The sequence below is a fragment of the bacterium genome, from assembly GCA_028820935.1.
Classification (GTDB): domain Bacteria; phylum Actinomycetota; class Acidimicrobiia; order Spongiisociales; family Spongiisociaceae; genus Spongiisocius.
Map to the genome: position 1 here is coordinate 56908 of JAPPHZ010000038.1, position 56823 is coordinate 113730.

Sequence of the window (56823 nt, forward strand, 5' to 3'; positions counted from 1 at the left end):
TGCATGGGCGCCGTGAACAGGCGGTCGGTGCTGGTCTGCTCCACGATCTTGCCCAGGTACATGACCGCGGTGTCGTCGCAGATGTGACGAACCACCGCCAGGTCGTGGGCGATGAAGAGGTAGGTCAACCCCAGCCGGTCCTGCAGTTCCTCGAGGAGGTTGAGGACCTGAGCCTGGATGGAGACGTCCAGGGCCGAGACCGGCTCGTCCAGGATCAGGAAGCCCGGATTGAGCGCCAGGGCCCGGGCCACGCCGATCCGCTGCCGCTGCCCGCCCGAGAACTCGTGGGGGTAGCGGTCGGCGACGTTGGGGTTCATCCCCACCAGCGAGAGCAGCTCGCCCACCCGGTCGCCCCGCTCCTTCCTGGTGAGAGAGGTGTGGACATGGAGCAACTCACCGATCGCTGTCCCCACCGACATGCGGGGATTGAGCGACGCGAATGGGTCCTGGAAGACGATCTGCATGTGGCGGCGCAGTTCCCGCAACTGCCTGCGGTCCGCCGCGATGACGTCTATCCGCTCGCTGCCTCCCCCGTCGAGCGGACGGGTGAGAACCACCTCACCCGACGTGGGCTCGATGAGGCGCAGGATGCTACGGGCGGTTGTCGACTTGCCGCATCCCGACTCGCCGACCAGACCGAGGGTCCGCCCGGCGCCGATCTCGAAGGAGACGCCGGCCACCGCCGACACTTCTCCCTTCTCGCCACCGAAGACGCCGCCTCCCACTAGGAATGTCTTGACCAGATCCCGGACCGCAAGAGCTACCTCGTGGCTGCCGTTGGCGGCGGCGGGCGGGGAGACGGAAGGCATTGGCGGCCAGTTTACATTGTCGCCACCTGAGCGCCCGAGGAGCGGCGCTCTCTATGCCGGTCAGCCCACGCGGATAGTATGGAGGCTCATGGTCGATGGGAGCGATGCCACCGACTGCCGGCGAACAGAAAGGCGACACGGAATGGCCGAGGATTTTCGGGGGAAACTGGGGGGACTGGAAGGCGAGGAGTTCGATGCCTTTCTGGAGGGTAGCTACCTGGCCCGGGTGGCCTGCCTGACGCCCGATGGCGCCCCGTACGTCATTCCCCTCTGGTACCAGTGGGACGGCGAGGCGATGTGGTTCGTGGGTCGCCAGCGGGCGGTGTGGTGCGAGTACATGAAGGCCGACCCGCGGGTCTCCGTAGTGGTGGATGCCCCCCACAGCGAGCCGGACGAGATGGGCCGGAGCGTCGAGATTCCCAAGGTGATCATGCAGGGCATGGCCGAGATCGTCGAGGAACCCAATGTCGGTGGCCACTGGGTGGAGGTCGCCAAGGAGATGTCCTACCGGTACCTTGGCCCCAACGGTCCGGAATACCTGACCGGCACCATCAACCAGCCCCGCTGGCTGATCAAGGTGGTGCCCAGCGAGGTCACGAGCTGGCAGGGAGTGGGCTGGGCCCGCCGCTACTGGGTCGAGGGCACGGGCGGCGCCAGCTACGACGAGGCCCACGGCAGGTAACTCCTCCCGGCCTCATGGCCCGGGTGGCATTACCGCGGCGCGCCGCACGGGCTGAAGGTTGCGGGCAGGGCCGTCAGCCGAGGCGCTTCAACCAACCGAGAGTGAATTCGTTCCACTCGTCGGCCATCTCGTAGAAGGCGATATGGCTCGACGCGGGGCCGGTGAACACATGCATGGTCGAGCCTGGGATCCGCCTCTGGACCTCTAGCCCGTAGCGGGTGGGTACCTGCCAGTCCACCTCGCCCGAGGTGATCAGGGTGGGTACCCGGATCAGGTGCAGCCGGTCGAGCGTGTCGTGGGTCTTGTCGGCGTGGAAGTGCCCCAGCATCCCGTCGCGGCTGGGCGGATGGGGGTTCTCGAAGATGAACCCCCGCTCGAAGGCGGCCACGTCGTCGGGGCGCTCGTTGATGAAGTGAGGGCTGGCCACCCACAGCAGCGCCGTACGGATGTACATGGCGTAGTCCTCGTGGAGCACGGGGAGTTCGTTGGTGTCGATCATCCTGATGAACCACTCGTCCGAATAGCCCCACGTGCAATGGAGCTGCACCGAAGCCACCTTGGACGGATGGTTGATGGTCAGTTCCTGGGCGGTGGCGCTCCCCAGCGAGAGCCCCGATACGTGGGCCCGCTCGATACCGAGGTGGTCCAGCAGGGCGGCCGCGTCATCGCCCAGTACCCGCATCGAGTAGGTGGTGGGATCCGCGGGCCGGGTGGTCTGGCCGGTGCCTCTGGCGTCATAGGTGATCACCGTGTAGTCGTCGCGGTATGCCGCCACCTGCCCCGCCCAGGTTGAGTGGTCGGCGGCGGTGCCCATGATGAGCAGCAACGGGTCGCCGGTTCCCTCCACCTCGTAGTACATGTCGATTCCGGTCGGTAACGATGCGAACGGCACGGGTTCGCCCTCCTTCTATACGTCGGTGGGTGGGCCGAGGCCTGTGGACATCATGATCTTGGCATCGGTACGAGCTCCCGTGGCCAGGTCCTCGAAGGCGCGGGCGGTGTCCTCGAAGCTCTCCTCGCTCCCGATCAGCCGGTCGAGATCCAAGCGCCCGGCGGCGAGGTGGCCGGCGGCCTCCTCGAACACGGCGTCCGGATAGCAGAAGCTGCCCACGACCATCCGCTCGCTGACCACCACGTCGAAGAGCGGGATGCTCACCTCGGGAAGCCCCAGCCCCACGAAGCAGGCCACTGCCGCCTTTGGGATGTTCTGGATGGCGGCGTAGGCGGTGGCGGTGATCCCCACCGCGTCGAAGGAGACATCGAACGGGCCGGCCTCGTCGACCTGGCCGGGTTCGAGATCCCTGAAGCCTCCGGCCCGGGCCAGCGTCCGCCGGGAGGGCATGGGATCCGACACGCTCACCGAGGCGGCTCCTTCCAGGCGGCAGGTCTGGGCGATGGACTGGCCGATCATCCCTCCTCCGACCACGAGAACGTCCTGGCCGGGCCGGACACCCGCCCGGCGGGTGGCCTGGAGGGCCACCGCCATGGGCTCCACGCCCGCGCCCCACAGCATGCTCAGCTCGCCCAGCGGCACCACCCGGGCGGCGGGGACCACGATCGCATCGGCGAAGGCGCCCTGGATGTCGGGCGTCACGCCGATCACCCTCAGGGCCGCGCAGTGGTTCTCGAGCACGTGTCCGCAGGCCCCGTCGCATGGCAGGCTGGGGTTGAACGTGACCGGCGTGCCGACCTCCGGACCGTCGACCCCCGGGCCCCGAGCCTCGACCCAACCGCTCGCCTCGTGACCCATGATCATGCCGGGAAGCCGCCGTCCCGATTCGCCGGTGTAGCCGTGCAGGTCGGATCCGCAGATACCCACGTGGGCCATCCGGAGCCGGACCTCGCCTGGTCCGGGAACCGGGCGAGGCCGGGTCTCGATGTGGAACCGATGGGGTCCGTCGAACACCAGGACCCGCATGTCGCTTGGCACTAGCCGTCTACCCGGACCGGCGGCCGGTGGTCCGACCAGGTCGTGGTCGCCTCGTAGGCGGCGCCGATCCGAAGGACCATGACCTCATCGAAAGGACGCCCGGCGATCTGGAGGCCGATCGGTAGGCCGTCCCGATCGAACCCGCACGGGACGGTGAGCGCAGGCTGGCCGCTCAGGTTGAAGGGGGCGGTCGTACGCACGTAAGAAGTGATCACGCCCTCCTCCATCTCCCCGTAGTCGATCATCTCCTGGTCGGCAAGGGCGGCCGTAGCGGGCAGGGTGGGGGTTATCGCTGCGTCCAGCCGGTCCCGGGCGAACGCCCGCCGCAGGGCTTCACGGATGACCCGGCGGGCGCCGAGGCCCCTGAGGTAGTGGGTCGACGGCAGGATCGTGCCGATGGTGAACAGCTCGCGGATGTCCGGAGAGATCAGTTCCGGCGACTCCCGGAGCAGCCGACGGTGGTAGGCGGCGGCCTCGGGTCCGACGATGGAGAACTCGGTGTCAAGGGTGAAGACCAGTTCCGGGACGTCGACGGGAACCACGTCGGCCCCGAGCCCTTCCAGGTGCTCGACCGCATCGCGGAACGCCCGCTCCACGTCTTCCTGCATCGGGGTGAAGGGCGGCGTCGCCATGATGCCGAGCCGCAGCCCGTCCACCCCACGGCCCAGCTCCGCGGAGTAGTCGGGTGGGGGAGTGGGCTCGGTCGGAGGATCGGCCGGATCGTGGCCCGCCAGGATCTGGAGCGTGGTGGCGCAGTCCTCCACGGTGGCGGCCAGCGGTCCGATGTGGTCCAGGGACCAGGCCAGGGTCTCGACTCCGGCGCGGGACACCCTCCCGAAGGTCGGCTTCAGGCCGGCGATCCCGCAGACCGACGCGGGAATCCTGATCGATCCGCCCGTGTCGCTTCCGAGCGCCATCGGCACTACTCCGGCGGCCACGGCCGCGCCGGATCCACCGCTGGACCCGCCCGGCAGGCGGGCGGTGTCCCAGGGATTGGTGGCCGGAGGGCTGGAGACGCCGCAGGCCAACTCATGGGTGGTCGTCTTGCCGACCATCACCGCGCCCGCCTCGCGCAGCCTGCCGACGACGGCCGCGTCGTGGTCGCGGGGCGTGTCGGGATAGGCAGGCGATCCGCATCGGGTGGGAAGGCCCCTCATGTGGATGATGTCCTTGATGGCGACCGGGACTCCGGTCAGCGGCCCGGCCCCCTTTCCCGAATTCAGGACCCGGTCGGCCTGCTCGGCGGCCCGCATCGCTCCCTCCCGGTCCACGAGCACGAACGCGTTGAGCCGGTCGTTGATCTGATCGATGGCATCGAGCGTGCGCCCGGTGATCTCCACGGAGGTGGTGGCGCCCTCCCGGAGTTGCCGTGCGATCCGTGCTATGGCGCGGGGTCTCACGGGTCCGGTCACCACTTCGGGGAGAAGGAGGTCGGATTTGCGGCCGGAGCATCCACCTCGTGCTTTGACAGCAACCGGCCCAGGGCCCGCGCCGCCTCGTCCCAGCCGGCGAACGTCTCGGCGACCGCCACCGGGTCGAACGCCGGTCCGGTCAGTCCCTGCCGGGCAAGGGCTTCGGCAACGGCCTCGGGAGTCGGGTCAGTCATCGGACACCACCGCGATCACGTCCACCTCCATCTTGAGGCCGGGCAGTCCTAGCGCCGCGGCCTGCATGGCGGTCACCGCCGGGAAGGGCCTCCCTGCGAACACTTCCTCGCGGACGGGAAACTCTTCGGCGATCTCGCGGATGTCCTGCATGATGTAGGTGACCTTGACCACGTCGGCGACCGAACTACCCGCCGCCTCGAGCACGTCCGCGATGTTGCGCCACACCTGCCGGGCCTGCTGTTCCACGGTGTCGCCCACGATCTCCCCGTCCCGGTCGAACGCCACCTGACCGGCCAGGTAGATGGTGTCACCGGCCCGGATGGCGTGGGAATAGGGCTCCGGAGGATCGCTTAGCGCCGCTACGTCGACCGCTTCGATCCCCAATGGCCACCTCCCTGACGCCTCTTCGGATGATATACAATGCCGCCCGACGCTACCGGGAAGGGAGTGAATGCGGATAGCTCGATTCAACGCCGGAGGTTCGGAAGGTTGGGGGTTCGTCTGCGGCGAGCAGGTCTGTCCGGTGACGGACGGAACCGACCTGATGGACGTGCTCGGTGACCGGGAGGCACTGGCCGGCCTATGCGATGCGGCCACTCCCGAGCATTCCCTCTCGGACGTGCGGCTGCTGGCGCCTATTGCCAATCCTCCCCAGTTCCTGGGCATCGGCCTCAACTACCGGCTCCATGCCGCGGAGACGGGCGCTGCCATCCCCGAGTCTCCGATCTCCTTCCCCTTCTTCAACTCCTCGATCATCAACCCGGGCGACGCCATCCGGCTGCCTCCCTTCACCGATCAGGTGGACTGGGAGGTGGAATTGGCAGTGGTGATCGGCAAGGCAGCATGCTGCGTATCCGAGGAGGATGCCGTCGACTACATAGCCGGCTACACCATCGTCAACGACGTATCGGCCCGCGATACGCAGATCAAGGACGGACAGTGGAGCCGGGCCAAGTCGTTCGACACCTTCAAGCCGATGGGACCCTGGATCGTCACGGCCGACGAGTTGGGCGCCGCCGACGACCTCGACGTGAAGCTGTGGGTGAACGGTGAGATCAAGCAGGACGGCGAGACGTCCGACCTGATATTCAACGTGCCCCGGCTGGTTTCCCACATGTCCCAGCACCTCACCCTCGGGGTGGGGGCTGTCATCTCGACCGGAACGCCCAGCGGGGTGGGCATGGCTCGCAAGCCTCCCGAGTACCTGCGGCCCGGTGATGAGGTCACCCTGGAAATCGAGGGCATCGGTCGCCTCACCAACCCGGTGGAGGCGGCCTGCTGCTAGACGCCGCAGGCCCGGTCTCGCCGACGTAGAGTTAGCCGGGCACGGCGCGCGAGGGAGGTGGTCGGATGGCGACGGTAAGGGTCAACGGAGTCGATCTCTGGTACAAGTTCTCGGGCACGGGCGAGACCGTGGTCCAGATCGGCGGGGCGGTGAGCGGCCACGAGGGGTATGCAACCATCACCCCCGGCGTCTCCGAGCACTACCGGGTGCTCGACTACGACCATCGTGGCTACGGCCTCAGCAGCCGCCCCAAGCAGCGCTACACGCTCGAAACCTGGAGCGCCGACCTGGCCGCCCTCATGGACGCCCTGGAGATCGAGAGAGCCCACATCCACGGCGGATCGATGGGGAGCTTCATCGCCCTGGACTTCGCGGCCCGGTATCCGGAGAAGACCGACAAGCTGCTGATGGGGGCGGGTGCGGTTGCCAAGTGCGACGCCATGGGCATCCACATGTTCCGCGTCTGGCAGGACATCGCCTCCGCCTACGGCGCCGTGTCCGAGCAACTGGCCAGAGAGTTGCTCACCAAGGCCTTCGGGAGAGGGCTCCTGGACGAGATGGGCGACGACATCCTCCGGGAGACCCTGGCGGTGCTGGAGCGCAACACGGATACGGACGTGTTCATCGACGCATGCCAGGCGATGATCGACACCGACGTCCGGGACGTGGTTCCCAACGTGACCGCGCCCGCCCTGGTGATGTGCGGTCGCCATGACATCCTGACGCCCCTGGACGCCGGGCCGGGAGGCGCCGGGGCCCGGTGGGTGGCGGAGAACCTCCCGAACGGCCGCTTGGAGATATTCGAGCACAGCGGCCATGGCCACTACGTCGAGGAGATCGAACGATCGGTCGAAGTCATCCTGGACTTCCTGGCCTCCTGATCCGCATGCGAGTTGAATGCTGGATCCACGAGGAGGCAATCAATCATGCCAGGTCACTACGTATTCCGGTGCTACGGGCATGAGGCTTGAGGGCAAAGCGGCGGTCGTCACCGGCGCAGGCCAGGGGATCGGGGCGGCCATCGCCCGTCTCTTCGCGGCCGAGGGGGCCAGGCTGGTGCTGGCGGACCTGAGAAGCGGCCCTGCCACAGGCATGGTGGAGGAGATCACGTCCGGCGGCGGCGAGGCTGTGTTCGTGCAGGCCGACGTCACCTCCGACGCCGACTGCAAGCGCATGATCGACACGGCGATCGAACGCTTCGGCTGCCTGGACATCCTGGTCAACAACGCCGGCATCGCTGGCAAGGGAACGGTGACGGAGGCGACCGAGGAGCTCTGGGACCGGGTGATGGCCGTGAACCTCAAGTCGATCTTCCTCGCCTCCCGCCACGCCGTTCCCCACATGGAGCGAGCCGGGGGAGGCTCAATAGTCTGCATCGCCTCGGTGGCCGGCATGACGGGGGAGAAGGGCCAGGTGGCCTACAACACCTCGAAGCACGGCGTGATCGGCCTGGTGCGGTGCATGGCCTATGACCACGCCGCGGCGGGCATCCGGGTCAACGCCGTCTGCCCGGGCGCCATCGATACGCCCCTGCTGAGCCCGCTCACCGAAGAGCGCCTGACCAGGCTGGAGGGCCTGCACATGATGCGGAGGCTCGGCCGGCCCGAGGAAATAGCCCAGGCCGTGCTGTACCTGGCCGCGGACGAGTCCTCGTTCACGACCGGCGCCGCAATGGTGGCGGACGGCGGCTACACGGCTTTCTGAGGCCTGCGAAGAGCGGTCCGGACGGAAGGGTTGAACTTGTCACACCCCCACCATATGTTGAATATCGCCAAGCACCCATGCCGGCCGCAGCTTCGACCGATCGGTTCGGCCGGGCCTGAGGGAACAAATACATGCTCAATGGAGCGAGAGCCGTCTCGTCCGGCCGCCGGGCGAGCATGGCCTGCCACGCTCCGAGCCAGGAGAGGTGGTGGCGGGGGAGGGCCCGGCGGGCGGGACCCGCTTTCCGCGTTTTTCGCGTTCTTTCGCCTGGACAGGCCACCGGTAATCGTCATGCCGCCGTCGCTCCGGGACCCGCGGGAGGTCACATCATGAAGGTTGGTTTCATCGGACTGGGCAACGTGGGCTCCAAGCTGTCGAAGAGCCTGTTGCGAAACGGATTCGAGATGGTGGTCCGGGACCTGGACCGAGTGGCTGCCCAGCCCCTGCTAGACGGCGGGGCCGGGTGGGCGGATACGAACCGGGAACTCGCCGAAGCCTGCGATCTCGTCATCACCTGCCTGCCCTCTCCCGCCGCGGTGCGGTCGGTGATGGAAGGCCCGGACGGGGTGTTGGAGGGTCTGGGCGACGGCAAGATCTGGCTCGAGATGAGCACCACCGACGAGGCGGAGGTGCGGCGTCTCGGCGCACTGGTCGTGGGCAGGGGCGCTCGCCCCATGGACGGGCCGGTGTCGGGCGGATGCCACCGGGCGGCGACCGGCAACATCTCCATCTTCGTGGGCGCCGAGCGGGAGGATTTCGAGCGGGCGCTGCCGGTGCTCACCACCATGGGCCGCCGGATCCTCCACGTGGGGGGACTCGGATCGGCCTCGATCCTCAAGGTGGTGACCAACTACCTGGCATCGGTGCATCTGGTGGCCCTGGGCGAGGCGCTGATGGTGGCCCATCGGTCCGGTACGGACCTGAACACCACCTACGAGGCGATCCGCATCAGTTCCGGCAACTCGTTCGTCCACGAGACGGAATCCCAGGTGATCCTGAACGGCAGCTACAACATCAACTTCACGATGGACCTGGTGGTCAAGGACATGTCGCTGTTCCAGCAGCTGGCCGACCACCAGGGCACGCCCCTCGAGCTGTCCCCAATGGTGCTGGACATCTTCCGCCGGGGCGAGCAGGTCTACGGGTCCAGAGCCTGGTCATCAGGAATAGTCCGGTTCCTGGAGGACGCCTGCGGTGTCGACCTGAGAGCCCCGGGCTTCCCCGAGGAAATAGTCGATACCGAGCCCGAGCAGCCCGGCTACGAAGTCGTTCCCTCCGTTATCTGACGACCCCTGTCCGGCGTTCGGTCACCGCAGGCCGCGAGTTCGCGAGATCGACATTCGCCGGGAATGAGGTGGTTGTGCTTCGTTAGATCTGGCTGGGATCGGCCTCGCTCTGCGCTTCGGCCAGGAGGCGCCGGCCCGTTCGATCCAGCACCGCTCCAACCACTCCGGCGATTGCGATGCCGCCGCCCACGAAGTGCATGGCGGTAACGGGCTCGGATAGGAGCCAGTAGGCCTGGGCGCCGGACAGAACCGGTTTGGCACTCTGCATGAGGGGTGGGATGTTGGCGGGCAGCCAGCGGTAGGCCCAGGTCATCAGCGCCAGACCGACCCCGCCGGGTATCACCGCTACGTAGGTGATCAGCAGCCAGTCACGGGCGGTCACCGAGCCCGGATCCCAGCCGGTGGGCGCCATGAACACGGTCAGGCCGATCGCTGCGATCACCAAGATGGCCCAGAGCAGCACGATGGCGTCCAGGTGGACCCTGGAGATCTTCAGGATGACCATGTAGAACGCCCAGCACACCACTCCGGCACATGCCAGGGCCATCCCGAGCAGGTCGCCTTCAAGGCCGGTGGATCCTCCGTAGGCCACCAAGCCGGCGCCGCTGATCGCCACCACCACCCACAGCCGGAAGCGGGCGCCCGGGCGCTCGCCCAGGATCGGAACGGCGATCACGCTTACGATCAGGGGCATCAGAGAGGTCAGTAGCGCTACATCCGTGACCGAGGTGAGCTTGGCTGCGACTACCAAGGCCGGCTGGAAGAACGCGACCAGGAGACCCGGCAGGATCACCCGGCGCAGCGAGGAGAGCGACGGGCGCGTCTCGGGCTTGACGGCGAGCCTCCAGATGACCACGGGGCCCAGCGCCGCCACGCCGATCCATAGACGCCAGAAGGAGAACTCGAGCCCACCGAGGCTGGTTGCCTTGATTGCTACCAGGCCGGTGCTCATGAGGCAGATGGCGGTGGCCATGGCCAGGAGCGGGATGCCGAGGCCCTCTCCGGTGAGCACTGTGGTCGGGTAACGGCGGGCCAAGCGGGGTCTTCTCCATGGTGAACCGGGCCTGGAACGCTCCTGTCCAGGGCGAGGAGAGAATACCCACCTGCTCCTGATCTTCCGATGGCGGGAGGCGGTCAGGCTACGGTTACCCTGCTTCGGCCGAGCAATCTCCGAGCAGCGAACCTGGAGACCATCCCGTTGAGCCCGACCCCCGCCATCCTCCACGCTTCCTACGCCCTCGCCCACGCTCCCGATCTGGTCAGGTACGGGTCGAAGCCGGTGCGCGAGATCGCCAGGGATCCGTCCCTCCTGCCCCGGATTGCCGGATCCCTCCGTCCGTGGGACGAAGTCGTCGCGTACCCGCCGAACCAGGTGTTCATCGGCAATCTCGCGCCGGAGGACCTGGCGTCCATCCCCCGTCCCTGGTACGAGAACACGGTCGACTCGGCAAGTCCTGCCGGGACCTTCGGGCGTATGGTCACCCAGCCTGCCCTGTACGGGCTTATGAAGCTATGTGACGACTTCGATCTGTTGGCCATCGATGAGGAGCTGGCCGAGCAGGCCGACGCTGATCTGGTCGAGTTCGATCATCGGAGGGGGCGTATCACGGGCGTCGATCCGGCCGGGTTACGGACCATCGCGGAGGAGAGTGGCGGCCTCGGTCTCCACCACGACGGGCGCCGGGCCGGGTTCATCCGCACCGCTCACGATCACGACGAGGCGCTGGCAGCCTCGGTGCTGCTGGAGAACCTGGCCGGCAAGGCGACCGCAGTCCTGGCAGTCTCCGATCTCCTAGGGAGAAGCCGCGTCGGGGCAGGTGAGATCGACTACCTGCTCAACTGTGGCGAGGAAGCGGTGGGCGACCGGTACCAGCGGGGCGGGGGCAGCCTTTCGAAGGCGGTCGGCGAGGTGGTCGGTTGCGTGAACGCCACCGGATCGGACATCAAGGCGTTCTGCTCGGCGCCGGTGCACGCGCTGATCGCGGCCGGGGCGATGGTGGCGGCGGGTGTTCACAGGTACGTGGTGGTGCTGGGCGGTGGATCGCAGGCCAAGCTCGGCATGAAGTTCGGCGCCCACCTGCGCAACGGGGTGCCGGTGATGGAGGATTGCCTGGCTTCCATGGCATTCCTGGTCGGTCCCGCCGGCGCCGGTGGCGACGGGATGGAGTTGCGGCTCGACCTCGCCGGTAAGCATCCGATAGGAGCCGGTTCCTCCCCGAAGGCGGTGTACGAGGCTCTGGTGGTGGAGCCGCTCGAGAAGGCCTGTCTCCGCATGACGGACATCGACAAGTATGCGGTGGAGATGCACAATCCGGAGATAACCGAGCCCGGCGGGAGCGGCGATGTGCCGAGGATGAACTACCGAACCCTGGCGGCGATGGCGGTGCTGCGGCGCGAGATCGGGAGGGGAGACATGGACCGCTTCGTGGCCGAGCGGGGCATGCCCGGGTTCGCCCCGACGCAGGGACACATCCCGGCCGGGGTTCCCTACCTCGGACACGCCCTGGAAGCCATGCGCCGCGGCAGCCTCGACCGGGCCATGATCGTCGCCAAGGGGAGCCTGTTCCTCGGGAGGATGACGCAGCTGGTCGACGGGGTCTCCTTCATCGTCGAGCGGCGGCGGTAGGAGTCGGAGGCCAATGATGGGCGAGATCGTGGTCGACATCGAGCTGGCGAACACGCTTGATGTCGAACTTGTCCGGCAGGGATCACTACAGGAGGCCGATGTCCGCCGGGCGACGGTCGGCGCGGTCGTGGATACGGGAGCGCTCATGCTGGCGCTGCCCGAGGATGTCGTGGAGCGGTTGGGCGTGGAGATCGTGGACAGCGGAACCGTCTCCTATGCGGACGGCCGGCGGGGCGAGTTGCCGATCGCCGGTCCCCTGACCGTGCACATCGGAGATCGTTGGACCTTCGCCCGGTGCGTGGTGGTGCCGCGGGACGCCGGCGCGTTGGTCGGTCAACTCGTGATCAACGGACTCGATCTGGTGGCCGACTGCCGGAACCAGACGCTGGGCCCCCGGCCAGAGGCGCCGGACTTCCCCGTCTTCAGGATGTAGCTGCGGCCGATCCGGCTACGACTTGCGCTGCCTGTGCCGGATGGGTGGGGAAGATAGACTCTCGAAGGCCCGCCGTGCTCACGACGTCACCGGATGCGTGACCCCCGGCGGCAAGGCCCCACGTGTCAAATTAGGAGAGGAGCGCGCATGGATCTGAACGGCAGGAGGGTGGTGGCCATAGGTGAGCGGGACGGCGTCACCGGGCCCAGCCTCAAGCTCCTGGCCGAGTCGGCAGGCGCCGACGTCGTGTTCAGCGTCACCCAGTGCTTCGTCTGAACGGCTGGGGGCGCGATGGACCTGGAGGACCAGGCGAACGTAAATCGCCTGGCCGAGACCTCCGGCACCGACGGAATGGTCGTGCTGCTGGGGCAGCCGGACGCCAACAGTGCCGGTCTCTTCGCGGAGACGGTGACCAGAGGCGATCCGACCTGGGCGGGTCCGTTGGCCGGAGTCCCGTTGGGACTCCCCGTATATCACGTATTGGAGCCGGAGATAAAGGAGCAGATGGACGGCGATCTCTACGATGAGCACGTAGGCCTGATGGAGCTATCCGCCGACGTGGACGAGATCATCAAGTGGGTCGCTGTCTACAGGGATTGATTCCGTGGCGTCGTGGAGCCACCGGCACCGATGAACAGGAGACGCTGACCTCCCTTACCCCGTGACCCGCGCAGCAGCTCCCTCAGGTCGCCCCGGCTGCTATCGCCTCCACGGTGTGAGCAGACCATGGAGCCCTGCCCGGTCGATCAGGTCCTCGGCGCGCGCCTGCGCCTCCTGCATGACCTCGTCCTCGTCGACCATCGTGCAACGCCCGTTCTCCATAGCCACCTGGCCGTCGATTATGGAGTGGACCACGTCCGATCCCCGCGCGCAGTAGGTGAGCGCCGAAACTGTCCGGTGCCAAGGCGTCAGGTGGGGGCTCTTCATGTTCACGACGATGATGTCGGCCAGCTTCCCGGGGGCAAGCACGCCTGCCTCGATGTTGGCGTAGCGGGCGCCCTCCCTCGTGGCCATCTCCAGGGCCTCCTCGCCGTTGCTGATGGTCGGCTCCAGGGTGTGGACGCGCTGGAGGAGGATGGCCTGCTTCATGACCTCGAACATGTCCTGGCGGTGGTTGCAGCACGGACCGTCGGTGCCGAGACCGATCGGGGCGCCTGAGGCGCGCAGGTCCCGGAGCCGCATCACGCCCAGCGCGATGTACTGGTGCGAGATGGGGCAGTAGGCGATGCCCGTGTCCGTCTCTCCCACGTGGTCTATCTCGGCGTCGTCGAGGTAGATCCCGTGGGCGATGGTCGCCTCCGGCCCGAGCAGCCCCTCCTGGTAGAGCCACTCGACCGGGCGGATGCCGTACTCCTCCAGGTAGGTGGGTGGGTCCTCCAGACGCTCCGAGCAGTGCGTGTGCCAGCCGACACCGGCCTCCCGAGCCAGAGCCACGCTCCTCCGCACCAGGTCCTGGTCGTTGTAGATGATGTTGAGGGGCGCCGGCCAGACCTCCACCCGGCTACCGGCCGGATACTCCTCCATCGCGGCGGTCGTGATTTCGATCTCCTCGTCGTTGGAGTAGGAGAACAGCTCGCCGGCCAGGTTGAATCGGCGGGCTATGTCGGTCGCCTCGCCGACGATGCCCCGGGCCACCGCCCCGCGCAGGCCGACCTCGTGGATGGCGCCGGCGACAGCCAGGGTGGTGTCGAGATCGGACGGCGCGTAGTGGTTGTCGACCACCGTGGTGGTGCCGGCCTTGAGGGCTTCGACCGCTCCCAGCTTGGCTCCGATCCGGCCCTCCTCCAGGTTGATGGAGATCGAGAACGGCCACATGAAGTCGGTCAGCCAGGTCCACAGCGGCATCCCCTCACCCAGCCCGCGAGCCAAGCCCTGGAAGAGGTGGTTGTGGGTGTCGATCAACCCCGGCAGCACGGCCTTCCCGGAGCAGTCGATGGTACGCCCGGCCCGGTAGCCGGCCAGGTCCTCGTCCGGGCCCACCGCCACGATCCGGTTGCCCGACACCGCCACCGACCCGGGCTCGATCACCCGGCGCTCGTCGTCGACGGTCACCACCGACCCTCCGGTCAGGAGGAGGTCGCAGTCTCGGCTTGTCTCGTTCATCTGGCGAACCTCCTTTACGCAGCGGTTTCTACCGCCCGGTCCGGGATCTTCAGGAGTCGGGATGCGGTGCGGCCCATGATGGCTTCCATCTCCTCCTCCGTCACCTCGGGACCGCCGACCTCGGCGGCCACCCGGTTGACAGCCCGGAAGATGCCGGATGCCACCCCGCCGGGTCCGGACTTCTGCTTATCGTTGTTGTCGGACCCGTAGACCGCCCGGTCCAGCGCGCCGAGGCTCCTGAGCTTGTTCAGCACCCGGTACAGATCGCGGGGATCGCCCCCCGCGTAGTAGGACAGGTCGGCGTAGAAGTTCGGGTGCCGGGCCACCACGGCGATGCCCTCGTCCACATAGGGAAAGGCCAGGTAGACGACCACCTTGAGTTCCCGGTAGCGGATCCCGAGCTCGTCGAGGAGGACCGGACGGGCGTGGGGCATCGGAGCGTTGATGATCGGGGTGAAGCCGGTGTGGGTGTGGATCGGAAGGTCGAACTCGAGGCACTTCTCGTAGACGGGTGCCAGCCTGGGGTCGGCGGGGTCGTGGTGGTGGTACGTGGGCAGCAGCTTCATCATGCGGAACCCGAACTCGGTGACGCACCGTTCGATCTCCTCGGTGGCCGCCCGCACGTCGCGGAGCGCGTCCACGCACGCCACGCCGTACAGGCGTCCCGGATGGGCGGCGCACTGGGCCGCGGTGTAGTCGTTGGGCACGTGGACCTCGTGACGGTCCGGGTGGTCCGGATGGAACGTGGTGCGGCGCAGGTCCGATCCGTGCGCCAGGCCAACATCGATACCGGCCCGGTCCAGGAGGTCCACCAAGGCCGCCCCGTCGGTCCAGACGTACTCCCCGCCGTAGGGACGGTACAGCTCCTCCATCCACCAGACGGGAGCGTGGCGGGCCGTCTCGGTGAGGTAGAGCAGCACGTCGACGGTAGGCATCGGATCAGTCCAGCTTGTACAGGCGCTGGGCGTTCCCGCTCACGATGCCGTCGATGTCCGCGGTGGTGAACGGCTCCCGGCCGGTGCGATCGGCCACCTCGTTCAGCTCGCCCAGGAGCTGGGTCCCGATCTGCTGACCTCCGCCGGTCCGGTCCTTGTCGTTGTTGTCCGAGCCGTACAGAACCCGGCCCAGGGCGCCCAGACCCCGGAGTTTGTCGAGAGCGTCGAATAGTGGCCCCGGCCCAGCCCCCATGAAGTAGGCGATGTCGGCGTGGAAGTTGGGGTGGCGGGCCACCACCGCGATGCCCTCGTCCACGTAGGGGAAGTTGATGTAGACCAGCACGCGGAGGTCGCGGTAGCGGATACCGACCCGGTCGAGCCGTTCGGGGTGGCCGTACCGGAGCGCGGCGGTGATAGTCGGCGAGTAACCGGTGTTCACGTGGGCGACGATGTCGAGTTCCAGGCAGCTCTCCAGCATGGGCGCCACGGCGGGATCGTCGATGTAGTAGTTCTGGTAGGTGGGCAGGAACTTCGAGGACCTGAAACCGTAATCCTCCACGCAGCGGCGCTGCTCGATGACCCCGGCCCGCACGTCCCGCAGCGGATCGATGTTGGCCACGCCGATCAGCCGGTCGGGGAAGAGGGCCACCTGTTCCGCCGTGTAGTCGTTGGGCACGAACACGTGGCGCTGGTCGGGGAAGTCGGGGTGGTAGGTGGTGCGGCGGATATCGGAGCCCTGCACCATCCCCATGTCCACCCCGGCCCGGTCGAGGATGCCGACGATCGCCTCCCCGTCCGTCCAGATGTACCCGCCGCCGTAGGGGCGGTAGAGCTCCTCCATCCACCAGATCGGCGCCTGCTCCGCGGAGTCGGTCAGATGGAGGTGGCAGTCGACCGTCACCATTGAACGTACCTCCCCGGTCCGAGACTCGCAGTGACTTGGGCGCTTCGTAGCGTATCAAGCAGTCATGCAGGTGCGACAATTGCCGACGGCGATCGGGACCGATGTCGATGACGTACGTGAGTAGCAGAGCCCGGACCTCCGGTACCACGGTGAGGGCTGCGGTATGGGATAGTCCTCGGTCATCGCTGAGCGTCGAAGATGTGTTGCTGGCCGATCCGGCGTCCGGCGAGGTGGGCGTTCGGGTCGTGGCAACAGCAATCTGCGGAAGCGACCTCGCCTACGTCGACGGCCACTGGGCGTCGGCTAGTCCTGCGGTGTTCGGCCATGAGGCGGCCGGTGTAGTCGACCGGCTCGGCCCGGGTGTGACGGATCTGGCAGTGGGCGACCGGGTGGTCGTGACGCTGATCAGGAGTTGCGGATCGTGCCGCCGTTGCTTGGCGGGGGCGCCGGTGGGCTGCTCGGGCCGGTTCGCGCTGGACGAGTGCGGTCCGCTGCGCGGCGCCTGCGGGTCGGAGATCTGGCAGGGCCTGGCGGTGGCGGCGTTCGCCGAAGCGGTGACCGTCCACCGATCCCAGGTGGTCTGGGTGGGTCCGGAGATCGCCCTGGACGTGGCGGCGCTGCTGTCCTGCGGCGTCCTGGCGGGCGTGGGGGCCGTCCGCAACACCGCTCGGGTCGAACCAGGATCGTCCGTGGTGGTGCTCGGCGCGGGCGGGGTCGGCCTCAACGTGGTGCAGGGTGCCCGTCTGGCCGGTGCGGCGAAGGTGATCGCAGTCGATCCGGATCAGTGCCGGCTGGCCGCGGCCCTGCGGCTGGGCGCGAGCGCCGCGGTCGCGGTCGGTGGCGATGTGCAGGATGAGGTCCGGGCGGCGACAGACGGCGAGATGGCCGACTACGTGTTCGTGGCCACGGCGGCCGTATCGGCAATCGAAACGGGACTCGACCTGCTGGCGAGGATGGGGACGCTGGTGCTGGTGGGTATGCCGCCGAGCGGGGCGAGGGTTAGCCTGGACCCGGTTACGGTGGCGAGTAGGGGCCAGCGGATACTCGGCTCGAAGATGGGCTCTGCCCGGCCGGACCGGGACATTCCTGCCCTGGCCGCCCTCTACAGGGAGGGTCGCCTGGAGCTGGACGGCCTCATCACCGGCCGTTACGCGCTCGATGAGATCGAGGAGGCCCTCGGGTCGTCTCGCAGCGGTGACACCCTGCGCAACGTGATCATCACCGACGAGAGCCTGATCGCATGAGGATCGCAGACATCGAGACCTTCGTGGTGACCAACCCGAGACCGGATCTCGGCGGGCCCTACTTTGTTTTCGTGAAGCTCACCACCGATGACGGGATTGTCGGCTACGGCGAGCACTACGGGGCCACCTTCCGCCCTGCCGTGGTGGAGTCCATGCTGGAGGACCTGGCCGGGGCGTTGCTGATCGGTCGGGACCCGTTCCTGATCGAGCGCTTCTGCCGGAGCGCCTACGGGCGGGGGTTCACGGCTCGACCCGACGTCACCCTGGGCGGCGCAATCAGCGCGCTGGAGATGGCCTGCTGGGACATCATCGGCAAGGCCGTGGACAAGCCCGTCCACGCGTTGCTCGGCGGCCAGGTGAGGGATGCGGTGCGTTCCTACACGTACATATACGACGAACCCGGCATCGAGGGTGATGCCGTATACCGGGATCCCGAGCTGGCGGCCCGCCGGGCGGCCGCATACGTGGCGGAGGGTTTCACCGCTCTCAAGTTCGATCCGGCCGGTCCCTACTCCTCCATGGGCGGGTACCAGCCGCTCCTGGAGCGGATCGAGCTCTCGGCCCGGTTCTGTTCGGCCATCCGCGAGGCGGTCGGGACGGACGCCGACATCCTGTTCGGCACCCACGGGCAGTTCACGCCCGCCGGCGCGATCCGGCTGGCGGCGAGGCTGGAGCCCTACGATCCGCTGTGGTTCGAGGAGCCGGTCCCGCCGGACGATGTCGAGGGGATGGCCCGGGTCCGCCGGCACACCTCCATACCCATAGCCGCCGGAGAGCGCCTCACCGGCAAGATGGAGTTCGCCCGCCTCCTGGCGGCTTCGGCGGTCGACATCGTCCAGCCCGATCTGGGGCGGTGTGGCGGGCTACTCGAAGGCAAGAAGATCGCCACCATTGCGGAGGTCCACGGTGCCCAGATCGCGCCCCACTGCTACTGCGGGCCGATCGTGGGTGCCGCCAACCTGCAGCTGGCCGCCTGCTCTCCCAACTTCCTGATCCTGGAGGCGATCGAGGACTGGGGAGGGTTCCACGCTGAGCTCCTCAAGACCCCGTTTAGGTTCGAGAACGGATGCACTGTCGTCCCGACGGCCCCGGGCCTGGGTGTGGAACTCGACGAAGAGGTCCTGGCCGCCAACCGTTACGAGGGCGACCGTCTCCACATCGAGATGGTCGACGACCCGGTGGACCACAACGACCCCCGCTGGACAGGCCGCGGGTGACCCCGTCTCACGGCCAACGGGAGATCGACCTCTGATCCAGGCCGGGTTGTCATCACCGAAGGACCGGGGCGTGGGTCCGGACCTTCAGGACGGAACCTGATGTCTAGCCTCGTGAGATCACCATGGTGCTGGTCACAACAGGATGGCACGGTGCCTGTAACGTATGCGAGTATCGATGCTTACCAAGCTGACGATCCGCAATTTCAAGGGCCTGGCAACGGCGGAGATCGAACTGGGAAATCCGGTCGTCTTCGTCGGACCGAACGACTCCGGAAAAACCTCGGCTCTCCAAGCCCTCACTCTGTGGGATCTCGGGTTGCGTCGCTGGGCCGAGAAGCGTGGGAGCCAAGCACCGCCGGAGAGGCCGGGGGTGGCTGTTAACCGCCGGGATCTAGTGGGTGTGCCCGTTCCGTCGGCCCGCCAGCTCTGGCGAGCGCTAAGGGTCCGCGAGACGTATCGCGACGAGAGTGGGCAGCGTACTCGCAACATACGGATTGACGTGATCGTCGAGGGAGTGACACGTGGTGAGTCCTGGTCGTGCGGGCTGGAGTTCGACTACACCAACGAGGAAGGCTTCTACTGCCGTCCCATCCGTACCGACCCTGATGGAGCGGAACGCATGCCCGTCATCCCCGAGGGCCTCAGGCCGCGAGTCGTGATGCTTGGTCCGATGTCTGGTCTCATCTCCAACGAGACCCGGCTGGAGCCGGGGGCGATCAACGTGAGGTTAGGAGAGGGCCGAACCGCCGAGGTGCTGCGCAACATTTGCCTCCAAGTGCTCGAGTCGCCGGGAGGTGAGGAGCGGTGGGAGGGGATATCGCAGCGCCTGGAGAGGATGTTCGGCGCAATACTCGACCGACCCCGGCTGGTTCCTGAGCGGGGTGAAGTCGAACTCACTTACCGGAATCAGGGCGGTTACCGGCTGGATCTCACCACCGCGGGACGCGGCATGCAACAGACCCTCTTGCTGCTGTCCTTTATCAGCCTACATTCCGACAGTGTGGTGCTCCTAGACGAACCGGATGCTCATATGGAACTACTAAGGCAACGCGAAATCTACGGTTTGCTCAGCGAGGCTGCCGCCGGTAACGGCACCCAGGTCATATGCGCGTCGCATTCGGAGGTTGTTCTCAACGAGGCATTGACTTCCCCTGATCCTGACGCGGTGGTGGCTTTTGTTGGTGCCCCGCATCGGGTCGATCACAAGTCACAAGTGATCAAGGCCCTCCGTGATATCCGATTCGAGGACTACTACCAGGCCGAGATAACGGGGTTCGTTCTGTATTTGGAAGGCTCTACCGATCTGAGCATGCTCCGAGCCTTCGCCGAGGTACTGGGCCACCCGGCGGCTCCCGTACTGGAGCGACCGTTCGTCCATTATGTAGAGGACAAGCCCAATAAAGCACGCAGCCACTTTTTCGGCCTCAGGGAGGCCAAACCCGACCTGGTCGGATTCGCGCTCTTCGACCGGATTGACACCCGGCTGGATCCTTCAGGACCACTCGTGGAATACAAGTGGTCGCACCGTGAGTTCGAGAATTATCTGCTCCCATGGAAAACGCTCAGAGAGTACGCACGATCAGAGGGGCTGAAGGCCGCGGCCGGTCCACTGTTCGAGCAGATCGAAACGCGTCGGTGGGTCGATGCGATGGAACATGCCATCACCGAGCATGTGCCACGGGTCGCTCGCCGCAACACCCATGATCCTTTCTGGATCGATACCAAGATCAGCGACGACCTGTTCCCGCGGCTATTCGACACCTTCTTCGGCGAGATGGATTTGCCCAACCGGATGCGTAAGGCCAACTACCACCGGCTTATCCGCGGCCTGGAAGCCTCGGACGTCCATAACGAGGTCCTGTCGGTGCTCGACACCATCCTCGCCCAGGCCCGGGGGGCTTGTCCGCTACCCAAGGCTGATTGCCAGGCCCCCAGGACCATTGGACACTGGGATTGAAACCAATGCCGGAAGACGACATCAGAAGACGATCAGCCCGCGGGCCTGTTCACCGGCTGCGAGGGCGCGGAAGGCTTCGTTGGCCTGGTCGAGGTCGTATCGCCGGGTGATCAGATCTCCGATCCTCAGCCTGCCTGCGATGGCCAGTTCGACCATCCTCAGGAACTCCACAGCGGGATTGCTGCTGCCGTAGTTGGAGCCCAGGATCCGGCGCTCTCCCTGGATTAGCTGCATGGGGTTCACGGAGAAAGTCTCGTCAACGCCGGTCAGGCCGATCACCACCTCGACTCCCTGCGGGGCCAGAATACGGAGGCCCTGTTCCATGGCCTCGGTGCTGCCGACTGCGACGATGCACGCGTCCACTCCGTGACCGGTCAGCCCCATGACCCTGTCGACCAGGTCCTCCTTGGTGGAGTTGACGGTGTGGGTGGCGCCGAACTCCCGAGCGAAGTCCAGCTTGGAGTCGATGACGTCGACACCGATGATCGGGTCGGCGCCGGCGAGGGCGGCAGCCTGGACAGCGTTGAGGCCGATGCCCCCGCATCCCAGGACCGCCACGCCCTGGCCCTCCTTGACGCGGGCCGTATTGACCACCGCCCCGAAGCCGGTGGTGACCGAGCATCCGATCAGCGCCGCCAGGTCGAGCGGGAAGTCTTTCCGGATCCTCACGGCACCTTCCTCGGGAACCACGATGTAGGAGCCGTAGGTGGCTGGACCGTAGTGGTAGACGTCCGCGCCCCGGTAATGGAAGCGGGTTGTCCCGTCTGCCATCCGGCCGAATGGAGCCTCGTTGAGGCAGAGCGCGGGATAGCCCAGTTGACAGGGTCGGCAGGTCAGGCAGTTGGGCGCCCAGGAGATGATCACGTGGTCGCCCGGCGATAGCGTGCGACATCCCGGGCCCACCGCGTCGACGATGCCGGAGCCCTCGTCACCGAGCACGATCGGGGTCGGTGCGCCGGAATGGGTGCCGTCGGCGGTGAGCAGGCAGCTGTGGCACACCCCGCTGGCGGTCATCTTGACCCGTACCTCACCATCTCGGGGATCGTCGAGGTCCAGCTCGAGCATCTTCATGGGCTGGCGCGCCTTCACGAGAACAGGTGCGGTAATACGCATGTCTTGCTTCCTTGTGGGGCGTCGCGAGTGGCGCCCGGCTCCGGTGGTGGGGACCGCAGTCGGGAGCTGCGGATTCTCAGGGCAGGATCATATGCGGCCGGCCGTACCCTGGCGCCAACCCGGCTCCGGGCATAGCGTAAGGCGATGGATAGAGTGGTTGCCATGGCCGTTGGTTGGGATCGTCTCCGTAGGAGACGCTCCACTAGCTCCGGGGCGCGGTCCCAGTTCATCTACTGCCTGATCGCCCTCGTCCTGTTCCTGGCGGCTGCGTGCGGCGGAGACGATTCCGAAGCAGAATCCGAGATGACCATGGCGGCTGCCACCGTGGCCGCCGCCGGCATGTCGGACGAGGCCATGGTGACCACCACCTTGGCAATGTCGTTCTCCGAAGCGGCCGCCGCCGAGACCGAAGAGGCAGCCGCAGATGGGTCCGACTTCGCGTCATCGGCGGCTGCCGGTTTACCCGCAACGACTCCGGCCGACCTCGGGCGTGACATCATCTATCGGGGAACCATCTCGGTGCGAGCGTCAGATGTCGAGGCGGCCGCTCGTGAAGCTGTCAACATCGTGCAAGCATTGGGGGGATTCGTCTTCGGGCAGCAGGTCAGCAGTAGCCCCGAGCCCGAGTCCCGCCTGACGTTCAAGGTGATGCCTGCCGACTTCATGCCGGTTCTGGAGAGCCTTTCCCGCGTGGGCGAACTGGTCGACAAGCAGATCACCGCCGACGACGTGACCGAGCGGATCGTCGACTTCAGGAGCCGGATCGCCACCGCGGAGGCGAGCGTCCTGCGCCTAAGGGACCTCTTGCAGGAGGCGCCCGACCTCGAGAACGTGGCCCTGATCGAGCGGGAGCTCGTCCAGAGGGAGACCGATCTGGAAACCCTGCGCGGGCGCCTGCGAACCCTGACCGATCTGGTCAGCCTGGCCACCATCGAGATGGCCATCCTCCAGCTCCACGAACCGGTCCCCGAGACCGGCATCGCCGTGTACGCGTGGGTTTCCGACTCGGACGAGGATCCCTGCCTGGGCGAGGAGGTGCTCGTAACCTCCCCCGATGACGACGCCTACTTCTGCGTCCAGGTGGAGAACACCGGCGAGGTGGCCCTCACCGACGTGGACGTGTCCTCCGAGGCCCTCCGGCTACGTCCCCAGGACGGCCGCACCGACCAACGGTCGTTCCAACTGGTGGCGGGAAGCTTCGACAGGATCGAACCGGGGGCGCTGCTCAGCGCGGTATTGCACGAAACCATACGCGACGGGCGGATCGCGGGCCGGGTGGCTACCAGGGGCGGCATCGAGGTCAGATTCCAGGTCTCCGGCACGCCGGTTCCCGATGATGGCGTCCCACTGGACGCGGTGACCAACGACGCGATCACTTTCGTGGTGGTGGACGAGGAGGAGGGACCGCCGTCCTTCGTCGATTCGGTCCGTACTGGTTACCGGGGCGCGCTCCGAGCTCTCGGCTACATCGTGGCGACCGTCGGCCTGCTGCTGCCCTTCATCCCCGTCGTGGTCGTGATCGGCGCCCTCTACTGGTGGATCCGGCGGTGGATACGCGATCGCCGATCTGCTCGGTTGGTCCGCGCAGACTCGAGCCCGGACCGTTCGCAACACCCACCGGACGAACCGAACGACTAGCCGTCCGTCCGCGCCGGGGGTCGATTCCGGAAGAGCGGATCGATAAGCTGCCAGTCCAGCGACCGATCCGCCGACAGACTCACCGGAAGGAGTGTCGATCACCATGACAATCACGGATCTCGAGAGGGTCATCGCCGCGGCTGCGGAGCATCCGAGCGCGATGGAGGACCACGAGGTGTCGGCGGTCGAGCAGACCGTGGAACTGCTGGACCGTGGCGAGATCCGGCTGGCCGAGAAGGTGGACGGCGACTGGATCGTCCATGGCTGGATCCAGCAGGCCATCAACCTCTACTTCCGGGTGCCTGAGATGGAGACCTTGCACGCCGGGCCGCTCGAGTTCTACGACAAGATACCGCTCAAGCACGACTACGAAGGCCGGGGCAACCGGGTGGTGGCCGGGGGCATAGCCCGTTACGGGAGCCACCTCGAACCCGGAGTGGTGATGATGCCCAGCTTCGTCAACATCGGCGCCTACGTCGGCACCGGGACCATGGTGGACACCTGGGCGACCGTCGGCAGCGGGGCCCAGATCGGTCGCCGGGTGCATCTGGCCGGCGGCGTGGGCATCGGCGGCGTGCTGGAACCGCCGGGAGCGCGGCCGGTCATCGTCGAGGACGACGCCTTCATCGGTTCCCGGTGCATCGTCGTGGAGGGGGTGATCGTCCGCGAGGGTGCGGTCCTGGCGGCCCAGAACTCGCTGACCGCCTCGACCCACATCGTCGATGTCACCCAGGACCCGGCGGTCACCTACAAGGGAGAGGTTCCGGCGGGTGCGATCGTCATCCCCGGCAGCCGGAGCCGGGAGTTCCAGGGCGGTACCTACGAGGTGAACTGCGCCCTGATCATCGGTAGGCGGACCGGCACGCACGACGACAAGCTCGCCCTGATGGACGCGGCCCGCGACTTCGGCTTCGCCCTGTAGCCACGGCGAACGGGGGCGACAACCGGTTAGGAGAGGCGGAAGCCGGGATGATGCAGCACCCGGGGGAGGGCCGCCACTCCGGTTCGAGCCACTCGGCTAGCGGACCCGGCTGTCCGCTGTCAGCCGCATCCGCAGCCCCCGCCTGACGGGTTGGCCTTCATGACGGTGAAGCCCTCGCCCTGGGGCGTCTGCACGTAGTCGATCGCTACGCCCTCCACTGCCTCACGGGTCTCGTTCGCCACAGCCATCTTCACTCCGTGGGCCTCGAACACCTCGTACTCGTTGCCCGCCTCCGGCATGAAGGCGAGACCGAACATGGTTCGGCAGCAGCCCTGCCCTGCGGGAAAGACATGCAGGTAGGCCCTCTCCGGCGCTCCCTCGCTCAACTCGATCACCTTTTCGGCCGCTAACGGTGTCAGGTCGATCAGCGTCGTGTCGGTCATTACGTGTCCTTCCGTCCTCGGCGCCTCCGCCGGACCATGCCCGCGTACCGGAGTGGTTGTCACACATGGATCATTCGGCCTGGCCGGACCTTCGAGCCGATGTGAGAGTCGGGCTTCGCTGCTGGACACTGTAGCCTCCAGGCCATGCTTCTCGAGTGCCGGCAGGTACTGGCTGCCGACGGTACTGTCATCGATGGCCGGGAGCCGGATGTCTCCACTGTGGCGGCCAGGTATGCCGCGATGACGGAGGCCCGCCTGTACGACCGCAAGGCCTCCGCCCTCCAGCGTCAGGGCCGGCTGGCCACCTACGCCCCCTACGAGGGACAGGAGGCGTCGCAGATCGGCGGGGTGGTGCCGCTGGCTCAGGAGGACTGGCTGGTGGCCAGCTACCGGGATGCGGCGGCCATGCGCTTTCACGGCTACCCGTGGAAGAACCTGCTCCTCACCCGCATGGGCGACGAGCGGGGTGGCCATCCGCCCGAGGGGGTGAACGCGACCCCGCCCTCGATAACGGTGGGCGGGCACATGATCCACGCGGTCGGGATCGCCTGGGCCGAGAAGCTCAAGGGGACCGGTGCGGTGGCGCTGACCATGTTCGGCGACGGGGCCACCTCCGAGGGGGATTTCCACGAGGCCATGAACTTCGCCGGGGTCTATCGCACACCGACCGTCTTCTTCTGCCAGAACAACGGTTGGGCCATCTCCATGCCCAGATCCCGCCAGACGGCTTCCAGGACCATCGCCCAGAAGGCCGAAGCCTACGGTCTCCCCGGCGTGCAGGTCGACGGCAACGACGTCCTCGCGGTCGAGGAGGTGGTGGCCGAGGCGGTGGACCGCGCCCGGTCCGGGGAGGGGGCCACGCTGATCGAGGCCCTGACGTACCGGGTCCGCGGCCATACCACGGCCGATGACGATCGCCGTTACCGGGCCCGGGAGGAGGCGGCGGGATGGTTGGGCAAGGACCCGCTGGAGCGGGTTCGCCTGTGGCTGGAGCGGCGGGGGGCCTGGGACGAGGACCGGCAATCGGGGATCGAGAGCCGGGCTTCCCGGCGCATCGAGGCGGCGGTGGCCGAGGCCGAAGCGGTCGTTTCGTTCTCGGCGGGAGAGATCTTCGACGCTATGTACGAGGCACCGACCGGACCGCTGGCGGCCCAGCGCCGGCGCGCCGAGCGGAGTACCCGATGGGAGTGATGACCCTGGCGCAGGCTCTGAACGAGGCCCTCGACATCGCGCTGGACGACCCCCGCGTGGTGCTGATGGGCGAGGACATCGGGACGACCGGGGGCGTGTTCCGCATCACCGACGGCCTGGTTCGAAAGCACGGCTCCGAGCGGGTGATCGACACGCCGGTCGCCGAGTCGGGGATCGTGGGCGCCGCATTCGGCATGGCGATCGCCGGCCTGCGCCCCATCGTCGAGATGCAGTTCATGGGGTTCTCGTATCCCGCCTACGACCAGGTGATCAGCCACGTGGCCCGGATCCGGAGCCGGTCGAGGCACCGGTTCACGGCTCCGATGGTCATCCGGCTTCCCTACGGCGGGGGGATCGGGGCGTCGGAACATCACAGCGAGTCCACCGAGGCCATCTACGCCCACATTCCCGGCCTCAAGGTCGTGGTCGCCTCCACTCCTGAGAACGCCAAGGGGCTGCTCCTGGCGGCGGTCGAAGATCCCGATCCGGTGATATTCCTGGAGCCCATCCGGGCGTACCGGGCGGCGCAGGGCGAGGTACCGGACGGTCGCTACGTCACTCCCATCGGCGCCGGCATGCTCGAGCAGCGAGGTTCCGACATCTCCCTCATCTCCTACGGTGCGATGATGCGTGAGACCACCGAGGCCGCCCACCGCCTGGCCGCGGAGGGTGTCTCCGTAGAGGTGATCGATCTGCAGAGCCTCGTCCCTCTCGACGCGGACATGGTGGTGGCATCGGTACGCAAGACGGGAAGGGCGGTGGTGATCCATGAGGCTCCTCTCACAGGCGGTTACGGAGCCGAGATAGTCGCCCTGATACAAGAGAGGGCCCTGTACTCGCTCCGGGCACCGGTGCGGCGGGTGACGGGCTGGGATGTCACCGTTCCCCTCCGGCTCGCCGAGCACCACTACCTGCCCTCGGCGGGCCGCATCGTCTCCGCGGCACGTTCCGTTCTGGAGGCCTGAGATGGCACACGAGTTCCGCCTTCCCGATGTGGGAGAGGGTCTTGTAGATGCGGTGATCGTCTCGTGGTACGTGGACCTGGGCGAGGCGGTGGGGCTCGACCAGCCTCTGGTGGAGGTCGAGACCGACAAGGCGGTCATCGATATGCCGTCGCCGTTCGCCGGCGTGTTGCTGCACCGAGGCGGGGAGGACGGCGAGACCATAGAGGTCGGGTCGCTCCTCGCGGTGATCGGGGAGCCCGGCGAGAGATGGGCGCCGGCTGCGGCAGCCTCGGTGGCTGAGGAACCGGCGGCACCGGTGGTGGGTTCCCTGCCGGAGACGGGCGCGGCGCGGCCCGGGGGGCCTCAAGCCCTGCCGATGGTACGCAAGCTTGCCGAGGAGTTGGGGGTGGACCTGTCCGGTGTCCGGGGCACCGGTCCCTTGGGGCGTGTCACCGAACAGGACGTCAGGGCCGCCGTTTCCGATCGACCTACCGTTCGAGCGCCGATGTCCCGCTTGCGCCGGAGGATCGCCGAGAACCTGGCGCGCTCGTGGCGGGAGATACCGCACGTGACCACCTACGGTCACGCAGACTCGGACAACCTGCTCGCGGAGCGCTCACGGCTCGGTAAGCCCCCGGTGGAGGCATTGCTGATCGCCCGGCTGGTGCCGGTGCTGGTCCGGTTTCCCGCCTTCAACTCGGCGGTCGAAGGCGGCGAGATCGTCGAGCGGCGCTTCCACGACATCGGGTTCGCGGTCGACACACCCCACGGTTTGGTGGTGGCGGTGGTGCGTGACGCCGGGGACCTGCCGGTCGAGGAGGTCGCCGGGGAGGTTCGACGGCTCGCGGAGGGTGCGATAAAACGAACCCTGGGCGTGGACGAACTGCGCGGCCAGACCTTCACCATCTCGAACATCGGAGCGGTGGGGGGTGGCCTGGGCACACCGATCATCCCGTACGGCACCTCCGCCATCCTGTCGGTCGGGAGGGCCGGACTGCGGCCGGTCGTGAGGAACGACCGTCTCGAGATCATTCGCCAGTTCCCCCTCAGCCTCTCCTACGACCATCGCATCATCGACGGCGCGGAGGGGCGGCGTTTCATAGCGGCGGTGATCGCAGCTCTGGAGAGCTGAACCGGTTCCCCGAGTGAGAGCTTCGCTCCTGAGCCTCTAGCCCCGATTTTTCATGGATGGGGGTTTGTGCGGGTGCTAGCTGCAGCCGGTGGTGTCTCCGCAGGTCAGGCAGACGTAGCAGGCGCCGTTACGGATGGTCATGTGGCCGCATGAGGAGCACACCGGGGCGTCTCCCATCAGGCCTCCGATCATCTGGCCGGCACTCGCAAGGGCGGCTTCCCGGGTCATCCCCTCTGCCATGCCCGATCCGTTGCCGGTACCCACCGGCACCAGGCTGAGGGGCTGCTGGATGGGGCCGGGCTGATCGGAGTCCACGAACCTGGCCGCGGTGGCCTGTGCCTCGATGTCGCGTTCCTTGACCGCCTCCGACAGCTTCATCTGGCGACCGGCCTCGGCGGCGATTCCCTTCGGGGGCTCGGGGAGGTCGCTGCTTGACCGGTCCGGGGGGACCTGGGCCAGTTCGTCCCGATGCAGGTACTCGACCCCGAGCGCCCGGAACACGTAGTCCACGATCGAGTTGGCCATCTTGATGTTGGGATGCTTCTCCACGATGCCGCGGGGCTCGAAGGTCTGGTAGACGAAAGTGTCCACGTACTCCTCCAGCGGCACGCCGTACTGGAGGCCCTTGCTGACCGCTATGGCAAAGCTGGCCAGCACACCCCGGAGCGTGGCGCCCTCCTTCGCCAGGTCGATGAATATCTCACCGAGCGTTCCATCGTCGTACTCCCCGCTGCGGAGGAACACCTTGTGGCCACCGACCCGAGCCTCCTGGGTCCACCCCGTCCGGCGGGCCGGTAGCAGGAAGCGGGGACGTGGCTGGTGGGCGTAGGCCTGGGTGGGTGAGGTGCCGTTGGGCCAGACCCCCCACGCCAGGGCGGACTCGGCCTGCAGCGCCTCGGTGACTTCCTCGCTCTCCTCCTCCGACACCCCGTCGTCCGAGGAGGCGGACAGCGGCTGCGAGGCCTTGGAGCCGTCGCGATAGAGGGCCACTGCCTTGACGCCCAACTCCCAGGACATCATGTAGGCATCCGCCACATCCTCGACTGTGACCTCGTTGGGCATGTTGATCGTCTTGGAGATGGCGCCCGAGATGAACGGCTGGGCGGCGGCCATCATCCTGATGTGGCCCGTGTGGTGGATGAACCGCTCCCCGTACCGGCCGTTGCGGTTGGCGCAGTCGAACACCGCCAGGTGCTCGGCCCGCAGGTGCGGCGCCCCCTCGATGGTCTGCCGGCCGCAGATGAAGTCGTTGGCGGCCCGGATCTGTTGCTTGCTGAAGCCGAGCGCCGGCAGCAACCTGAACTCGAACGTCCCGTACTCCTCCTCGGTGAAGCCGAGCCGTTCCAAAGTATCGGCGCCCAGCGTGAAGGCGTTGAAGGCGTTCACGAGTTCGAATGCGCCGGGTAGGGCTTTCGCGATCTTGGCCAGGTCCTCGGCGGTGAATTCCCGCTCCGCCAGGCTCCGGCGGTTGATGTGCGGAGCGTTCTCGAGCGATGAGGTACCCACAACGTAGGCCAGGATCTCGAGGATCTCGTGCTTCTCATAGCCGAGGCGCCGCAGCGAAGGGGCGATCGACTGGTTGGCGATCTTGAAGTAGCCCCCGCCGGCCAGCTTCTTGAACTTGACCAGGGCGAAGTCGGGCTCCACCCCGGTGGTATCACAATCCATCACCAACCCGATGGTCCCGGTAGGAGCGAGACAACTTATCTGCGCGTTGCGGTAACCGTGTTGTTCGCCCACTCCCAGGGCGCGGTCCCAGGATCGGTGGGCCGCGTCCAGCAGGTCGGCAGGGCAGTGTGACGGGTCGATGGTGCTGACCGTGGTGCCGACACCCTCGAAGTCCGTCTCGTCGTAGGCCGCCCGACGATGGTTCCGTATCACCCGCAACATGTTTTCGCGGTTCTTCTCGAACCCGGGGAAGGGGCCCCGCACCTTGGCCATGTCGGCGGAGGTGGCGTAGGCCTCGCCGGTGAGGATGGCGGTCAGCGCGCCGGCGATCGCCCGGCCCTCGTCCGAGTCGTAGGGGATTCCGGAGCGCATCAGGAGGCTGCCGAGATTGGCATAACCGAGGCCGAGGGTGCGGAAGTCGTACGAGCCCTGGGCGATGGCCCTGGACGGGAAATGCGCCATCGTCACCGAGATCTCCAGGACGATCGTCCATAGCCGGATGGCGTGGAGGTAGCCGTCGGTGTTGAACCGGCCGCTTGCGTCATCGAGGAAGGCGCCGAGGTTGATGCTGGCTAGGTTGCAAGCCGTGTCGTCCAGGAACATGTATTCCGAACAGGGGTTGGACGCCCGGATCTCGCCGTCCGCCGGGCAGGTGTGCCACTCGTTGATGGTGGTGTGGTATTGCACGCCCGGATCGGCACAGGCCCAGGCGGCGTCCGCGATCTGCTCCCACAGGTCCCTGGCCCGTACCGTCTTGCTGACGTCACCCTCGAGCCGGTTGATCAGGTCCCAATCGCCGTCCTCGGCGACCGCCTTGATGAAGCGGTCGTCCACCCTTACCGAGTTGTTGGAGTTCTGGCCCGACACGGTCATGTAGGCCTCACCGTTGAAGTCGGCCGGGAAGCCGCCGTGCTCGATCAGGAGGCGGGCCTTCTGTTCCTCGTCGCGCTTCCAGGCGATGAACTCCTCGATGTCCGGGTGATCGGTGTCGAGGATGACCATCTTGGCGGCCCGCCGGGTGGTGCCGCCGGACTTGATCGCCCCCGCCGCCCGGTCTCCGATCTTGAGGAACGACATGAGCCCCGAGCTCTTCCCGCCGCCCGCCAGCGGCTCGCCCTCGGCCCGGAGGTTGGAGAAGTTGGAGCCGGTGCCGGATCCCATCTTGAAGAGACGGGCTTCCCGGACCCAAAGGTCCATGATCCCGCCGTCGTTGACCAGGTCGTCGGCCACCGACTGGATGAAGCAGGCGTGGGGCGCCGGCCTGGAATAGGCGTCGGGGGAGGGGAGTACCTCGCCGGTCTCCTCATCGACATACCAGAACCCCTGCCGCGTGCCGGTGATGCCGTACTTGTGCGACAGGCCGGTGTTGAACCACTGCGGGCTGTTGGGCGCCGCCATCTGGTTGGCGAGCATGTACTTGATCTCGTCCTCGAAGGTCTGGGCGTCGGCGGGGCCTCCGAAGTAGCCGTAGCCCTCTCCCCAGTGCCGCCAGGTTTCGGCGAGCCGGTTGAAGACGTCCTTGGCGGAGTGCTCCGACCCCAGCACGGGGTTGCCTTCCGAATCCAGCACCGGATCGCCGTCTGCGTCCAACTGGGGCACGCCGGCCTTGCGGAAGTACTTCGAGACGATGATGTCGGTGGCCACCTGCGACCAGGTGGCGGGGACCTCGGCGTCGTCCATCTCGAAGACCACCGAGCCGTCCGGATTGACGATCCGCGACTCGCGGCGGGTCCAGGCGATTCCCTCGTACGGGTCGCGGCCTTCGGTCGTGAACAGACGCTGCATCCGAAGTCCATCTCCCCGTTCCGCCATCATCGCACTCCTTTCGATTAGAGTCCGGGGCACCGCCGAGAGCCCCCACTCTTCGCTCGCCACACGCCGATACGCCTTATTGCCGGTACCTCGACCGGCCCCCGATCATGGCGGTCGGGTCAGTCATGCCCGAGATCGGGCATACCAGTGTAATACCATGGATGTAATTATTCAACTGGTTTCCGTGCCGTCGCCGGCCCTGAGGTCAAATAATTCCCCGGCCCGGAGATGTCTAGCTTGCCTGTTCGCCTTGCCGGCGCCCCGCGCGATGAACCGCGCCGGTGGGTGGGAAGTGCGATCCGGGCAGCGCCGAGCTTCGTGGCGCGGTCCGGACCGACGGGGGAAGAGGGGAAGAGAGGGCACACGGCCGGGGAAGTCGGCATCACCATACAGGCTCTGCTGTCGTCCGCCCGCCTACTCGTCCATCCGTTTTTTGTCTTTCTGGACATGGGTACGCGGGTAGAGGGTCTCCGTGTGGCCATCCACCGAGATGACCTGGCCGCTGATTCGCTTTCCTCGCGCCGAGGCCAGGAAGACGACCATGCCGGCTACCTCCTCAGGATCGACGAAGGTTCCCATCGAGGTCCCCGCCGCGTATAGGGAACGTATCTCCTCCCTGGACCGCCCCTCCGCATCGGCGTGGGCGGCGATCACCCGATCCATGCGGTCTCCGGTGATGGCGCCCGGAGCGATGGCGTTCACCCGGATGCCGTGGCGTCCGAGTTCCATCGCCAGGGTCTTGGTCAGGCCGATCACGCCGAACTTGGCCGCCACGTACGGCGCCCGGTGCGGCATGCCGTGGAATCCGGCCGTGGACGAGATGTTGACGATGACGCCGCATTGCTGCCGCTTCATGGCGGGGATGACACGCCGGGCGCAGTGGAACTGGCCGTCAAGGCCCACCGCCAGGCACCGGCGCCACTCGTCCGGGGTGATTTCCTCGAGAGGCTTGGTGGGCCCGGCTATCCCCGCATTGTTGACCAGCAGGTCGATCCCTGCGGCGGCGATCGGGTCCAGCCAGGCCGCCACCGCATCCGGATCCGTCACGTCCACCCGAGCGCCTTCCACTGCGGACGGCAGGCCGGACAGCGCCCGTTCGTCGATGTCGCACACGAAAACGGTGGCGCCCTCGCCGACCAGCGCACCGGCAATGGCCAGGCCGAGCCCGCCGGCGCCCGCGGTCACCACGGCTCGCTGTCCGTCGAGGCGCGTGTCCATGCCCGGAGGTTATCGGCCGGCGCTCGCTCCGGGCGGCGGGAAGGCCTGCCATTGACGCCGGTCCATTCGCCCCCTCGCCCCGATACAATCCGTGCCATGGATCTCTACGCCCGCGTCAACATCCTCGAAGGCCGGGCGGTCCGTCTCGGTAGGGGCAGCCTCGACGATGTGATCTCGCTCGATGCCGACCCGATCAACCGCGCCAGGGGTTGGGCCGACATGGGAGTGGATCGTCTCCTCGTGGTCGATCTCGACGCGGCCGCCTACCGCTCCTACCGCAACCGTCCCCTGATCGACCGCATGCTGAGCGCGCTCGACGTGCCGATCGTGGTGGCGGGTGGGATCCGCTCCGAGCGCGAAGCCGCCCGGCTCATCGAGCAGGGCGCCTGGAAGGTGACCATGGGCACGGCCGCCATCGAGACCCCCACCATGGTCTGGGACCTGTGCCGTGACTTCCCCGGCCGGATGATGGTGTCGCTCGATGTGCTCGGCAACGAGGAACTCGTCACCGAGGGGTGGACGTCCGACTCGGGCCGGTTCATGGAAGAGGTGATGCTCGAGATGGCCTCGTGCGGGGTGAGCGGGTTCTTCGTGACCGACGCCCGCCGGGATGTTCTCTCGGAACGTCCCAACCTCGACATCCTCCGGACAGCCCTGGAGTACATCGACGAGCCGGTGGTCGCCTCGGGCGGCGTGCGGAACGTGGACGACCTCCGCGCCCTGACTTCGATCGATGTCGAGGGCCGTAGCCTCGCCGGAGTGGTGGTGGGCCGCGAGGTCACCGAAGGACGCTTCACGGTCGGCCAGGCCAAGGCGGTTCTCGGCGGGCCAGGAGCACCGCTCTCCCGGGTGCTACAGCTCCGGGTTGTGATCCCGTGCAGCGACCTGGGCCGGAGCATCGACTTCTACCAGAGCACTCTCGGTTTCGCCCGCATCGAGACAGCCGCATCCCACGGACCCGGAGCGGACGGGGCGACCGGCACGAGAGTCCTGCTGGACGTGGGTGTCGACTCCGTGCTGGAACTGGTGCCCGAGGGCGACCCCGGGCAGGTCCGGTATCCATGCCGGCTGGTCTTCGTGGTGGATGACGCGGAAGCCCGCCGGGATCAGGTCGAAGCCCTCGGCCACACCACCGGTCCCGCGGCCGGAGAGTCCCCCGGAGCCTTCGAGGTCGAGGCTCCGGACGGTGTTACCGTGATCATCTCCGAACCTCTCGGGGTACGAACTCCGTAGACCGCATTCCGGCGAGCAATCGCCTGCTGAACCGAGGAGGGCCGTGGTGAAGATCGGCTCGGGAAGATTCCGTCTGCTGCTGCTGTCGATGGTCGGCGCCCTGCTGCTGACCGCATGCGAGTTCCGTCTCTTCGCCGATCTCGTGATCGAGGAGGACGAGAGCGGTTCGGTTGCGGTCGAGCTGTCCATGGACGATGCCCTCGCCTCGCTGCTCGGTGCCGAATTCGGTGGCGAGTTGCCGATCGGAGAGGAGATGGTTCCGGACGGCTGGAGCGTCGCGGCCGTCTCCGATGCCGGATACGAAGGCATCCGCGCCACCGTCCCCTTCGAGTCGTTGACCGGGCTGCATGGACATCTGTCCGACCTGGCGGCGACGGGAGGCGAGTTGAACGGTCTGGGATTGCTTGACTTCCTGGCCGCCGGCCTGCCCACCCGGGAGGGCGACTCGTTCCGGTTCAGCCTGACCATCCCGGCCGGCGTGGAGGGGTTGTTGGGAGAGGGCCTGGCGGACAGCCCCCTACCGGTGGACCTCTCCATGATCGACCAGGTGTTGGACATCCGCGTCAGCGTGATGCTGCCCGGCGAGATCGTCTCCCACAATGGCGACCTGCACACCGGAAGCCTGGTGGTCTGGAACCTCTCCGTCACCGACTCCGGGCGCACGCTCGAGGCCGAGTCAAGGCTCCCGCCGTCCGGGGTGCGTACGGCCATCGTCTGGATGGCGGTGGCGGCGGCCCTGATCGTCGTTATCGTTCTGGTCGTGATGGTCGCGTCCCGGCGGCGACGGATCAGGTCGGCCGAGCCGGGTGCGGGAGGGTACTGAAAATGTCCGGTCAGCCCGACACGCGGATGATCCGGCGGTTCGCTACGGGGAGCAGATCATGAGGCTCATCGAGGGGCTGGTGGTGGACCGCGAGCTCACCTATTCGGACGTCTTCCTCGTGCCCTCCTTCTCGGACATCTCATCCCGGATGGATGTCGATCTCACCCCGCCGGACGGAGTCGGCACCAGCATCCCGGTCGTGGTGGCCAACATGACGGCGATTTCGGGCCGTCGCATGGCCGAGACGGTGGCCCGTCGCGGCGGCCTGGCCGTGTTCCCCCAGGACGTGGAGATCGAAGCCATCGCCGACATGACGTCCGCCGTCAAGAGTGCGGACACGGTGCTGGACACCGCCATCACCCTGACCCCTCACGACAACGTCAACACGGCGAGGGCATTGATCAACAAGCGGGCGCACGGGGCGGCCATCGTGGTGGATGAGAGGGGCCGTCCGGTGGGGATCTTCACCGAGGGTGACCAGGAGGGCGCCGACCCGTTCACCCACCTGTCGGAGGTGATGTCGCACGAGCCGATCGTCCTTCCCGCCTGGCTGGATCCCGAGGCCATGTTCGAGGAGCTGGCCGAGCGCCGGGTGCCCCTGGCGCCGGTGGTGGACGAGTCGGGGATACTGGTCGGCGTCATCACCCGTCCGGGCGCCCTGCGCGCCACCGTGTACGAGCCGGCTACCGACCACCAGGGCCGGCTGCTCGTGGCCGCCGCGGTCGGGATCAGCGGAGATGCCGGCGCCCAGGCGGCCGGATTGTCGGAGGTCGGGGTGGACGTGGTGGTGGTCGATACCGCCCACGGTCATCAGGCCCGGATGATCGAGGTCTTGAAGGAAGTCCGGGCGGTGGTAGATGACCGTCCGGTCGTGGCCGGCAACGTGGTGACAGCCCAGGCCGTCACGGACCTCATCGACGCCGGCGCCGACATCGTCAAGGTCGGGGTGGGGCCCGGCGCCATGTGCACCACCCGGATGATGACCGGCGTAGGCCGTCCCCAGTTCTCGGCGGTGGTGGAGTGCGCCGCGGCGGCCCGATCCCGCGGGCGGCATGTTTGGGCCGACGGAGGGGTGCGCGACCCGAGGGACGTGGCCCTGGCCCTGGCTGCCGGCGCGTCGGCGGCCATGGTCGGCTCGTGGTTCGCCGGCACCTACGAGTCGGCCGCTCCCACCCTGTCAGACGTGGAGGGCAACGTCTACAAGGAGAACTACGGCATGGCTTCCCGCCAGGCGGTCAAGCGGCGCACCGCCAAGGACACCGCCTACCAGCGGGGACTGAAGACCATGTTCGAGGAGGGTATCTCCGAAGGCCGCATGTATCTCAGCTCCGAGGCGCCCGGCGTGGAGGACCTGCTCGATCGGATCACGGCCGGGGTGAGATCGTCCTTCACCTACGCGGGTGCCCGCACGATCGACGAGTTCCACCGACGGGCGGTGATCGGGGTCCAGTCCTCGGCCGGGTATTCCGAGGGTCAGCCGCTCCACGACGGCTGGTAACCAGCGACGATTGTCGCGGTAGCGGCGCCGATTGCGAGTAGCCTCAGTATCGATGGCACGGGTAAGGCTGTTCGCGAACCTGCGCGAGATCGCTGGAAGCTCGCAGGTGGATATCGAGGGCGACACCGTGGGCGCAGTGGTCGATGCCCTGGGGGAGCGGTTCGGGCCGGAGTTCCGGCGCCATATGCGGACCGCCCGCCTCTGGAAGAACGGGCACGAGGGGTCCAGCGAGGACCCGGTGCGGGACGATGATGAGTTGGCGGTCATTCCTCCGGTTTCGGGCGGCACCACCGCGGGGACCGGCGCCGGTGGCATGGACGGGCTGTTGCTGGCCGGCATGATGCTGGCTCTGATCGTGACCAACACCCTCGACATAGCGATCGTGGTGGCTGTCTGGGTGGGGGTGGTGGCACTCTGGGTGGTCGACCTGGTCAACGCCTCATCCGACACCGATTTCCGTTTGCATGCCCAGCCCATCCTGGCCTCTGTCCTGGTCTCCATGGCCATCGCCAACACGCTCGGGCTGCTGGGTCTGGGGATCGGCGTGGCTGTCTCGATGGTGCTGGTGATGGGATGGGCCGTGGTGCGGCCCTCGGCCCGGGACCTGACCTCGATCGCCGCTTCGGCGCTGGGCGCGGTGATCGCCTCCCTGGCGGTGGCGTCCCTCCTGCTGGCCAGGTCGGTCGCCGACGGCGGGGACCGCCAGGTCGCCGGGTTGCTGATCGTGATCGCCGTGGGCGCCCTGGTCGGCCGGTGGACCGAGGTAAGCCGGTCACGCCTGTTCGATCCCTACCTGGCCGGCCCGGTGCTGATGGTCGTGGTAGCCGTGGCGGTCGCCTACCTCTCCGGGTTCGATCTCCTGGCCTGGTTCTTCATCGGACTGCTCCTGGCATTCGCAACGATCGCGGGCCGGGGTGTCGGCCTGGCTTTCCGTACGGGAGCGATCCGTCTGACGTCCAGACCGGGCGGTCTTCTGGCTGCTCTGGACGGTCCGATGCTGGCCGTGGCGGTATTCATGCCGGCGCTGCGGATGATCGGGTGAGGGCCGCAGTCCCAAGCGAACACGCCTAGTTGTTCTTGACCGGCTCTATGAGGTCGCGGGCCCGGCGTGACTGACCACTGACCACTGTGGTCAGTCTGTGGAATGGCGGTGTGCTAGGCCTGATTATACATGTCCCCAGCACACCAACTTGGATCCCACATCAACCGCATTATTCGCGAGCAGCCACCCTTCACCCGGCGGTTGATTCCAGACCAGGCCGGAAGATCGGGCAGCCAGATGGCCGTAACCCCAGGTCAGGAGCAACGGAGCACCCATTCCAGCCACCCGCACAAACCCGCACCATGAATAATTGGGGAATTATATAGAAAAGTCACAGCCCCTCAGTATACTGTTAGGTAACAGTCGAAGGGGATAGACGATGGCAGCCACCACGGGAATCGCACCAGGCAAGAGCCACCGCGAAGGCATCAGCCTCATACAACTCTCCCAACTGTTCCCCAACGAGGACACCGCCCGCAAATGGTTCGAGTCCATCATCTGGCCCGACGGCCGAGAATGCCCACACTGCGGATCAGACGACACCTACGAAGGCACCCACCGCACCATGCCCTACCGCTGCCGCTCGTGCTGGAAGCACTTCTCCGTCAAGACTGGCACCGTCATGGCCTCATCCAAGATACCCCTCCGCAAATGGGCCTACGCCATCTACCTCGATGTCACCAACCTCAAAGGCGTGTCCTCGATGAAACTCCACCGCGACCTCGGCGTCACACAGAAAACCGCCTGGTTCATGCAGCAACGCATCCGAGAAGCCTTCGGCGAACTAGTCCCTGACTCGGAGAAGATGGAAGGTCCGCTGGAAGTCGATGAGGCGTTCGTTGGCGGGTTGGAGCGCAACAAGCACGCTTCGAAGCGTCAGCATCTCGGCCGCGGACCCGTCGGCAAGACCGCCGTGGTGGGCATAAAGGACCGGGCCACCGGCCAGGTCATAGCAAGGGTGGTTCCCAACACGGAAGCATGCACACTCCAGGGGTTCGTCGAAGAGCACCGAGTAGAGAACGCGCCGGTCTACACGGACGGGTCACACGCCTACGACGGCCTCCCGAACCGAGAACTGGTACACCACTCGGTCGGGGAGTACGTTCGGGGGCAGGCGCATACGAACGGGATGGAGAGCTTTTGGGCGACGTTGAAGCGGGCGCACAAGGGCACGTTCCACCGGCTCTCGCCGAAGCATCTCCAACGGTATGTCAACGAGTTCGCCGGACGGCACAATATCCGGGACTTCGATACCTGGGATCAGATGTGCCACGTGGCCGCCGCGATGGTCGGACGACGGCTCTTGTACCGGGACCTCACCGCGGACACCGGACAGTCGTCGTTCGCCACCTGACACTCGGCGGGATGGCCGTCGGGCAAACTTGGTATCCTAAGGGACATGCCACGTGACATGAGACTCATCTGCGCGGTTCTCCGGTTCGCCGAGGGACGGGACAAGACGGAGTTTGACGCTGTTCTCGACACCTACGAAAGACGCTTGGTGGTCTACCACATACGCCTATGCAACGACGCCGGGTATCTCCGGGAGGGAACAGCACGAGTGGGCAGCATCTACAATGCTGTCGGGGAACTCACATGGCAAGGCCACGACGCTCTCGAAGAGCTCTGCACTCTCTAAAACCCCTACCTGTCTGCGCTAGTAGAAGTCGTACTGCGGGCAGTACACCTCAGCGGCGACGACGATGAACGTGGCCGCGTCGCGTTGGCTGAAGTCACGGGCCAGGGTCGGGATCAGGCTGTGGGCCGAGCGCCCGGATAGAAGGTCCTCGCAGACCGCCCGGCCGAGGTTCGCTAGGTCGGACGGGTAGAACCAGTCGAACGACCCGTCCTGTTGGCGATGGTCCAATAGCCTTCCGAACTTCAAGTCGTCGAGCTCGCGTTGGCTGACCGTCGTTGTGGTGCGTCGTGTGGTAGCGGGCCTCGTAGTGGGTTCCGGGTAGGTCGAGGACGCCATTGTCGGTCGCGGCCGGCTGGTGGTTGTGGACTCGGGAAGGTCGATCGTGCCGCTCTGCCACAGCCACCAGGCGCCACCGAGGACTATCAGCAGAACGAGAGCGAACAGGCAGCCAGCGGGGGAATCCCCCTTACTGGACGTGGGGTCATCCATGTTGGCGGTCCCTTCGGTGGGGGTCTTGTACCGTTGCTACCCAGCACTGGACCGCCAGCCGACCGAAGGGACCATTGTGGGCACAAGTCCCCTCGGCGGTGGGTCGTTCTGGTTGTGCTGGGTAGCACTGCCGAAGGTAACAGCGATTACAACGGTTGTCATGTAGGATGAGGGGGTCGGAGTGAGCGAGGTGGCGGATGGCTGCTAGGCCGAAGCGGGCACGGAAGCGTCGGCGGGGCCGTCCCGCCGATTACAAGGGGGCCACACCCGAGCAGGTGGCGGAGGCTGTGTTGAGGTTTCGGGTCCAGCCGGGGATGAGGTCGAAGCGGTTCGCCAACCCGAGCAAGGGAGAGGCGTAACCATGAGCCCACTATGCACTGTCGAAGCCGTCTTCGACAACCTGCGCCCGATAGTCGAAGACCGGACCGCAGAAATGGCCCAGGTGACAGGCCACGGCTACGTTGTAGACGGGTCCGCTCCAGGCTCGATAGTCGTGCGGCTTACAACCCCTGGCACAGCAGTAGGAGAAGCAAGTTTCGAAAAGCTGGCGGACACAATCTACGCCAGTATGCCGAGGGTCGGCACATCGAACTTCGGCTTCGAGGTTACGGTCGGCCGTGACAACCAAGATCTGCTCTGCAAGGTTGCAACCGGGAACGGAACCGTCATGGACCTAGATGAGTTCGTAGACTACGTCGTGCGCCCTTTGTTCGCCGCCCTATAGGTTCCGCATCGAGGCAACCCAACCCTTACGCCTGATCCCCGCATAATCATGCGGCCTGTCGCCCTGGCTCTGCATAACCATTCGTCACTTTCCTCCATAATTCCCAATAATTGGGGCTATGCGTCGGTCAGCGGGGTTCCTCGCAAGGCTCGCTGACGAAGGCGTTCCCGGAGCGGTACGTTGAGGAAGCGGAACGCCGCGTGCGGTGCCGGTGACCAGCAGAGCACGCCAAGTTGTTCTATAGGCAGACCACTAGCCTTAAACGCCATGTCCAAACACATCCGGCGCGTGGTGCTCATGGTCGCGTCCGTACTGGCTCTCGCAGCCGTGGCGCCCGCCCCCTCTGTGGCGGTGACCCAGGCTGAGGTGGACGAGGCTTGTGGCGAGTACCGGGATGCGGTGGACATGCTGGACGCCGCGGTCGCGGAACGGAACGATGCGCAGGCCCAGGTGGCCGGGCTCTATGCGGACCGGGACGTCATAGCCGGCCGGGTCGACCGGCTCCAGGACCAGATCGCGGAACGCTACGAGGAGCTCGAGGTGCTCCGCAAGGCGGTGGTGGATTGGGCGGTCGAGTCCTACATGACCGCCGAGACGGAGATCAGCGGCATCGTGCTCAAGACCTCTTCGTTGGACGAGCTGGTCACCAGCCAGGAGTTCATCAACGCCATCACCACCGAGCGGGTGGCGGCGGTGGACCGCTGGCGGCTGATACTGGCGCAGACGGAGGTCATGGAGCGGCAGCTCGTGGAGGAGGAGGCCGAGTTGCTCATCCTGGAGATCAGGGCCGACCAGCAGGCCGGGATCCTGGCTGCGGCGACGGACGAAGCCCTGTACGCCTCACGGCAGTTGGAGGGAGAATGCAGCCGCCTCTACCGGCAACGCCAGGCCGAGGTGGCCCGGGCCCGGGCTCTCGAGGCCGCCCGCCGGGCGGGTCCGGCGGCCGGGGTCGGGCCCGGGTTGACGCCCGGTTTCATCTGCCCCATGGATCCGGCCGCCACCTCCTTCATCAACGACTGGGGCTTCCCGCGGTCGGGAGGGCGCACCCACCGGGGCAACGACCTGTTCGCCCCCAGGGGTCAACCCATCTATGCGGTGGGCAACGGCACGGTGCTGCTGACGCAGGGAGGACGGGGCGGTACCGGTCTGTGGCTGGCGGCCGACCACGGGGTCGACTACTACTACGCCCACCTTGACGGTTACGCCCCGGGGATGGCCTCGGGGACCCGGGTCAGCCGGGGCCAGGAGGTGGGCTACAACGGAAACACCGGGAACGCCCGCACCACCCCGCCCCATCTGCATTTCCAACTCCATCCCAGGGGGCGGACCTCATCGCCGGTCAATCCCTACCCGACGCTGGTGCGAGCCTGCCTATGAGCGCACCGGGAGTGTCCATCCGGCCCGATACGCTCGACCCGTGCACCCGGTGATGTTCGATACCAGGACCGGCGGTCATCGTGCGGCGGCGGATCGGGTCGGCCCGTTCGCCACCCGGGACTTCCTCGCCACCGTGTGGCGGCACACCGCCTCGCCCGGCCAGGTTCCCCTCATCCTGTCGGACGAGCGGGGGGAAGTGGCCCTCGTCGAGGAGGGTGATCATCTCGGGCTTCTGGGCCACGAGGACCTGGTCGACTACCGGTCGCCGCTCGGCGAGGCGGTGGACCTGCTGGCCGAGCACTTCCGAGCGTCCGGCCGGCGCCGTTCCTTCCGGTTCGATTCCCTCCCGTCGGCCGCCGCCGACGTTATCACCGAAGCCCTGGACCGGGTCGGTTCCGGCTATGGCATGGCCCCGCACGCCGAGACCGCCGTGGTGGACCTCCCGGAGACGTTCGACCAGTACCTGACCGCCATCGGCAAGAAGCAGCGCCACGAGGCTCGCCGCAAGCGCCGCCGGTTCGTCGGGGAGATGGGCGGGTTGCGCCTGGCGACCTGCGAGGAGCCGGGTCCGGTGCTGGACGACTTCTTCCGGCTCCATCGCCGCTCGGCGGGGCGGAAGGGTCGGTTCATGACCGATCCGATGGAGGAGATGTTCACGGAGCTTCTGAGCGGGGAGGGTTGGCGCCTGGACGCCTTGTACGGGGACGGCGACCTCCCGGCAGCCGTCGTGATCGGCTACTCGGACGCCGACGGCTATTACCTGTACAACTCCGCCTACGACCCCGATCTCCGTCACGTGTCGCCCGGCGTGGTGCTCCTCACGGAGTTGATCGCCGCCACCATCGGGGCGGGGGGAGCTGTGTTCGACTTTCTCAAGGGATCGGAGCCCTACAAGTTCCGCATGGGGGCTCGGGCGCGCCCGCTGTTCGCGGTGGAGGGCATCACATGATCCGCAAGGTGGTGTTCCTCTCCATGCACACGTCGCCGCTGGATCGTCCCGGCGTGGGTGACGCCGGGGGGATGAACGTCTATGTCGATGAGCAGGCCGCCTCCCTCGCCCGACGGGGCATCGAGGTCACCGTGTTCACCCGGCGGACGGATCCGAGCCGTGCGAGGGTGATGGGCACCCCTGCCGGTTACGAGGTGATCCACGTGGAGGCCGGGCCGGTGGCGCCGCTACCGATTCCCCGGCTCGGCGACTGGGTGGGGGAGTTCGCCGCGCAGGTCACCGAGGCCGTGCTCGATGCCGGCAACGGCGGGCCGGGGACCGACATTCTCCACAGCCACTACTGGCTGTCCGGCTGGACGGGCCTGCTCGTCAAGCAGGTCACCGGCCTTCCGCTGGCCAACTCCTTCCACACGTTGGGCCGGGTCAAGGACGCCACCCGCCGTCCGGGCCAGCCGAGCGAACCGTTGTATCGCATCGCCGCCGAGCGGGAGGTGATCGCCCGATCGGACTGCGTGATCGCCTCCACCGAGCACGAGGCGCTGGAGCTGATCGAGCAGTACGGCGCCGATCCCAGCCGGGTTTGCGTGAACCCACCCGGCATCGACCTGACCCTGTTCAGGCCGGGCGATCGCCGGGAGGCCAGGAGACGGCTGGGTCTCGATGACGCGCCGACCGTACTCTTCGTGGGTCGAATCCAGGCGCTGAAGGGACTGGACGTGGCGGTGGCGGCCTTCGGTATGGTGCGAGACCATCTCCCGGATGCCCGGATGATGGTGGTGGGAGGGCCGAGCGGTCCCTCCGGTATCGAGGAGGAGCTCGAGATCCGCCAACTCGCCGCCCGCTCGGGCCTGGAGCGGAAGCTGACCTGGTGCGGCGTCCAGCCCCACCACCGCCTTCCGCTCTACTACCAGGCCGCCGATGTGCTCATCGTGCCGTCGAGGAGCGAGTCCTTCGGGCTGGTGGCGGCGGAAGCGCAGGGAGTGGGCCTGCCGGTAGTGGCCGCCAACGTGGGCGGTTTGCGGTACGTGGTCGAGGATGGAGTGTCCGGATTCCTGGTGGACGGATGGGAGCCGCCCGACTACGCCAAGGCTCTGTTGAGGGTCCTGGACGGGCCGGCCTACCGCGACGAACTGATACGGGGCGCACTTGCCGCGGGTCGTCGCTTCGGGTGGGAGGCAACCACCGACCGGCTCCTGGAGCTCTATAGGGGGATCGCCGATGGGTCGCGCTGAGCTCACGGACCGGCTGGGCGCCATCTTCCGGTCATGGGTCGATGATCCGGGATCGGACGTCGTTGCCACCGAACTCGTGGAGGGCCGCTGGGCGGTGCGGATGGCCCAGCAAACCCGCGACTTCACGACGGTATGGGTCGAGCCCGGCGACCGCACGGTCGGGTTCGAGGCGTACGTTCTCCCTTCGCCCCGCGGGCGACTGGAGGAGGTCTACCGGTTGATGCTGGTCCGCAACCATCGGGCGTGGCGGGTCCATTTCGCCATCGATCACGGTGGCGGGATATACCTGCGGGGCCGGGTCGAGGCCGAGCGCGCCGATGAGGAGGTTCTCCAGTACGTCTTCGCCGAGATCTACGAGTTGGTGGATCTGACATTCCGTCCCCTGGTCAGAACTGGATTCGGGCGCTGACGCAGGGTGCCGGCCACCACGATTCCGGGCCGGGAGAGCGCGAAAATTTCCAGAAATGTCTTGTTCACATTCCCTGTGAGCAACCCCTGGGGATTGTGTGGATAAGGCCCTGGTAGGGGCCCATATGCCTGCTGATGTAGTTGTACGGTAGTGGTTACAATATGGCAACCGATGGGTTGATCCGCCGGGCGGCAGGCCGTAAGGTTCTGTCCAGAAGGCCCGAGGTGCTGGCGCCGAGCGAATCCGTCAGGGGAAGTGCGGTGGAATTCGGTAAAGGTTCCTCGGGCTTTCGCGTGCCCGGATCCGACCGGCCCCGGTCGATTAGCCGAGGCCGAACATCAGCTCGTTTAGGCGGACCGATGTGGTGCGGAAGGTCTCGGGGTCGAGACGGACCGACCCGATCTGCAGCCCGGCCATGCCCTGGTTCCCGGAGGTGATGACCCGCAGCACGTCGTCGTACTCCAGCATTCCCAGGCTCAGGCACCGCCCCTGCCGGTCGTGGACCCCCACGATCATCCGGTGGAGGCGGACCAGGTCGAAGCCGGCCGGGAGGCTGGGCGCGAACACGGTGGGGAGGACGCGCCAGCGCTGGAGCGGCGCCGGGAAGGCCGCGGCGAACCGGGCGGCGCGCATGTCCATACGCTCCTCGGGGCTCATCGGGAGGCCGCCCCGGTTGGCGGCGACGGTGACTACGTTGGCGGAGAGGAACCGCCGCAGGAGGCCCACCAGCGGCTCCAACTCGCCGCCCCTCTGGACGGCCCATACGGTGTCGGGACGGACCAACTCCGCCTTGTGATACTTGAGCCGCTGGCCCACCACCCCGGAGACGGTGCCGCTGGTGTCGATGACCACCAGATCCGCCTCCTCCCGGACCGATTCCACCAGCGAGGCCACCCCGGCCACCTGCTGGAGGATGAACCGGTCCGGCCTGATGCTCCCCACGAAGCGCAGATCATCGGCCTGGGCCAGATCGGCCACGTCGGCGGGGGAGCGGAGCCACTTGAGGCCCACGCAGGTGGGCGGCCCCACGGTGGTGCAGGCCAGATCGCTGTCGATGTAGGCGACAGTCCGTCCGTCCTGGAGGGCGGTGTCGACCAGCATGCGGGCCAGGGTCGTCTTGCCCGAGTCGGGCGCCCCGATGATCATCACCACCCCCTCGGCCGAGGAGAGCAGTTCGGTGTCGTCGAGCCCCGGATCACCCATGACCCAATGCTAAACCGAGGCCCGGATACGCAAGCGGCGCAGTCCGGTGTGTCCTCCAGGCCAGGCGCGGCGTCCACGCACGCCGCGTAGTAGGTCCCGCTTGCAGAGGACGCGGTCAGGCTTCCCGATCGGGCCTATGCCGACCAACGTCGCTCACCCCCCTATTCTCGGGCTGACGTGGCTCCGAGCTTTCCGCTTCCGATCACCTTCCTGTCCGACTTCGGCCGGGAGGACGAGTTCGTCGGGGTGGTGCACGGGGTGATCGCCACGCTGGCGCCCCGGTGCCGCGTGATCGACCTGAACCACCGGATACCGCCCGGCGACATCCGGGCCGGCGCTCTCACCCTGTTGCGGGCCATCCAGTACATGCCGGCCGGCGTCGTGCTGGCGGTGGTGGACCCCGGCGTGGGTAGCGACCGCAGGGCCCTGGTCCTGGAGACCGGGTGGGGCTATCTGGTGGGTCCCGACAACGGGATCCTCTCCCCGGCGGCAGCCTTCCTCGGGGGAGTTACGGAGGCCTACGCGATCGAGAACCCGGACGTGATGCTCCCGTCGCGGGGCCGTACGTTCGAGGGGCGGGACCGGTTCGCCCCCGCGGCCGCCGTGCTCGCGGCCGGAGAGGCCCGGCCGCACGAGATGGGGCCGCAGCTGGATCCACGGGTGCTGACGCCGCTCCTGCTTCCCCTGTCCGAGGTGACGGACGAGGGACGGGTGGAGGGTCGGGCCTGGTGGGTGGACACCTACGGCAACGTCCAGACCAACATCACGCCCGAGGACCTGGAGGAGGCCGGCATCGGGCCGGGCGAGCGGGTGGTGGTGCGGGTGGGCATGATGAACTACCGGGTGCCCTGGGTGGGGACGTTCGCGGACGTAGGGGAGGGGCGCCCGCTCCTCCATATCGATTCGGCCGGGCTGATGGCGCTGGCCGTGCGGGGCGGGCGGGCCGACGACCACTTCACGCTCGCCGTGGACTCGTCAGTCGTGATTGCTAGTTGCTAGTGGTGTTTAGTAACACTGACACCGGCCGCTGATCTAGACGATCTGTTCCAAGGGGATGATGACGTCCGATCAGTTAGTTAGTGTCGTTAGTCAATGTGTGCGTGCCAGTCGAGGCTGCCACTGTTTCCCCCCGCTATTGCTTCGCCACGGTCCTCGCCTCGGCGATTCGAAACTCAGAAAGCCCAAGAAGACTGGATCGATCTAATCTAAGACAAGCTACCGCAGACAACTAGCGACTAGCAACTACCGACTAGAAACTAATCTCTACAGGCCCAGCAGTTGGACTGCGAAAACGATCCCGGCCACGCCGATCAAGGCCAGCAGGATCAGCAACGCGATCGCGGTGCCGGACCTCATTCCTCGACGGGTTCTGCGAATCCGCAGTCGAAGACCGCTTCCTCGACGGGTTGTCCGCCCAGCACCACCCGCTCGTAGAACACCACGGTGGCGATCTCCTCGGGCGTGAGGGTATCGCTGAAGGAAGGCATGACCCCGCCCGAACCCACCGCGGTACCGGCGTCACCGTAGGTGTTGCGGCCCGCGGATAGGAAGCCGTCCGTCCCGAGCGAGACCCACTCGATGTGGTCGGTGCACATCGAGAACGTGTCCAGCAGCGTGCCTGCCAAGGCTGGGCCGGACCCGCCCTCGCCGCTGGCGCCATGGCACGAGCTGCAGCTGGAGGGGGCTGCGAACAGGACGCTTCCCTCGCCGACCAGCGCCCGCACGTCCACGCCTCCGGCTGCGCCGCCCGCCTCGTAGACGGAGCCGTCGCAGTTCTCGACCAGGCCGGTCAGCCGATCCACGGAGAGTTGGCCGCCCGGGCCGCAGTTGGGCCCGCCGGCGAAGGCGATCAGGTACGTGAGGCCGATGAGCGGAACGGCGAAGAACAGAGCGGTGAGCCAGCGGGGGAGCGAGGTGGCGACCCGCTCGGTGAGGCCGGCGGTGGCGCCGGTGATCACCGCCTCGAACCGGTGGGCCTCGGCGAGGGTCACCTGCTCGGGCGCCGGAGGGCTTCCGACCGCGGTGGCCGCCATCTCGGGAGCGGGCGGCGGGGGGGCGCCGGCCGGCTCGGGAGCTTCAGGTGCGGTCGGAGGGGCCGACGCGGCAACCGGTGCAGGTGCGTCACGGGCCGGCTCGGGGGCGGCAGGCGCCCCGGCGCCTGCCGGGGGCGCCGTTCCCCCTGCCCACGCGGTCAGCACCTCCTCGAGGGTGAGGCCGTCGGCCTCGGCCCGGGCGATGGCCGATCGTTCCACCAGATGCTCGGGGCTTCCGAGCCGGGCGGCCGCGGCGGCGAGAAGCTCGCTCACGGCGCCGTCTCCCGGGGGCTGGACCGAGGAACCATGACTACTTCAGCTCCGACAGGTAGGTGGCGAGAGCGGTCAGGTCCTGTTCGGACAGATGCGCGTAGGAGGGATGGTTCCCGGACGCGAACACGCTATCGGGGGTTGACAGGAGGATCATGAGTTCGTCGGCGGTCACTGGGCCCGCGTCGCCCCCGTAAGGCGGCCGGCTGCCCACATGGGCCAGGTCGGGACCGATCCGCTGGACCCCGAAGGTGTCGGTCTCCAGCGAGTTGGCCCAGCTCTCGGTTACCGGTCCGAGCCCGACGTCGGCCAGGACGGGTCTCACCAGCTGGGTGTGGCAGTAGCCGCATCCCTGGTTCGAGTAGACGGCCCGGCCCTCGTGGCCGAGGGCGGACAGGGGAGCGTCGGGAACCACGTGCCGGAAGTCTCCTCCGGTGTTGTAGGGGCCGATCAGCGTGATGACCAGCCCGATCGCGAACAGGCCCGCCATCATGACCCAGGTCCGCAACGGATGCAGTCGCACGCCCGCCAGGCGGGGCGTGGCCTTGCTGAGCGCCGGCGCAGCAGGTCGGGACTCCGGCGCCGGGGATACGGCCGCCTGAGCGACTGCCACGGCTGCGGGCGCCGGCTCGGGAGCGACCGCCGCCGGAGGGGCCGCGGGGGGAGCGGTGGCGGCGGGCTGCGCCTGGGGCTCTGGAGTGGCGGAGGGCGCGGGGAGCGGAGCGCCGCCGCCCCATGCCGACAGTACGGCCTCGTAGGTGGTCCCGTCGGCCTCGGCGCGGGCCTGGGCCGATCGTTCCACCAGGTCCTCGGGCGCTCCCAGCGCGGCCGCCGCGGCAGTCAGCAGGTCACTCATCGTCTCGGGGCTCCACCGGCACCAACATCTCGACCGGACGGGCCGTCCCTGACACGTAGGTCCCCAGGGCCGTCCACACCATCAGGGCGATCCCCACCAGGGCGACCACCGACGCCAGGGCTCCCAGCGTGAACATCACGTCCACCTCGGCAAACGTGTCCGCGAATCCCGCCCCCGCATTGAGGCGCGAACCCGAGGCGCTGGCCCAGTTCCAGGTGATCCCCGACACCAGCCCCGCGACCACGAACGCCCCGGCGGTGATGCCGCCGCCCCAGGTCAGCAGGCGGAGCCCCCGCTCGGCCGGCGCCTCGCTGGCGAGGTCCCTTCCTGTCGTCCGGGGGAAGGCATGGAGTACGAATGCCATCCCGAGGGCGGGTACGGCCACCAGAGCCGTTCCGATAATCAAGCCCTCGTGCCAAGTGGTCAGGCCCACCACCGCGGCGACCGACCGGAAGCCGGACAGGCCGGTGAGGACGGTGACCAGGGTGTAGGCGGTCGCTCCGACCATCAGGTACCGGATCACCACGCTCCGGCGGGCCGTCTCCCAGTCGCCCGACAGCGTCTGGCCGAGGTTGGTCATCACGGCCAGCGCGGCGATCATCAACCCCATGGCCGCGGCGGCCGCCACCGTCTCCGTCCAGCCCGGGGCGGGGCCGCCGAGGAACCTGGTGGGCGTGGCCAGCAGCGCCGTGCCGGCCAGCGTCCAGAATCCGGCCCGGGCGAGGGGTCCGGAGAACAGCGGCCGGCCGCTCTCCTTGACCAGCACGTAGTAGGCGGCTCCCAGGGCGGCGGCCGGGAAGGCCAGCCAGAGCAGCCCGTTGGCCACCAGGCCGGCCTGCAGGAACGGGCCGACACCCTGGAGTCCGGGGATGCTGCCCGTGATGTGCAAGGCCGGGTACCACCAGACCGCCCCCAGGACGTAGAGGGTGGAAACGAAGGCCCCCTCCTCGGTGCGGTGGCGGAGCATCGAGGTCACCAGGAACGGGGGCAGGAGCAGCAGGGCGGCGATCAGCCAGTCGATGATCGGGGGGAATTCGGCGAGTTCGGGTCCCGACGGGCCCCGGAACAGCACCGCCAGCGCACCGAGGGTCACCAGTCCGGCGTAAGCGATGCCGCCGAGCAGGGCCTCCCGCTGGCGGGGCATGCGGGCGCCGACCAGGCGGGGGATCAGGTAATAGGCCACTGCCTGGGTGAGGGTTCCTCCGAATCCGTAGACGAGCATCAGCATGGCGGCGGGCCGGAGGCGCCCGTACGCCAGGAACTGGCTATCGGCGAAGAGGGTGGGGATCGCCAGCTTGATGAGCATCAGCACCAGCAATCCGGCGCCGGCCAGGAGCAGCAGGCAGGCTACGGCCATGAGACCGGACGCCGCCCGCTCCCGGCGATCCGCCCCGAGGTGGTCGAGCGAGCCCCGGTCCGTTGTGGAGTCGTCCTGTGTCAATCCGATACCCTTCGCGACCTCATCGCTGCCTGACCCGCATAGATTAAACGCTGTGTGGAGGGGGTTCGGTCGCCTCTCCGTCCGATGCGCCCCGGCGCCCCGTCGTGACGGCGACAGGCCCGTTCCGCTGTAGCCTGCGGGTTTAGGGAGAGCCCGCCTTTCTGCCACAATGGGGAGGCCTGATCGGCAGAACCCGTTGCCGCGCCATCCGGCGGATCAGAGGTGAGTGGGAGCGGTGTCGGGCCGGCCGCGGGTCGAGACGATACGGAGGCGAACTACCGAGATGGTGCAACGGATGCTCCGGCAGATGAGCGGGACGCAGCGTGCCCTTGCCGGTTGGGGGCTGTTCATAGTGGGTCTCCTCACCCTCGTGCTCGGTATCTGGTTCAACCACTACGCCAACTTCCCTTCCGTAGAGACGGTCACGATCGGCACGGAGAGCGCCGCCGGCCTGGGCGCCGGTGACTCGGTCACCTACAACCGGGAGGCGCGTACGGTGGCCGCCACCCCGGTCATCAACCCCGACCTACCGCAGACCCCGGTGGATCTCGAGGTCCGGGTGGACTACTTCGGGTGGGTGCCCAGGGACTGCTTGATCTCGGGGGGCGACTGGTGCCTGCCCTGGTTCGCCCTGGGCCACCTGGTGGCGTTCGGCGGGAGCCAGCTGATGCTGCTCGGTGTCGCCGTCGCCGTGCTCCTCGGACGCAGGATGACCTGGTCCCTGGCCGCGCTGGCGGCCTTCCTCGCCATGATGGAGTTGGTCATCCTGCTGGGTACGGTGGCCTCCGAGTGGCTCAACCTGGCCCAGGGACCGCTCAACTGGACCGAGCAGAACGACGCCTTCACCATCTGGGCGCCCCTCGTGCTAGGCAACAACGTCGGCATCAGCTGGGGCGCCATCAAGGACTTCATCTCCATCAACTACAACATGGGGGCGCTGACCTTTATCATCCTGTTCGCCCGCTGGATACAGAGTTTCGGCGGGCCGATGCCGCAACCACGCACCGATGCGGTCTCACCCTACGGACGTCCGCTGGTCAAGGGAGCCGAGTAGATGGCGAAGTCTGAGGTCTGGTTCGAGACCCCGCCCTTCCGTGACGACTACCAGTTGGTCATGGTCGATACCGATTACGTCCAGTCGCAGGTGCGCCCCAAGCAGTTCCTCCATATAAACCAATCCGAGTGCATCCTCTGCGAGGGATGCGTGGACATCTGCCCGTGGAAGTGCATCCACTACCTATCCCTGGATGCCATCGACGAGGCCTACGACGTGGATCACCCGTCCGACAGCGCCGACAACCTGGGCTTCTTCGTGGTGGACGAGTACGAGTGCACCCGTTGCGCGCTCTGCATCGATCGCTGCCCCACCAATGTCATTTCCCTCGGTAAGTTCGAGGGTTCGGTGTCGGACACGGCCATGAACGCCGGTCTGGTGGAGCGCGCCCCATGGGATCTGGATACCGGTGCCCGCGACTTCAAGAACGGGTACACCTACGGAATGCGTTGGTAGAGCGGAGGAAAGCGGATGCTCAACGGCGGTTTGAAGGTCAGGGAGCGGGTCGGCGAGGCGGCCGACGCCTTCCGGGCGAGCCCCTTCTGGGAGTCGATGTTCCGTCCCGGATCGCCCTTCAAGCGGGGCTACAGCGACAGCCCCCGCAACCGGTCCTACGTGATCATGAACAACGTCCTCTACCACCTGCATCCCGTCAAGGTGAAGCGCCATGCGGTGCGGCTCTCCTACACCTTGTGCCTGGGCGGGATGAGCTTCTTCCTCTTCATCCTGCTGACCATCACCGGCATATTCCTGATGTTCTACTACCGGCCCACCGCCCCGGCCGCCTACATCGATGTCGAGGCTCTCTCCACCTCGGTCGCCTTCGGCTCGCTGGTGCGGAACCTGCACCGTTGGGGCGCGCACCTCATGGTGCTGACCGTGTTCCTCCACATGTCCCGGGTCTTCTATCACGGCGCCTACAAGCCGCCCCGGGAGTTCAACTGGGTGGTGGGCGTGGTCCTCCTGCTCCTCACCCTGCTGCTCTCCTTCACCGGATACCTGCTGCCGTGGGATCAGCTGGCGCTGTGGGCGGTGACGGTGGGAACCAACATGGCGGGCTTCACGCCCATGTTCGGCAACCAAGTGAAGTTCGCCCTGCTGGGGGGTATCGAGGTAACCGGCAACACGCTGCTGCGCTTCTACGTGCTGCACGTCCTCTTCCTACCGTTCGTGATAGTCATCTTCATGGCCGTGCACTTCTGGAGGGTGCGCAAGGACGGCGGCATCTCGGGACCGCTGTAGGGGTGGCTCGATGACCATTGCTGTGTCCCGTCACGCGCCCACCAGGGACCTCAAGGCCGGATGCCGGCCCACGGCGGTCTTCTCGACCGCCGTCCCGGACATGAGTGCCGCCGCCGGCCTGCCCGGGAAGGACGGCTGAGGCGCCCATGGCCCAGATACCAGACCATCTACTCCGACGCTCGGCCGAGGCGAAGGCCAAGGCGCTGGGTGTCCCGGTCGAGCAGGTCCTGGCCGAGATGCGGGGTGAGGCCCCGCCCCCTTCCGCCTCCCCTCCGGCCGCTGCCGCTCCTGAGCCCGCACCCGCTCCTGAGCCCGCACCGGCTCCTGAGCCCGCTCCCGCGGCGGCGGCCCCACCGGCCCCTCCGGCACCGCCCCGGCCCGAGCCTGACCCACCGGAGCAAGAAGTAGCGGTGGGGGTGGCGACGGAGACCCCGGAGGTGGTCCCGCCCGCCGCCCCGCCCGCCGCTCCGCCACCGGTCTCGGACAACGGCGGGGGAGCGACCCAGGTCACGCTCCGTCCGGTGGCGCCGCCCGAAGAGGTCCCTGAAGGGGTCCGGCCCCAGCGCCTTCTCACCGTCGTAAAGGCCAAGGCCATCCAGCAGGTGAAGGCGACGCCGACCGACAAGGTCAACACCTGGCCCCACCTGATGATTGCCGAGTTCTCAGCCCTGATGGTGGTAACGGCGGTGCTGATCGTCCTGTCGGTGATCCTCCAGGCGCCGCTGCTGGAGCTGGCCAACTTCAACGCCACGCCCAACCCGTCCAAGGCGCCCTGGTACTTCCTGGGCTTGCAGGAGCTCCTGTCCTATTACGACCCCCAGGTCGCCGGTGTGATCATCCCGACCATCACCGGGCTGCTGGGTTTCATGGCGATTCCCTACGTGGACCGCAATCCCTCCACCAAGCCTTCCGACCGCAAGTTCGCCATCATGCTGTTCACCCTGTTCCTGACCGGCTCGGCCACCCTGACCTTGCTGGGAACCCTGTTCAGGGGGCCCGGATTCAACTTCACCTACCCATGGGCGGACGGGATCTGGTTCGACGATCTCAAGGACTGGGTGCACTTCGAATGACAACAGTCCAGCTGCTGATCGTCGCCCTCTCCGCCATCGTGCTGGTGGGGGTGCTGGGCGCATTCGTCATCGCCTACCGCCGCAGCGAGTCCCCGGGCCGGGCCGCCCGGTCGTGGAGATCAGGTCTGTCGCGCGAGACCCGCAAGGCGGACCGGTCGGCCCTGGCCACCCCGGTGGTGGTACGGCCCGCCGAGGTCGCCGCCGACCACGAGGTGGAGGTAACCGAGACGGCGGTGACCACCGCGGAGGAGGAGTCCGAGGAGCCCGTCGCGGCCATGCAGGCGGTCGAGGTGATGCGGGTGGAGGAGCTCTCCCCCCAGGAGGCCGGCGTCAACCGTCGCCAGTTCTTCACCAGGGCTCTCGGGGCCACCTTCGGCGCCTTCGTGGGCCTGAACGGGATCTCCTACCTGGCCTTCCTCTGGCCCCGCCTGTCGGGCGGCTTCGGGTCTGACATCGACGTGGGAGCCATTGCCGACCTCCAGACGGAGGTGGTTCTGAACGACGGCTCCATCCTGCCCAAGTTCGTGCCCGAGGCCCGTGCCTACATCGTGCCTTTCGCCGAGTCGGACATCTCCCGTTCCCAGTTCGAGGGCTCGGGGGTGGTGGCAGGTGGATTGACCGCCCTCTTCCAGCGCTGCGTGCACCTCGGCTGCCGCGTGCCGTGGTGTGACGCCTCCCAGGGTTTCGAATGCCCCTGCCACGGCTCCAAGTACAACTACGTGGGGGAGTACGAGGCCGGTCCCGCCCCCCGCAACCTGGACCGGTTCGCGGTCGAGGACCAGAACGGCCGTCTCATCGTGAAGACCGGCACCATCATCCAGTCGGCCCGGGCAATAGCCAAGACCGTGCAGTACCCCCAGGGCCCTTCCTGCATCGCCCTGAACTCCCCCACAGCGGTATAGCCGGTGTCAACCCTCGTCGTCACGGTAGTTGCGCTGGGAGCGATCGCCTGGTTCGCCTACCTGGTGGGGTCGGGATCGCGCCGCGACCGCCAGGATCCGGTGCCTGCCAACCTGTCCGTCTCCCAGACCGACGACGAGATGGAGACCAGGCGGCTCGATCGAGCCCTGGTCGGGGCAGTTGTCACCGCCGGGTTTCTCACCCTCGCCATGCCCATCTACTACCTCACCGAGCTGGACCGCCAGGAGGGCTTCGTGGACGAGTTCTACCAGGGCTCCCTGGTCCGGGGCCACGAGGTGTGGCTGGAGTTCGGCTGCGGCGACTGCCACGGCGCCAACCTGGCGGGCGGGGTGGCCTCCTTCCTGGAGGAGCGTTCCCAGGTCAACGTGGCCGGCTGGGCGTCGCCTGCGCTGGACGACCTGTTCTACCGCTATAACCGGGACGAGGCCCGGTTCTGGATCACATACGGCCGGGCCAACACGCCGATGCCGCCCTGGGGTCTCGACGGCGGGGGCCCTCTCAACAGCCAGCAGATCGACGATCTCCTCAACTACATCGAGTCGCATCAGGTGAGCCAGACCGAGGCTCTGCTCAAGGTGGGAGGTCTGGTGGCGGGCGCCTCGAGCAGGCGGGATGGCGCAGCCGACGTGGTGGGTGGCCAGATCGCGGAGCAGGAGCAATTGATCGAGACGATCCGCACCTCCGGGACCTCCTCGGCCGCCCTCGGCGACATAGCGGGGCGCGCCCGGTACCTGCTGGACGGCGCGGCCGAGGGTATCGACACGGACGGGGACGGCCTGTCCGACGTCACCGAGACCGGCCTGACCGCCATCTTTGCCGAGGCGCACGCAGCCGGATACCTGGCCACGGCGGTCACGCTCGACCCCCGCAACGCCGAGACCCTGATCGGGATCGGTGACGCCACCTCGGCTGCCACATCGGTGGGCGACCTCGAATCGGGAGCGACATCCCTGACCATCACCTTCCAGAACCAGGAAGTCCTGGGAGAGCAAGCGCAGTTCGGCCTCGGCTTCCTCCAGAACGCGGCCCGACAGGCCCGCTGGGAGGTGGATGTCCAGGCGGTGGCCGATGCCTCCTTGGGCGGGGACGCCGTCGCGGCGGATCGGGCGGTGAACCTCTACAACGCCTACTGCGCCCGTTGCCACACGGCCGGCTATTCGGCCGGTCCCGCCTTCCAGCAGCTCCAGGCTTCCGGAGCGCTGGGACCGTCTCTGAGGGGTGGTCGCGCGCTAACCCAGTTTTTGACCGGCGAGGACATGTACGAGTTCATCGCCGCGGGGTCGACTTCCGGTGAGGGCTACGGGGTCAACGGTGTGGGCTCGGGCCGGATGCCCGGCTTCGGCATGGTCCTGTCCGCCGAGGACCTTGATCTCATCGTCCGGTACCTGAGGGGGGCGACCCTGGACGGATCCGAGTACCTGGCCGAGGGGGGCTGACGATGCGCGAGCTGTTCCGAGCCCTGCTCTCGCAGAACCTGCTGTTCACCGGGATCGTGCTGACCATCGCGGCCGTGCTCGTGTTTTTCGGGAGCGTCTACCTCCTGCAGTACACGAACCTGGGCAAGCGTCTCGCCATCCTGGTTTCGGGCGCCGGCATCTTCGGCTGGACGACGATCAACTCGATCCTGTTCGTCCTCTATGCCCCCCGAGGGCCCCGCCCGGTCGATTTCGAAGGGCTGAACGCCTTCGAGATCCGGATCATCCCCGGAGCGTTCGCAGCCGCCTCGGCCATCCTCTTCGCCATGTTCGTGGTGGCTCTCCACCGCTATGAACGCGATCAAGAACGCGAATAGTTTCTAGTTTCTAGTCTCTAGTCTCGGATATAGATTACTAGTAAGTATGATATTCACTTCTACACAACTAGCAACTAGTTAATGTAGTAGCCCAGGATCTGGAGTTCGGTGGCAACATCCACCTGTCTCAGATGGATGTCGTCGGGTACCTGGAGGACGGTGGGGGCGAAGTTCAGGATGGAGCGCACCCCGGCCTCGACCAGCATGGTCGCCACCTGCTGAGCGGCCCCCGCCGGGGTGGCGATGATCCCGACCGAGATGTGCGTGGCCCGCGCATCGCCGGGTAGCCGGGAGATGTGGCGGACCTCCACCCCGCCCAGGCGGGTCCCGATCTTGGAGGGGGCGGCGTCGTAGAGGCCGACTATGCGAAAACCTCGGTTGCCGAAGCCGGTGTAGTTGGCCAGCGCCGAACCCAGATTGCCGATGCCCACCACGGCCACCGGCCGGTCGGCCGTCAGGCCGAGGGCGTGGCGGATCTGGTCGTTGAGTTCCTTGACCCGGTACCCGACGCCGCGGATCCCGAAGGTTCCGAGGTAGGAGATGTCCCGCCGGACCCCGGCGGCGGTCAGATTGCTGAGGCGGGCCAGCTCGCGTGAGGAGATGGTCGCCTGTGACGGGGGTAGCCGCTCTATGCATCGCAGGTAACGCGGCAGGCGCTCGACCGTGGCCGACGGTAGGTCCGACTTCATCGGCGAGAGGTTAACGGCGTCAGGGAGGGCC

At 67.2% G+C, this 56823-nt stretch carries 56 protein-coding genes (1 of these 56 only partly in view); 36 read left to right on the forward strand and 20 right to left on the reverse strand.

What is annotated here, in order from left to right; all coding sequences use genetic code 11:
- On the reverse strand, positions 1-809 hold the 5' portion of the coding sequence (locus OXM57_11390; GenBank protein MDE0353281.1) for an ATP-binding cassette domain-containing protein. The gene continues 250 nt to the left of window position 1, outside the view; the window shows 809 of its 1059 coding nt (coding positions 1-809); it begins with the start codon at positions 807-809; its stop codon lies beyond the left edge, outside the window.
- Between the two features lie 142 nt (positions 810-951).
- Between OXM57_11390 and OXM57_11395 the strand changes: the two genes are divergently transcribed.
- Positions 952-1491 carry a pyridoxamine 5'-phosphate oxidase family protein gene (locus OXM57_11395; GenBank protein ID MDE0353282.1) on the forward strand — a complete coding sequence of 180 codons (540 nt, stop codon included), beginning with the start codon at positions 952-954 and terminating at the stop codon, positions 1489-1491.
- 73 nt (positions 1492-1564) lie between these two features.
- On the opposite strand, the gene OXM57_11400 is transcribed toward OXM57_11395, so the two are convergent.
- Genes OXM57_11400 through OXM57_11420 form a run of 5 tightly spaced genes read right to left on the reverse strand, consistent with a single transcriptional unit; the run spans position 1565 to position 5412 of the window.
- Positions 1565-2383 (reverse strand): alpha/beta fold hydrolase, encoded by an 819-nt coding sequence (locus tag OXM57_11400; protein MDE0353283.1) that lies wholly within the window; start codon positions 2381-2383, stop codon positions 1565-1567.
- Between the two features lie 15 nt (positions 2384-2398).
- On the reverse strand, positions 2399-3421 hold the full coding sequence (locus OXM57_11405; protein MDE0353284.1) for an alcohol dehydrogenase catalytic domain-containing protein: 1023 nt from the start codon (positions 3419-3421) through the stop codon (positions 2399-2401).
- Positions 3421-4821: an amidase gene (locus OXM57_11410; GenBank protein ID MDE0353285.1), complete on the reverse strand. Its 1401-nt coding sequence runs from the start codon at positions 4819-4821 to the stop codon at positions 3421-3423. The genes OXM57_11405 and OXM57_11410 overlap by 1 nt, the downstream gene beginning before the upstream one ends.
- A gap of 8 nt (positions 4822-4829) precedes the next feature.
- Positions 4830-5027 (reverse strand): hypothetical protein, encoded by a 198-nt coding sequence (locus OXM57_11415; GenBank protein MDE0353286.1) that lies wholly within the window; start codon positions 5025-5027, stop codon positions 4830-4832.
- A complete protein-coding gene (locus tag OXM57_11420; GenBank protein MDE0353287.1) occupies positions 5020-5412 on the reverse strand; it encodes a RidA family protein in 393 nt (130 codons plus the stop codon). Before OXM57_11420 ends, OXM57_11415 begins: the two co-directional genes overlap by 8 nt.
- Before the next feature lie 67 nt (positions 5413-5479).
- Between OXM57_11420 and OXM57_11425 the strand changes: the two genes are divergently transcribed.
- The 4 genes from OXM57_11425 to OXM57_11440 all read left to right on the forward strand — a co-directional run bounded on the left by OXM57_11425 (position 5480) and on the right by OXM57_11440 (position 9303).
- Positions 5480-6313, forward strand: coding sequence for a fumarylacetoacetate hydrolase family protein (locus tag OXM57_11425; protein ID MDE0353288.1), 834 nt, complete (start codon positions 5480-5482; stop codon positions 6311-6313).
- 65 nt (positions 6314-6378) lie between these two features.
- Entirely contained in the window at positions 6379-7194 is an 816-nt protein-coding gene (locus tag OXM57_11430; protein MDE0353289.1) for an alpha/beta hydrolase, read from the forward strand.
- Between the two features lie 79 nt (positions 7195-7273).
- Positions 7274-8017, forward strand: coding sequence for a glucose 1-dehydrogenase (locus OXM57_11435; protein MDE0353290.1), 744 nt, complete (start codon positions 7274-7276; stop codon positions 8015-8017).
- 329 nt (positions 8018-8346) lie between these two features.
- Positions 8347-9303 (forward strand): NAD(P)-dependent oxidoreductase, encoded by a 957-nt coding sequence (locus tag OXM57_11440; GenBank protein ID MDE0353291.1) that lies wholly within the window; start codon positions 8347-8349, stop codon positions 9301-9303.
- Between the two features lie 82 nt (positions 9304-9385).
- Here the strand turns inward: OXM57_11440 and OXM57_11445 are convergent, their stop codons facing one another.
- A complete protein-coding gene (locus OXM57_11445; protein MDE0353292.1) occupies positions 9386-10339 on the reverse strand; it encodes a DMT family transporter in 954 nt (317 codons plus the stop codon).
- Between the two features lie 162 nt (positions 10340-10501).
- Between OXM57_11445 and grdC the strand changes: the two genes are divergently transcribed.
- The 3 genes from grdC (at position 10502) to grdA (ending at position 12962) form a co-directional block, all read left to right on the forward strand.
- Positions 10502-11929, forward strand: coding sequence for a glycine/sarcosine/betaine reductase complex component C subunit beta (gene grdC, locus OXM57_11450; GenBank protein MDE0353293.1), 1428 nt, complete (start codon positions 10502-10504; stop codon positions 11927-11929).
- 13 nt (positions 11930-11942) lie between these two features.
- Complete coding sequence (locus OXM57_11455) at positions 11943-12362, forward strand: clan AA aspartic protease (GenBank protein MDE0353294.1); 420 nt, start codon at positions 11943-11945, stop codon at positions 12360-12362.
- 147 nt (positions 12363-12509) lie between these two features.
- Complete coding sequence (gene grdA, locus OXM57_11460; protein MDE0353295.1) at positions 12510-12962, forward strand: glycine/sarcosine/betaine reductase complex selenoprotein A; 453 nt, start codon at positions 12510-12512, stop codon at positions 12960-12962.
- Between the two features lie 99 nt (positions 12963-13061).
- Here grdA and OXM57_11465 read toward each other — a convergent pair whose 3' ends face one another.
- The 3 genes from OXM57_11465 to OXM57_11475 are packed head-to-tail and all read right to left on the reverse strand — an operon-like array spanning position 13062 to position 16304.
- The gene (locus OXM57_11465; protein MDE0353296.1) at positions 13062-14465 is read right to left on the reverse strand and encodes an amidohydrolase; all 1404 of its coding nucleotides are present in this window, start codon (positions 14463-14465) and stop codon (positions 13062-13064) included.
- Positions 14466-14479: 14 nt separating this feature from the next.
- Positions 14480-15400, reverse strand: a complete 921-nt coding sequence (locus tag OXM57_11470; protein MDE0353297.1) for an amidohydrolase family protein — start codon at positions 15398-15400, stop codon at positions 14480-14482.
- 4 nt (positions 15401-15404) lie between these two features.
- Entirely contained in the window at positions 15405-16304 is a 900-nt protein-coding gene (locus OXM57_11475) for an amidohydrolase family protein (protein MDE0353298.1), read from the reverse strand.
- A 116-nt stretch (positions 16305-16420) separates the two neighbouring features.
- On the opposite strand from OXM57_11475, the gene OXM57_11480 reads away from it, so the two are divergent.
- The 3 genes from OXM57_11480 (at position 16421) to OXM57_11490 (ending at position 20722) form a co-directional block, all read left to right on the forward strand.
- Positions 16421-17548, forward strand: a complete 1128-nt coding sequence (locus OXM57_11480) for an alcohol dehydrogenase catalytic domain-containing protein (protein ID MDE0353299.1) — start codon at positions 16421-16423, stop codon at positions 17546-17548.
- On the forward strand, positions 17545-18765 hold the full coding sequence (locus tag OXM57_11485) for a mandelate racemase/muconate lactonizing enzyme family protein (GenBank protein ID MDE0353300.1): 1221 nt from the start codon (positions 17545-17547) through the stop codon (positions 18763-18765). The genes OXM57_11480 and OXM57_11485 overlap by 4 nt, the downstream gene beginning before the upstream one ends.
- A 175-nt stretch (positions 18766-18940) precedes the next feature.
- A complete protein-coding gene (locus tag OXM57_11490) occupies positions 18941-20722 on the forward strand; it encodes an AAA family ATPase (protein ID MDE0353301.1) in 1782 nt (593 codons plus the stop codon).
- Positions 20723-20743: 21 nt separating this feature from the next.
- Here OXM57_11490 and OXM57_11495 read toward each other — a convergent pair whose 3' ends face one another.
- A complete protein-coding gene (locus OXM57_11495) occupies positions 20744-21835 on the reverse strand; it encodes a zinc-binding dehydrogenase (protein ID MDE0353302.1) in 1092 nt (363 codons plus the stop codon).
- Between the two features lie 144 nt (positions 21836-21979).
- Here OXM57_11495 and OXM57_11500 point away from each other — a divergent pair, with 144 nt between their 5' ends.
- Both OXM57_11500 and OXM57_11505 read left to right on the forward strand, forming a co-directional pair.
- Complete coding sequence (locus OXM57_11500) at positions 21980-23473, forward strand: DUF4349 domain-containing protein (protein ID MDE0353303.1); 1494 nt, start codon at positions 21980-21982, stop codon at positions 23471-23473.
- Positions 23474-23576: 103 nt separating this feature from the next.
- Entirely contained in the window at positions 23577-24395 is an 819-nt protein-coding gene (locus OXM57_11505) for a 2,3,4,5-tetrahydropyridine-2,6-dicarboxylate N-succinyltransferase (GenBank protein MDE0353304.1), read from the forward strand.
- A gap of 119 nt (positions 24396-24514) precedes the next feature.
- Here the strand turns inward: OXM57_11505 and OXM57_11510 are convergent, their stop codons facing one another.
- A complete protein-coding gene (locus OXM57_11510; protein ID MDE0353305.1) occupies positions 24515-24838 on the reverse strand; it encodes an iron-sulfur cluster insertion protein ErpA in 324 nt (107 codons plus the stop codon).
- Positions 24839-24982: 144 nt separating this feature from the next.
- Here OXM57_11510 and pdhA point away from each other — a divergent pair, with 144 nt between their 5' ends.
- Genes pdhA through OXM57_11525 form a run of 3 tightly spaced genes read left to right on the forward strand, consistent with a single transcriptional unit; the run spans position 24983 to position 28105 of the window.
- Positions 24983-26029, forward strand: coding sequence for a pyruvate dehydrogenase (acetyl-transferring) E1 component subunit alpha (gene pdhA, locus OXM57_11515; GenBank protein MDE0353306.1), 1047 nt, complete (start codon positions 24983-24985; stop codon positions 26027-26029).
- Positions 26020-26994, forward strand: coding sequence for an alpha-ketoacid dehydrogenase subunit beta (locus tag OXM57_11520; GenBank protein ID MDE0353307.1), 975 nt, complete (start codon positions 26020-26022; stop codon positions 26992-26994). The genes pdhA and OXM57_11520 overlap by 10 nt, the downstream gene beginning before the upstream one ends.
- 1 nt (position 26995) lies before the next feature.
- The gene (locus tag OXM57_11525; GenBank protein ID MDE0353308.1) at positions 26996-28105 is read left to right on the forward strand and encodes a dihydrolipoamide acetyltransferase family protein; all 1110 of its coding nucleotides are present in this window, start codon (positions 26996-26998) and stop codon (positions 28103-28105) included.
- 75 nt (positions 28106-28180) lie between these two features.
- Here OXM57_11525 and OXM57_11530 read toward each other — a convergent pair whose 3' ends face one another.
- Entirely contained in the window at positions 28181-31588 is a 3408-nt protein-coding gene (locus OXM57_11530; GenBank protein MDE0353309.1) for an adenosylcobalamin-dependent ribonucleoside-diphosphate reductase, read from the reverse strand.
- Positions 31589-31999: 411 nt separating this feature from the next.
- On the reverse strand, positions 32000-32803 hold the full coding sequence (locus OXM57_11535; protein MDE0353310.1) for an SDR family oxidoreductase: 804 nt from the start codon (positions 32801-32803) through the stop codon (positions 32000-32002).
- Positions 32804-32899: 96 nt separating this feature from the next.
- Between OXM57_11535 and OXM57_11540 the strand changes: the two genes are divergently transcribed.
- From OXM57_11540 to OXM57_11565, 6 genes are all read left to right on the forward strand, one after another.
- Positions 32900-34036 (forward strand): HisA/HisF-related TIM barrel protein, encoded by a 1137-nt coding sequence (locus tag OXM57_11540; GenBank protein ID MDE0353311.1) that lies wholly within the window; start codon positions 32900-32902, stop codon positions 34034-34036.
- 46 nt (positions 34037-34082) lie between these two features.
- Complete coding sequence (locus OXM57_11545) at positions 34083-34859, forward strand: hypothetical protein (protein ID MDE0353312.1); 777 nt, start codon at positions 34083-34085, stop codon at positions 34857-34859.
- Positions 34860-34917: 58 nt separating this feature from the next.
- The gene (locus OXM57_11550) at positions 34918-36357 is read left to right on the forward strand and encodes a GuaB1 family IMP dehydrogenase-related protein (GenBank protein MDE0353313.1); all 1440 of its coding nucleotides are present in this window, start codon (positions 34918-34920) and stop codon (positions 36355-36357) included.
- 52 nt (positions 36358-36409) lie between these two features.
- Positions 36410-37399, forward strand: a complete 990-nt coding sequence (locus OXM57_11555) for a MoaD/ThiS family protein (GenBank protein ID MDE0353314.1) — start codon at positions 36410-36412, stop codon at positions 37397-37399.
- Positions 37400-37778: 379 nt separating this feature from the next.
- The gene (locus tag OXM57_11560) at positions 37779-38753 is read left to right on the forward strand and encodes an IS1595 family transposase (protein ID MDE0353315.1); all 975 of its coding nucleotides are present in this window, start codon (positions 37779-37781) and stop codon (positions 38751-38753) included.
- Between the two features lie 57 nt (positions 38754-38810).
- Positions 38811-39038: a DUF2513 domain-containing protein gene (locus OXM57_11565; protein MDE0353316.1), complete on the forward strand. Its 228-nt coding sequence runs from the start codon at positions 38811-38813 to the stop codon at positions 39036-39038.
- A gap of 18 nt (positions 39039-39056) precedes the next feature.
- Here the strand turns inward: OXM57_11565 and OXM57_11570 are convergent, their stop codons facing one another.
- A complete protein-coding gene (locus tag OXM57_11570) occupies positions 39057-39527 on the reverse strand; it encodes a DUF732 domain-containing protein (GenBank protein MDE0353317.1) in 471 nt (156 codons plus the stop codon).
- 361 nt (positions 39528-39888) lie between these two features.
- Here OXM57_11570 and OXM57_11575 point away from each other — a divergent pair, with 361 nt between their 5' ends.
- The 5 genes from OXM57_11575 (at position 39889) to OXM57_11595 (ending at position 44218) form a co-directional block, all read left to right on the forward strand.
- Positions 39889-40251 carry a hypothetical protein gene (locus tag OXM57_11575; protein MDE0353318.1) on the forward strand — a complete coding sequence of 121 codons (363 nt, stop codon included), beginning with the start codon at positions 39889-39891 and terminating at the stop codon, positions 40249-40251.
- Positions 40252-40518: 267 nt separating this feature from the next.
- Positions 40519-41628: a M23 family metallopeptidase gene (locus tag OXM57_11580; GenBank protein ID MDE0353319.1), complete on the forward strand. Its 1110-nt coding sequence runs from the start codon at positions 40519-40521 to the stop codon at positions 41626-41628.
- A 40-nt stretch (positions 41629-41668) separates the two neighbouring features.
- Positions 41669-42577, forward strand: coding sequence for a GNAT family N-acetyltransferase (locus tag OXM57_11585; GenBank protein ID MDE0353320.1), 909 nt, complete (start codon positions 41669-41671; stop codon positions 42575-42577).
- Positions 42574-43809 (forward strand): glycosyltransferase, encoded by a 1236-nt coding sequence (locus OXM57_11590; protein ID MDE0353321.1) that lies wholly within the window; start codon positions 42574-42576, stop codon positions 43807-43809. Before OXM57_11585 ends, OXM57_11590 begins: the two co-directional genes overlap by 4 nt.
- On the forward strand, positions 43796-44218 hold the full coding sequence (locus OXM57_11595; protein ID MDE0353322.1) for a YbjN domain-containing protein: 423 nt from the start codon (positions 43796-43798) through the stop codon (positions 44216-44218). The genes OXM57_11590 and OXM57_11595 overlap by 14 nt, the downstream gene beginning before the upstream one ends.
- Before the next feature lie 321 nt (positions 44219-44539).
- Here OXM57_11595 and OXM57_11600 read toward each other — a convergent pair whose 3' ends face one another.
- On the reverse strand, positions 44540-45421 hold the full coding sequence (locus tag OXM57_11600; GenBank protein MDE0353323.1) for a Clp1/GlmU family protein: 882 nt from the start codon (positions 45419-45421) through the stop codon (positions 44540-44542).
- Between the two features lie 177 nt (positions 45422-45598).
- On the opposite strand from OXM57_11600, the gene OXM57_11605 reads away from it, so the two are divergent.
- Complete coding sequence (locus OXM57_11605) at positions 45599-46420, forward strand: SAM-dependent chlorinase/fluorinase (GenBank protein MDE0353324.1); 822 nt, start codon at positions 45599-45601, stop codon at positions 46418-46420.
- A gap of 353 nt (positions 46421-46773) precedes the next feature.
- Here the strand turns inward: OXM57_11605 and OXM57_11610 are convergent, their stop codons facing one another.
- From OXM57_11610 to OXM57_11620, 3 genes are read right to left on the reverse strand one after another with little or no spacing between them, the layout of a single operon-like run.
- Positions 46774-47727, reverse strand: a complete 954-nt coding sequence (locus OXM57_11610) for a c-type cytochrome (GenBank protein MDE0353325.1) — start codon at positions 47725-47727, stop codon at positions 46774-46776.
- A gap of 37 nt (positions 47728-47764) precedes the next feature.
- Positions 47765-48580, reverse strand: coding sequence for a cbb3-type cytochrome c oxidase subunit II (locus OXM57_11615; protein MDE0353326.1), 816 nt, complete (start codon positions 48578-48580; stop codon positions 47765-47767).
- Complete coding sequence (locus OXM57_11620; protein MDE0353327.1) at positions 48573-50021, reverse strand: cbb3-type cytochrome c oxidase subunit I; 1449 nt, start codon at positions 50019-50021, stop codon at positions 48573-48575. The genes OXM57_11615 and OXM57_11620 overlap by 8 nt, the downstream gene beginning before the upstream one ends.
- A 307-nt stretch (positions 50022-50328) precedes the next feature.
- On the opposite strand from OXM57_11620, the gene OXM57_11625 reads away from it, so the two are divergent.
- From OXM57_11625 to OXM57_11660, 8 genes are read left to right on the forward strand one after another with little or no spacing between them, the layout of a single operon-like run.
- Positions 50329-51075, forward strand: coding sequence for a hypothetical protein (locus tag OXM57_11625; protein MDE0353328.1), 747 nt, complete (start codon positions 50329-50331; stop codon positions 51073-51075).
- Positions 51076-51531, forward strand: a complete 456-nt coding sequence (locus tag OXM57_11630) for a 4Fe-4S binding protein (GenBank protein ID MDE0353329.1) — start codon at positions 51076-51078, stop codon at positions 51529-51531.
- Between the two features lie 15 nt (positions 51532-51546).
- Positions 51547-52317: a selenite/tellurite reduction operon b-type cytochrome ExtP gene (gene extP / locus OXM57_11635; protein MDE0353330.1), complete on the forward strand. Its 771-nt coding sequence runs from the start codon at positions 51547-51549 to the stop codon at positions 52315-52317.
- Positions 52318-52327: 10 nt separating this feature from the next.
- Entirely contained in the window at positions 52328-52456 is a 129-nt protein-coding gene (locus OXM57_11640) for a hypothetical protein (GenBank protein MDE0353331.1), read from the forward strand.
- A 7-nt stretch (positions 52457-52463) separates the two neighbouring features.
- Entirely contained in the window at positions 52464-53390 is a 927-nt protein-coding gene (locus tag OXM57_11645; protein MDE0353332.1) for a hypothetical protein, read from the forward strand.
- Positions 53387-54292, forward strand: coding sequence for a Rieske 2Fe-2S domain-containing protein (locus OXM57_11650; GenBank protein MDE0353333.1), 906 nt, complete (start codon positions 53387-53389; stop codon positions 54290-54292). Before OXM57_11645 ends, OXM57_11650 begins: the two co-directional genes overlap by 4 nt.
- Positions 54293-54295: 3 nt before the next feature.
- Complete coding sequence (locus tag OXM57_11655) at positions 54296-55747, forward strand: c-type cytochrome (GenBank protein MDE0353334.1); 1452 nt, start codon at positions 54296-54298, stop codon at positions 55745-55747.
- 2 nt (positions 55748-55749) lie between these two features.
- Positions 55750-56103 carry a sugar transferase gene (locus OXM57_11660; protein ID MDE0353335.1) on the forward strand — a complete coding sequence of 118 codons (354 nt, stop codon included), beginning with the start codon at positions 55750-55752 and terminating at the stop codon, positions 56101-56103.
- A gap of 74 nt (positions 56104-56177) precedes the next feature.
- Here the strand turns inward: OXM57_11660 and OXM57_11665 are convergent, their stop codons facing one another.
- On the reverse strand, positions 56178-56792 hold the full coding sequence (locus OXM57_11665) for a redox-sensing transcriptional repressor Rex (GenBank protein ID MDE0353336.1): 615 nt from the start codon (positions 56790-56792) through the stop codon (positions 56178-56180).
- Positions 56793-56823: the final 31 nt, after the last annotated feature.

Excerpts from the sequence above, each read along its gene's own strand:
- OXM57_11395 (MDE0353282.1), top strand. The coding sequence starts at position 952 with ATGGCCGAGGATTTTCGGGGGAAACTGGGGGGACTGGAAGGCGAGGAG.
- OXM57_11415 (MDE0353286.1), bottom strand. The coding sequence starts at position 5,027 with ATGACTGACCCGACTCCCGAGGCCGTTGCCGAAGCCCTTGCCCGGCAG.
- OXM57_11425 (MDE0353288.1), top strand. The coding sequence starts at position 5,480 with ATGCGGATAGCTCGATTCAACGCCGGAGGTTCGGAAGGTTGGGGGTTC.
- OXM57_11430 (MDE0353289.1), top strand. The coding sequence starts at position 6,379 with ATGGCGACGGTAAGGGTCAACGGAGTCGATCTCTGGTACAAGTTCTCG.
- OXM57_11435 (MDE0353290.1), top strand. The coding sequence starts at position 7,274 with ATGAGGCTTGAGGGCAAAGCGGCGGTCGTCACCGGCGCAGGCCAGGGG.
- OXM57_11440 (MDE0353291.1), top strand. The coding sequence starts at position 8,347 with ATGAAGGTTGGTTTCATCGGACTGGGCAACGTGGGCTCCAAGCTGTCG.
- OXM57_11455 (MDE0353294.1), top strand. The coding sequence starts at position 11,943 with ATGATGGGCGAGATCGTGGTCGACATCGAGCTGGCGAACACGCTTGAT.
- OXM57_11465 (MDE0353296.1), bottom strand. The coding sequence starts at position 14,465 with ATGAACGAGACAAGCCGAGACTGCGACCTCCTCCTGACCGGAGGGTCG.
- OXM57_11470 (MDE0353297.1), bottom strand. The coding sequence starts at position 15,400 with ATGCCTACCGTCGACGTGCTGCTCTACCTCACCGAGACGGCCCGCCAC.
- OXM57_11475 (MDE0353298.1), bottom strand. The coding sequence starts at position 16,304 with ATGGTGACGGTCGACTGCCACCTCCATCTGACCGACTCCGCGGAGCAG.
- OXM57_11485 (MDE0353300.1), top strand. The coding sequence starts at position 17,545 with ATGAGGATCGCAGACATCGAGACCTTCGTGGTGACCAACCCGAGACCG.
- OXM57_11490 (MDE0353301.1), top strand. The coding sequence starts at position 18,941 with ATGCTTACCAAGCTGACGATCCGCAATTTCAAGGGCCTGGCAACGGCG.
- OXM57_11495 (MDE0353302.1), bottom strand. The coding sequence starts at position 21,835 with ATGCGTATTACCGCACCTGTTCTCGTGAAGGCGCGCCAGCCCATGAAG.
- OXM57_11500 (MDE0353303.1), top strand. The coding sequence starts at position 21,980 with ATGGATAGAGTGGTTGCCATGGCCGTTGGTTGGGATCGTCTCCGTAGG.
- OXM57_11505 (MDE0353304.1), top strand. The coding sequence starts at position 23,577 with ATGACAATCACGGATCTCGAGAGGGTCATCGCCGCGGCTGCGGAGCAT.
- OXM57_11510 (MDE0353305.1), bottom strand. The coding sequence starts at position 24,838 with ATGACCGACACGACGCTGATCGACCTGACACCGTTAGCGGCCGAAAAG.
- pdhA (MDE0353306.1), top strand. The coding sequence starts at position 24,983 with ATGCTTCTCGAGTGCCGGCAGGTACTGGCTGCCGACGGTACTGTCATC.
- OXM57_11520 (MDE0353307.1), top strand. The coding sequence starts at position 26,020 with ATGGGAGTGATGACCCTGGCGCAGGCTCTGAACGAGGCCCTCGACATC.
- OXM57_11525 (MDE0353308.1), top strand. The coding sequence starts at position 26,996 with ATGGCACACGAGTTCCGCCTTCCCGATGTGGGAGAGGGTCTTGTAGAT.
- OXM57_11530 (MDE0353309.1), bottom strand. The coding sequence starts at position 31,588 with ATGATGGCGGAACGGGGAGATGGACTTCGGATGCAGCGTCTGTTCACG.
- OXM57_11535 (MDE0353310.1), bottom strand. The coding sequence starts at position 32,803 with ATGGACACGCGCCTCGACGGACAGCGAGCCGTGGTGACCGCGGGCGCC.
- OXM57_11540 (MDE0353311.1), top strand. The coding sequence starts at position 32,900 with ATGGATCTCTACGCCCGCGTCAACATCCTCGAAGGCCGGGCGGTCCGT.
- OXM57_11550 (MDE0353313.1), top strand. The coding sequence starts at position 34,918 with ATGAGGCTCATCGAGGGGCTGGTGGTGGACCGCGAGCTCACCTATTCG.
- OXM57_11555 (MDE0353314.1), top strand. The coding sequence starts at position 36,410 with ATGGCACGGGTAAGGCTGTTCGCGAACCTGCGCGAGATCGCTGGAAGC.
- OXM57_11560 (MDE0353315.1), top strand. The coding sequence starts at position 37,779 with ATGGCAGCCACCACGGGAATCGCACCAGGCAAGAGCCACCGCGAAGGC.
- OXM57_11565 (MDE0353316.1), top strand. The coding sequence starts at position 38,811 with ATGAGACTCATCTGCGCGGTTCTCCGGTTCGCCGAGGGACGGGACAAG.
- OXM57_11570 (MDE0353317.1), bottom strand. The coding sequence starts at position 39,527 with ATGGATGACCCCACGTCCAGTAAGGGGGATTCCCCCGCTGGCTGCCTG.
- OXM57_11575 (MDE0353318.1), top strand. The coding sequence starts at position 39,889 with ATGAGCCCACTATGCACTGTCGAAGCCGTCTTCGACAACCTGCGCCCG.
- OXM57_11580 (MDE0353319.1), top strand. The coding sequence starts at position 40,519 with ATGTCCAAACACATCCGGCGCGTGGTGCTCATGGTCGCGTCCGTACTG.
- OXM57_11590 (MDE0353321.1), top strand. The coding sequence starts at position 42,574 with ATGATCCGCAAGGTGGTGTTCCTCTCCATGCACACGTCGCCGCTGGAT.
- OXM57_11595 (MDE0353322.1), top strand. The coding sequence starts at position 43,796 with ATGGGTCGCGCTGAGCTCACGGACCGGCTGGGCGCCATCTTCCGGTCA.
- OXM57_11600 (MDE0353323.1), bottom strand. The coding sequence starts at position 45,421 with ATGGGTGATCCGGGGCTCGACGACACCGAACTGCTCTCCTCGGCCGAG.
- OXM57_11615 (MDE0353326.1), bottom strand. The coding sequence starts at position 48,580 with ATGAGTGACCTGCTGACTGCCGCGGCGGCCGCGCTGGGAGCGCCCGAG.
- OXM57_11625 (MDE0353328.1), top strand. The coding sequence starts at position 50,329 with ATGAGCGGGACGCAGCGTGCCCTTGCCGGTTGGGGGCTGTTCATAGTG.
- OXM57_11630 (MDE0353329.1), top strand. The coding sequence starts at position 51,076 with ATGGCGAAGTCTGAGGTCTGGTTCGAGACCCCGCCCTTCCGTGACGAC.
- extP (MDE0353330.1), top strand. The coding sequence starts at position 51,547 with ATGCTCAACGGCGGTTTGAAGGTCAGGGAGCGGGTCGGCGAGGCGGCC.
- OXM57_11640 (MDE0353331.1), top strand. The coding sequence starts at position 52,328 with ATGACCATTGCTGTGTCCCGTCACGCGCCCACCAGGGACCTCAAGGCC.
- OXM57_11645 (MDE0353332.1), top strand. The coding sequence starts at position 52,464 with ATGGCCCAGATACCAGACCATCTACTCCGACGCTCGGCCGAGGCGAAG.
- OXM57_11650 (MDE0353333.1), top strand. The coding sequence starts at position 53,387 with ATGACAACAGTCCAGCTGCTGATCGTCGCCCTCTCCGCCATCGTGCTG.
- OXM57_11660 (MDE0353335.1), top strand. The coding sequence starts at position 55,750 with ATGCGCGAGCTGTTCCGAGCCCTGCTCTCGCAGAACCTGCTGTTCACC.
- OXM57_11665 (MDE0353336.1), bottom strand. The coding sequence starts at position 56,792 with ATGAAGTCGGACCTACCGTCGGCCACGGTCGAGCGCCTGCCGCGTTAC.